Source organism: Pseudoalteromonas sp. SG41-1, from assembly GCF_014164575.1.
Lineage (GTDB): Bacteria > Pseudomonadota > Gammaproteobacteria > Enterobacterales > Alteromonadaceae > Pseudoalteromonas > Pseudoalteromonas rhizosphaerae.
Window position 1 is genome coordinate 57,672 of record NZ_JACJFL010000004.1, and the last position, 57,671, is coordinate 115,342.

Below are 57,671 nucleotides of genomic sequence, written 5' to 3' on the forward strand. Positions count from 1 at the left end.
CAAACACTTTTTAATCGAACGCGATGCCCAAGTTACTGCACAGCAGAGTAAAATAGCCCAAAGTGAAGCACAAGATGCCATCTTACAAGAACGTTTAGAGCTGCAAGAACAAGCTAGGTTAGATTTAGAAGCAAATATAGAAGAGCGAACGTTTGAACTTCAGGTCACTCTGCGTGAGCTTGAAGAAAAGAATCGCGCACTTGAACAAATCAATATGGAAGATCCATTAACACAAATAAAAAATCGCCGCTATTTCGATAAAAAGCTAGTAATGGACTTGCGTCGCTCTCGTCGGGAGCAAACATCTTTAAGCGTGATAATGCTCGACATAGACCACTTTAAGAGCATTAACGACACCTATGGGCACTTAATTGGCGACCAAACTATTCGTGCTGTGGCTGACATTATAAAAAGCCATTTAAAACGCCCACTTGACGAAGTAGCCCGTTATGGTGGCGAAGAGTTTGTTATCTTACTCCCCAATACCGCCCTCGGTGGTGCTGTAGAAATAGCGGAGCAAATCCGCCAAGCAATCATGGATGCGACAATTACAGTAGCAAACAATGAGATAAAGTTTACTATTAGTGCTGGTGTATATAGCGCCATCGCTGAAGACATTCACAATCCGGGATTATTCACCGACTGCGCCGACAAAGCACTTTATCATGCCAAGCAAAGTGGGCGTAATCGTGTAGTTAGTTTTCCAATTTTAGACTAGGAGCAAATAATGGCCCAATCAGGTCTCGACCTTTTCCCTTATACTCGCATGCGCAGAATGCGCCGCAATGATTTCTCTCGCCGCTTGATGGCTGAAAATCAACTCAGTGTGAATGACTTAATTTACCCAGTATTTGTGCTTGAAGGTAACAATCGCCGAGAAGCCATTGCATCGATGCCAGGCATAGAGCGCTTATCGATTGACTTACTGCTGATTGAAGCAAAAGAGTTGGTTGAATTAGGTATTCCTGCAATCGCTATTTTTCCGGTCACCCCTGCGGACAAAAAATCATTGCTTGCTGAAGAAGCTTACAATGATGATGCACTGGCACAACGCACTGTACGCGCACTCAAAGAAGCCTATCCAGAATTAGGAGTAATCACCGATGTAGCACTTGATCCCTTTACAGTGCATGGGCAAGACGGAATTATCGACGATGATGGCTATGTAATTAACGACATCACGACAGAAATATTAGTTAAACAAGCGATATCTCATGCACAAGCGGGTGCAGATATTGTTGCCCCTTCAGATATGATGGATGGCCGCATTGGCGCGATCCGTGAAGCGCTAGAGGCTGAAGGCCATATTCATACACGCATTATGGCTTATTCAGCTAAATATGCCTCAAGTTACTATGGACCATTTCGTGATGCAGTCGGTTCGGCTGGTAACTTAAAAGGTGCGGACAAAAAAACCTACCAAATGGACCCAGCTAATTCCGATGAAGCCATTCGTGAAGTAGCGCTGGATTTACAAGAAGGTGCTGACATGGTGATGGTGAAACCCGGTATGCCTTATTTAGATATCGTACGCCGAGTTAAAGATGAATTTGGTGTGCCGACGTTTGCTTATCAAGTGAGTGGCGAGTACGCGATGCATAAAGCGGCGATTGATAATGGCTGGCTTGCTGAAGAAGCCACAATTATGGAGTCCTTGCTTGCTTTCAAACGTGCTGGCGCTGACGGTATTCTTACCTATTTTGCAAAGCAGGCTGCACAACTGCTAAAAAGGTAAGCCTTATACATTTTTAATTTAGAAAAGGGCGATTCTGCGCCCTTTTTATTTCCATATTATTAACATTTTGTATTTTCTTTGTCATAAATTTTCCTTAAACTGTTTGTCCCACTCGGGACACAATACACGGGAAAAAATAATAATGTTTAAAACAAAAATAACGCCATTGGCGCTTGTAATTGCAAGCCTCAGTGCACCAGCTTCTGCTAATTTAATAATTTCAGAATATGTTGAAGGTGGTAGTAACAATAAAGCAATTGAGCTTTTTAATACCTCTGGCGAAACACTATCGCTTGATGGCTATAACATCTCACTTTTCGCCAATGGCAATGGCGACCTGACAGCTCCAAATAATACACTTGCTCTATCCGGTAGCTTAGCCGCCAATGGCACCTATGTAATCGTAAATGCAGGCTCTGTAGACGAGCTTAAAGCTAAAGCTGATATTGAAGCAACCGTTACTTATTTCAATGGTGATGATGCATTGGTACTTACGAAAGACGGCACTATTGTTGATAGCTTTGGTCAGTTAGGCGTTGACCCTGGTAGCGAATGGTCAGCCGGAGGTGTTAGCACCAAGGACAAAAGCTTACGTCGCAAGCTAAGTATTACTGCAGGTCGCAGCGATGCTACTGCGTCATTTGATCCAAGTGAACAATGGCTACAATTTGATAAAGATGACTTTTCAGGGCTCGGTTTTCATGGTGAGAGTACTGAGCCAACCCCAGATCCAGAACCAGTTATTCCATTAGAATGCGGCGCAGCTAAAACACTTATCAGCGCAGTACAAGGTGAAGGTGGTGATAGCCCTCTATTAAACACAGAAATTGAGCTGGAAGGCGTAGTAACTGCTGATTTTCAAGGTAGTGAGCAATTAAGTGGCTTCTTTATTACATCACTTGATGCAGATATTGATACAAACCCACTTACTTCTGAAGGTATCTTTGTTTATTTTGCTAATACCGATGTCAATGTTGGTGATCACGTGCGAGTTAAAGGCAGTGTCGCAGAATACTTTAATGCCACCCAAATTGGTGATGTTAGTCAAGTGGAAGTATGTGCTACAGGCTTAACGCCAACAGCAACAAGTATCACTCTCCCTGTTAATAATGTAACCGATTTAGAAGCTTATGAAGGCATGCTGGTTTCACTAGAACAACCGCTGGTTGTTAGCAACAACTATGGTTTAGGCCGTTATGGTGAAGTAGGTCTTGCCACAGAACGCTTATATCAAGGTACACAAATAGCCCTTCCTGGTGATGCTGCTAACGCTGTTGAAGCCGAAAACATAAAAAAACAAATCTTACTTGATGATGGTTCAACGAAGCAAAACCTTGACCCAGTTTCTTACCCTGGTACTGGCTTAGACGCTTATAACACATTACGTTTAGGTGATTCTGTAAACGCAATCACTGGTGTAATGGGTTACAGCTTTGATCGCTATCGTATTCACCCAACAGTACAACCAACTTTTGTTGCAACTAACCCACGTACAAATGCGCCAGAACTGCACGCTGATGCAGATATTCGAATTGCAAGTTTTAATGTCCTTAACTACTTTAATGGTGATGGTCAAGGTGCTGGTTTCCCAACCAGTCGTGGCGCTGATAGTGAAGCTGAATTTATTCGCCAACAAGCGAAAATTGTCAGTGCACTTGTTGCTATAGAAGCTGATGTTATCGGCTTAATGGAAATCGAAAACGATGGTTTCGGTGCAAATAGCGCTATTGCTAGTCTAGTTAATGCGTTAAACGATGAAGATAGCAATAATGAATACGCCTTTGTTAATTTTAACGTAGATAAAATTGGTACTGATGAAATTACCACCGCACTTATCTACCGTGCAAATAAAGTCGCACAAGTTGGCACCGCAGCTATCACAACCCAATATCCATTTGACTATAGTAACCGTACACCTATCGCACAAAGCTTCAAATCACTTGAATCAGAAGAAGTATTTACTGTTGCTGTAGCACATTTAAAATCCAAAGGTAGCTGTGGCAGTGCCGATGGCAACAATGCCGATTTAGGTGATGGGCAAGCATGTTGGAATGAGATCCGCGTTGCTGGTGCTAATGGCTTTGCAGACTGGCTTGATAGCAAGCCAACAGGCATAGACGATGAGGACATCATATTAGTAGGTGATATGAATGCCTATGCGATGGAAGATCCAATACGTGCATTTGCAGACAAAGGATTTAAAAATGTCGTTGCAGAATTAGATGGTAACACTCTTGGCTATTCATATAGTTTTTCTGGACGTATGGGCAGCCTAGATCATGCAGTTGCCAGCCCAAGCTTACTCGCGAAGGTTGTTGCAGCGACAGATTGGCATATCAATGCTGATGAGCCGATCAGTCTGGATTATAACGTAGAGTTTAAATCTGATTCTCAAGTTGCTAGCTTGTATTCAGAGAGTGCTTATCGTGCCTCTGATCATGATCCTGTAATTATTGATATTCAATCTGCCCCTGCTGTAGAGCCAATTCCTGAGCCACAAGCTCCAGTTCTAGAGCCTGAGCAGAGTTTTAGCATCAGTGAAAATAGTCCAATTGGCACTGTCATTGGTCAATTGAGTTTTAGTGATGCCGATGCACAGTACACACCCGTTATTGGCTTCATTGTATCTGGCCACGATGCAGTAACTATAAATGAGCAAGGGCAACTAATCGTTGCTGGTGATTTAGACTATGAGTTTGAAAGAAAAATCACATTAATGGTACAAGCAAAAGACAGTGCTGGTAATTTATCAAATGCGCAGCTTGTTTACATTAATATCGCTAATGATGAGACTGATGACGAAGACGATGACTCAGGTTCATTATTTTGGTTAACGTTACTGGCGTTACCACTAACATTCCTACGCCGTAAAAAAGCGTAGTATAAACTAAACTCTGCTTGTAATAAGTTTATTCAGCAGAGTTCAGATTAGTAAAAAGGCCGCTAAACTGCGGCCTTTTTTATGCATTACATTGGGTATGCTGTGAATTATTACAGCTATTCTTCTTACTATACCAATACATAATTGACTGCTGAGCTTGATCATCAAACTGCCAATTATAAAAGTGGATTACTTTGCTATCTTCTAAAGAAACCGATAATACAGTCAGTAATTTTAATGAGTTAAATTGAATATCAATAATTTCATCTGCATTAATATATTTTTTACCTAACCCCTGAGAGTAATAAATGCCCGCTTTATAACAATGCAAAAAGCGTAAATTGATGATGCTCAAAATTGAGATAATAAATATAACAGGAACAATAATTAGGGCTAAAAAAGTCTGATTTACAGCAAAGATGATTGTTAGCAAAAAAGCAACAGCACAAAGGGTTAGTATCATAACTAACTGCAACAGCCAGTTTGGGCTCAATTTAATTGAATTCATATAAACGTCCTAAAAAGTACACATATATGTCTCTTTATTCGAGAGACTTCCATTTCTCTAATATGCGTATATGGGTGGCATAAGCGGGTATTCTACCTGTATTAGTAACTAAGATTCAAGTAATTGCACTACTTTTTACCTAGTTATAAATAACTAGTTTAATTAGTAAGACAGCCAGCTTTTAAACTACAACTTATGAGTGGAATAACGTTTAAGCTGCAGTAATAAATAGTTGATTCTTTTTCTATTATTTAACTGTTTGCTTAAATAACTACTAAAGAGTGCTAACGACTCATTGCTAGCATAACAACAAAAAAGTATTCGATTGTTGGAGGGATAATATTTCTGGCAATAAAAAACCCGCAACAAGTGCGGGTTTTTTTAAGAGTTTAAAGGCTAATTACTTAGCAGCTTTTTTCTCTTTTTCTGCAGCGATTACAGTTTCAGCTACGTTTTGTGGACATGGTGCATAGTGTGAGAACTCCATAGAGAACTGACCACGACCTGATGTCATTGTACGTAATGAACCGATGTAACCGAACATTTCTGATAACGGAACGTCAGCTTTAATACGAACGCCTGTTAAACCAGCTTCTTGGTCTTTCATCATACCACGACGACGGTTAAGGTCACCGATTACATCACCAACGTGATCTTCTGGAGTGAACACGTCAACTTTCATGATTGGCTCAAGAAGTTGTGCGCCCGCTTTAGGGATCGATTGACGGAAAGCGCCTTTAGCAGCGATTTCGAATGCGATTGCAGATGAATCCACGGCATGGAAGCCACCGTCGAAAAGTTCAACTTCAACGTCAAGCACTGGGAAGCCAGCTAGCACACCTTCGCTCATCATTGACTTGAAGCCTTTCTCAACTGCAGGCCAGAATTCTTTAGGTACGTTACCACCAACAACTGATGATTTAAACGTGAAGCCTGAAGCAACTTCGCCTGGCTTGATGCGGTAGTCGATTTTACCGAACTGACCAGAACCACCTGATTGTTTCTTATGCGTGTAGCTATCTTCGATTTCACGAGTGATAGTTTCACGGTAAGCAACCTGTGGTTGACCAACGATAAGATCTACGCCGTAAGTACGCTTAAGGATATCAACTTTGATATCTAAGTGAAGCTCACCCATACCTTTAAGGATAGTTTCGCCTGAATCTTCATCAGTCTCAACTTGGAAAGATGGATCTTCTGCAACCATTTTACCGATAGCAACACCCATTTTCTCATTACCGCCTTTATCTTTAGGCTGTACAGCAATCGAGATTACTGGAGTTGGGAATACCATTGGCTCAAGTGTTACTGGGTGCTTAGGATCACAAAGAGTGTGACCAGTTTGCACGTTTTTCATACCTACGATTGCAATGATGTCACCAGCTTGTGCGCTAGTTAATTCGTTACGGTCGTCTGCTTGCATCTCAACCATACGGCCAACACGCTCAGTTTTACCAGTAAACGCGTTAAGGATAGTGTCACCCTTATTAAGTTTACCTGAGTAAATACGTACGAAAGTTAATGCACCAAAACGGTCATCCATGATCTTAAACGCTAACGCTTTGAATGGTTCGTCAGTAGATACGATTGCGAATTGACCATTTTCGTTACCTTCTTCATCCATAAGAGGTTGAGGATCAACTTCTGTAGGAGATGGTAAGTAGTCAACAACAGCGTCAAGTACTAATTGCATACCTTTGTTCTTGAAAGCAGAACCACAGTATGTAGGGAAGAAAGCAAGGTCACGAGTACCTTTACGGATACAACGCTTGATATCTTCTAAAGAAGGCGCTTCACCTTCCATATACGCTTCAAGAAGTTCGTCGTCTTGCTCTAGAGCAGTTTCAACAAGCATTTCATAGTATTCTTCAGTTTTGTCTACCATGTCAGCTGGAACGTCTTCGATCGTGTAGTTCTCTGGAAGACCAGTTTCGTCCCAGATGTATGCTTTTTTAGTTAAAACATCAACAACACCACAGAACTCATCTTCGATACCGATTGGTAACGTCATGATTAGTGGGTTTGCGCCAAGTACTTTACGTACTTGCTCTGTTACACGGTAAAAATCAGCACCCATACGGTCTAATTTATTTACGAAAATAACACGTGCAACTTCTGATTCGTTAGCATAACGCCAGTTAGTTTCTGATTGTGGCTCAACACCACCAGAACCACAGAATACACCGATGCCACCATCAAGTACTTTTAATGAACGGTATACTTCAACTGTGAAGTCAACGTGTCCAGGAGTATCGATAACGTTAAAACGGTGATCTTTCCAGAAACAGCTTACAGCCGCAGACTGGATAGTAATACCGCGCTCAGCTTCTTGTTCCATGAAGTCAGTTGTTGATTCACCATCATGAACCTCACCAGTTTTATGGATTTGACCAGTAAGCTTTAGGATACGCTCAGTAGTCGTGGTTTTACCCGCATCAACGTGCGCGAAAATACCAATGTTTCTGTACTTCGATAAATCTGCCATTATTTTACTCTTAATAAAGTCGAAAAATTATTCGGCGGGAGTATAGCATTACTTATAGCGAACATCACCATACATGTCGCTTAAAATGCAATCAATTTTATAATATTTTACTTTCTATGGGTTTTGAAGCGCATAGCCACACTAAAGCCGAGCGCTTTAGCCATTTTATGCACTTTTAAAAAAGCACCGCTGACCCTTCACATAGGTCGCCTGAATACTAAAATCGCTGTTTAAAATAGCAAAATTCGCATGCTTACCTTCCGCTAAAGAACCAACTTGGCTGGCAATATTAAGAAATTGCGCGGGCACAATGCTGGCCATATTTATCGCCTCACGTAGCTCAACACTGCCTAATTGATGCATATTTTTAACTGCTTGCTCAAGCGTTAAAGTGCTGCCAGCTAACGAGCCGGAGGCAGTTCTCGCCACACCTTGTTGCACAACAACATCCATTTTACCCAATTTATACTCACCATCATTTAGTCCACCGGCATTGATACAATCACTGATCAAAGCGATTTTTTGTGGACCTTTTAGCTTATAGATCAGCTTTAAAATTGTAGGATGAAGATGTACACCATCTGCAATCACTTCAACAAGTGCGTCATCATTCATCAATACCGCGCCGGCACAACCTGGATCACGATGATGAATGCCACGCATCCCATTAAAAACATGCACCCCACCGCATGCGCCATGCTCAAGCGCGCTTTGAGTTTGTTCATAATTGGCATCACAGTGACCAAGCATTACCCTAATTCCTTGCGCTGTCAGGTATTCAATTAATACATTTGCGCCTGGCTTTTCTGGCGCCAACGCAACCACTTTTAAGCTACCCGTGGCTGCATTAATCATCGCTTCTAGATGCGACTGCGATAGCTCTAAAAAGTAATCTTGATTGTGCGCGCCTTTATGAACTTCACTGAAAAACAGGCCCTCACTATAGCCACCTAGCACCTGTGCACCGCTAGGTTGCTGCGTGTATGCCTGACCAATTACACTCATAGCATTAAGTGTTTGTTGCCAATCGGTGGTCACTGTCGTTGCTAAAAAGCCTGTTACTCCATGCTCTGCAAGTGAGCATGAAATCGTTTCAATACTACTCATTTTACAATCAATCACATCACAACCTTCGCGACCATGAATGTGTAAATCAATTAAGCCTGGAATAATTGCAGCATTACCATAATCATCAATAGGCACACCGGCTGTAGGGTTTTGCGTAAAATGACTAATAATGCCATTTTCAACTAACATGAAGTGATTTTTAAGTACTCTTTCTTGACAATAAATTACATCAGCTTTGACGTAAAACACGGATCCAATCATGCCAGCGCTCCCACTTGTTCTTTGGCCAAAATAGCGGCACCGCGAGCGCCACTGGCATCGCCAAATTCAGCAAGCACTATTTTTGGCACCCGAATATCAGCAAATACATACGGTACGATTGCCTCTTCAAGCTTGCTCATTAGTTCATCAACTAAAGACATACCGCCACCAACTACAATCACCTCAGGGTCATAGGCCATAATAATTGCCGCAAAAGTACTGCCAATTAAATCCAAATAACAGGCAAAGCTTTGTTGGCAAAATACGTCGCCTTTTCTCAACCCTTCAACAATTTCAAAAGTAGTTAATACTTCGCCAGAAAAGTGCTGGTAAATTCTCGCCAAGCCAGGGCCTGCAATATAACTTTCAATGCACCCTGTTAAACCACAGCCACATTTTAAAATAGGTAACTGGTACTTCTGCTGTAACACTGCAGAAAGTGCGTAATGACCGTATTCACCTGCAATTCCCTGGGCGCTTTTATACAATTGACCATCAATACACAGCCCACCACCCGCACCAGTACCAAGAATTGCACCGAACACCCGGGTATGTTGCAAACCAACGCTGCTGCGCGCTTCTGAGAGTGCAAAACAGCGGCAATCGTTTTCGATCGCAACCGGGCGATTTATTAACTGAGCTAAATCTTGCGCGGCATTTTTACCGGTCGCATGAGGCACGTTAGCCGACAGTACTTGTTGGTTCGCATTAACAATGCCAGGCATACCAATACCGACCGCACCGTGACATTGATATTTATGATCAGCACTTAAAATCATACCTACTAACGCATTTAGAAAGTCTTGATAACTATTTTGCGGAGTCGCAATGCGCCATGATTCAAGTTGCTTTAATGAAGCGTCAAATACAGCAAGCTCAATTTTACTACCGCCAATATCAATGCCATAAATATACTGCTTAGTCATTAATATCACCTTGTTTTAGCGGGTAAATCGTCACCCCTTGCACCACTCTGTTTACTTCACCAGTTGGGCATGGGTTATCTACTGTAATGCCTAATTGCCACGCTTTATAGAACGACATTATTTGCGCGCAGACCATATAATATAAGCCATTAAATACATCGTCTAATTGCTGCATCACCGCGTCATCTGGCAGCGTCAAGGCGTGAACATCAATAGCTTTATTATCGCGACGTAACTCATTCAACAAATCAATATCGTACTGCTTGGTATAGGTATTAGTTGAGCCAAATAAAACAATTAAGGTTTTATCATCAACCAATGATTTTGGGCCGTGACGAAAACCAAGCGGGGATTCAAAATACCCCATAACTTGACCCGCACTTAATTCTAATAATTTTAATGCTGATTCTTGCGCATAGCCTTTTAAGGATCCTGCGCCTAAATACACTAAGCGATGCATAGGCAGTTCAGCCAATGTTTTTAGTTCAGCTAATTTACCAGCAATATTTTTTTCAACCGCTTCTGCAATAGTTAAAACAGCGTTATCTGCATCACTAAATATTGCCACACTTGCCACCAACATTGAGGTAAAACTACTGGTCATAGCGAAGCTGTGATCAAGTGTTTGCGTAGGCATCAATAACGAGAAATAGTTTTCATCTTGCGCTACTTGTTTATGCAGTGCTCCATCAGGGTTACAAGTAATAAATAGATGCGCGCAGTGTTTTACATAGTTATTCACTACATCAACAGCGGCAACACTTTCAGGACTATTGCCCGAGCGTGCAAATGACACTAATAAAGTTGACTTATTTGGCTGTAAATACTGCTCTGGGCAGGCAACAAGCTCTGTGCTACTAACACTTCGACAAGCAATATCCAATTGTTGATTCAAATAACCAACAACCGCCTCACCAACATAAGCTGAGGTACCGGCACCGGTAAAAATTATTTGCGCATTTGGCTTATCTAATACGCCTGCAAGCCAACTATCTAGCTGCGCTCGCGCAGCTTTTACAATACTGAGCGTTGCTCGCCAACAATCGGGCTGCTGCATAATTTCTTTTGCAGTCCATAAACTATTTTTAGCTTCTAAAAGGGTTTCATCAATTGCTAAATAACTAGACATTACTACCTCACTTACGTCTATTGTTGTTTAAAACACGCATCTGCGTAGCGACTGGTTACTTGCATTATGTGATGAAGTACCAAAGATTTAGGGCTGTTTTGCAGGGTGTTATTTCGCACTGCAAGATACTGCAATGGCATATATTGGCTTAGTAACGGCAGTGGTATCGGTTGTTTTTGTAAATTACAAAATAGCTTATCAACGGCAGCTTGATTGCCTTGTTGTCCCCAGTAATAACGGATTCGATCACTAAAACTAAAGCGACGATAAAGCTGCTGCACTGATTTATCAACTTGATAAAAACGCTGCCAATTTTTCGGAAACTGCTGCATATCGGCATCAATAACAGTGCGTATATGTGAACATTGCTCGGTGTCTATTAGCGCATCTTCAATATGGCTTAATGCAAATAATGCCTCACGCAAAGCAAAGGTAAGCTCTGGGCCCACTTTTAAAATCGCAAAATGATCATTTACTAATTGTTGATACGCAATGGGCGTTTGATAATCAGTTGAATGTGCTTCAAAGGCAATGCCATCAACGGCCTTTATATATTGCTTTAGCCGTTGCGCTTTAGCGCTATCATAATCAAATACTTGCGTGTTATCGAATTCCACACCTGGCTGTACAACCAAGCCAACTACTCGCTGCCATGCCGATGATAACCCCTGCTGTAAAAATGCATCGTGATGCAATGCCAATGTACTAGCAACATGGTCAGTTTCTGTGACTGCAAGCGTATCTATTTGCTCATCGGCACCACCGGGCGGCGGCACCTCAGTACCAATAACATAGACTAAGTCACTGCGGCCAAAGGTATCTAATGCTGTTTGTTCAGCCACTGCACACAACTGCGCCGCACGTGTTGCAACTGTTTCATCAGCTAAAATTAATTCATCATCGGCGCAGCGCATACTGGTGTCTAAGTGAATTTTTTTGAATCCTGCACCAACATAACTGGCGATCAACTGCTCAGCTTTTTGCATCGCCGATTCAGCGCTTTCATCACACCAACACACAGGGCCTAAATGGTCACCGCCAAGGATCAGCTTATCAATTGCAAACTCTTGCTTTGTCGCAAGCTGCTCAATAAATGCCATAAAATCAGCAGGTAACATACCCGTATAACCACCAAACTGATTGACCTGATTAGCGGTTGCTTCGATTAATAAATAACTATTATCTTGTTTGGCTTGCAATATGGCAGCTTCTAGCACCAATGGATGAGCGGAACAAACGGCATAAATACCCTGTTTTTCGCCGCGTTTATTCGCTGCGATTAATTGCTGTAATATCGTCATTGCAAGCCTCTTCGTTAGATAATCTTTGTTTAGTTATGAAAGTTAAAGATCGAGAATATGTAACCGCACACCTGCATCTTCGAGCGCGGTTTTTATCTCTGCTGGAATTCCACTGTCTGTAACCAGTACGTTTATTTCACTGGCGGCAATAATTTTATGCACGCCTTTACGATTAAATTTACTAGAATCTGTTACTACTATGATCTCTCGCGATACTTCACACATCACCCGATTTAGCAGAGCTTCAAGCTCAAAGTGCGTTGTAATACCAATATCTTTTTCAAAGCCATCAACACCCAAAATTAACTTATCAAAGTGATATTGTTGTAAGTGCTGTTCAGCTTGGCGGCCATAAAATGACAGTGATTTTTTACGTAGCGTGCCACCAGTCATTAACACTTCAACCGATGGCGCATTAAGTAGTGAGTGCGCCACATTTAAGCCATTGGTCATCACAACTACGCCGTGGTGGCTGGTTAGATTTTTAGCGACTTCTTCAGTTGTTGTCCCTGAGTCTAAAATAATCGATTCACCATCCTTAATTAGACTCGCTGCAAATTTACCTAAGCGCTCTTTAATACCGCGATTTGCATCGTGTTTTTCTTTTAATGATAATTCTTGAGTTAAGCGATTGCTGGCAACTGCACCACCACGGGACCGTACCAACAATCCTTTTTCATCCAACTCATTTAAGTCGTTACGGATAGTTACCGTTGAAACACCAAACAACTGAGCTAACTCAGGAACCTGCACCCGCTCTTGTTTGTAGACCAATTGCACAATCTCATGACGCCTTTCGATAGTGTTAAGCATGCCCGCTCTCTTTCATTGTTAACTTTCATTCATTGTACGCAGCTTTCGTTTACTTTCAATTCAATTTTTTTACATTTATCTTTAAACATTAAAAAGTGCAATTAAACCATTGTAAATAAAGACTTTAAAATAAAAAATAAAAAACAACACCACTAAAACGAAAGTAAATGAAAGATTTTTATCTTGCATTGACATTTCATTGTGTGTACAAATAAAAGCCTGCGAAAACAAATTTACAAATAATAAACAATAAGGGCAATGTTATGGGCGATCTCAACCGTAGACGATTTTTACAATCAATGGCCGCAATTGCAGCAACCAGCGCGGCTTTGGGTTGTACCTCTACCACCAATTCCAAATCAATATTAAGAACCGCACAACAAGGACGTTCAACCCTTGGCTTAACAGTGCCAAAAATGGACGTAGTAAGGGTTGGCTTTATTGGCGTGGGTGAACGTGGTGTTGGTGCTGTTAAGCATTTTTGTCATCTCGATGGCGTTGAAATTAAAGCAATTTGCGATACCCATCAGGCCGTTGTAGACAGGGCCGTGAAGATTGTCGTTGATAAAGGTTTTAAAAAACCAGATACCTATGGCAAAAACGATCACGATTACCGTCGCATGCTAGAACGCCAAGACATTGATATTGTTATTATTTCAACGCCATGGCAGTGGCATACGCCGATGGCTGTCGATACCATGGAAAGCGGCAAGCATGCTTTTGTTGAAGTACCAGCAGCTGTGACTGTAGAAGAGGCATGGCAACTAGTAAACACCTCTGAGCGAACTCAAAAAAACTGCATGATGTTGGAAAATGTTTGCTACGGACGCGACGAATTAATGGTTCTTAATATGGTTCGCCAAGGCGTTTTTGGTGAATTGTTGCATGGTGAAGCAGCATATATCCATGAGCTACGCTGGCAAATGAAAGAAATTGACCATAAAACAGGTTCTTGGCGTACACCATGGCATGCAGCGGTTAATGGTAATTTATACCCAACTCATGGCTTAGGCCCTGTTTCACAATACATGAATATCAATCGTGGCGATCGTTTTGACTATATAAGCTCGATGAGCTCGCCATCATTAGGCCGTGCAGCCTACGCTAAAAAAGAATTCCCCGCAGATCATAGCCGCAACAAACTTAACTATATTGCGGGTGATATGAATACCAGCATTATTAAAACGGTTAAAGGTCGCAGCATTATGGTGCAACACGATACCACCACCCCACGTCCTTATTCTCGTCATAACTTAATTCAAGGCACTAACGGTGTTTTTGCTGGCTTTCCAAATAGGATCGCACTTGAGCAAGGTGGCAGTAAAAGCTATCACGAGTGGGATTACGACATGGCTGATTGGTATAACAAATACGATCATCCGCTCTGGCAAAAAATGGGCGCTGAGGCTGAACGCAACGGCGGCCATGGTGGCATGGACTTCTTGATGTTTTGGCGGATTATTTTTTGCCTACGCAATGGCGAACCACTTGATCAAGATGTGTATGACGCAGCCGCATGGTCAGCTGTTTTCCCGCTATCTGTTGATTCTGTAGCCGATAGAAGTAACAGCAAAGACTTCCCAGATTTCACCCGTGGTCTTTGGCAGCAAGCAAAACCACTTGGCATTATTTCGTAATTAACCTCACGCGTGTTGGAGAAAAATACACTCAACACGCGTGGCAATAACTCAATAAAAAAACAACCATCAACAAGTAAAATACAGGTAACTATTATGAAAGCACAACTAAAACTGTCCACACTGTTTTTGTCTATGAGCGCCATCTTCAGTGGCACCTCGCTGGCAGCTGATGAAGACAAAAAAAAAGAAAAAGAAGCCGAAGCAGAGCAAGTCGAAGTAATTGAAGTTAGAGGTGTTCGCTCGAGTATTAAAGAATCCCTGTATTTAAAACAACAAGCTGTGGGGGTTATGGATGCTATCGTTGCTGAAGATATCGGTAAGTTTCCCGACCAAAACATTGCCGAGGCATTGCAACGGATGACGGGGATTGCAATTACGCGTAACGGCGGCGAGGGCCAAAATGTTACCGTGCGAGGTTTAGGTGGTGACTACAACGTTACCACCGTTAATGGCCGACGCATGGCATCAGAGCATTCTAGCCGTAACTTTAATTTTGATTTAATCGCCCCCGAAATAGTCCAATCCCTCGAAGTATACAAATCCCCACAAAGTAAAACACAAGAAGGCGGCATTGGCTCAGTTATCAATATCAAAACCCGCAAACCTTTGGATTTAGATGGTTTCACTTTATCAGGCAGTGCCAAAGGCATTTATGAAGAACGTACTGGTGACACCAATCCACAAGCTTCGTTTTTAATTAGTGATACCTTTTTTGATAATACCTTTGGAGCGCTGTTTACAGCGGTATATTCTGAACGTACACAGCGTGAAGACTCTTATGAAGGTGAAGGTTTTTATGATCCAGACGAGAATGTTGATGTACGTATCCCAATCGATAGTAACGGTAACGGCAAGCTTGAAGATAATGAGCAATCATACCCATCGATTATTCCAGGCTATGTACGTTATTCAAATTGGCAGGATACGCGTGAGCGACTGGGTGCAAGCTTAGCGCTGCAATGGCGCCCGTCAGATAGTATAGATGTTAACTTTGACAGCATGTACTCACAATACGAAACCAATGGTGAGCAATATCAAATTTCATTTGTAACCTATGATGAATCTTGGACACCGGGGATCCCCGCTATCGGTGAAGTAAAGTTCAATGAAGATGGTAATGCTAATTATGTAGAACTAGTTGATGGCGCAATGGCTGAGCTGTTAAATGTGTCTGTGCCACGTAATACAGATACTTGGCAATGGGGTTTTAATACGGTTTGGTATGCCACAGAGAGCTTAACGGTTGATTTAGATATTTCACAGTCACAAGCTAAAAATGTCAGCAATGGTAACAATCGTTTTATTGTTGCACGTGGTTTTGTTGATGGTATCACTATCGACCAAACCGGTAGTAATATGCTGCCAGATGTGACCATGACCCCAGCACTGAGTGCAGAACAACCTTTTGGTGCGCATTACAGCTACAATTCAGGCACCGATGTGAAAGACCAAATAGAAGAGGTGCGCTTAGCAGCAACCTATATTCCCTCTTTTGAACTAGTGAAAGATATTCAATTTGGCGTTCATTACGGCAAACAAACCAAAGAACGCAGTGTTTATAAATCAAAAAATGCATCAATGTTCAGTAATGGTGGCGCTTATTTTAAAAACTCAGAATACGACAGTTTTGACGACTCAAGTGTTGAAGAGCTAGGCGGCTTAAACCTATTTCGTTTACCAGCAGATGTACTCGTGCCAGCTAACTTTGATAACTTCTTAGATGGTGAGCCTGGTAAACATCCGGATCCATGGGCAAGCTTTAATTACGACAAACTGTATGCTTTTTATGAATCAATTAATCCACAAGCGGCGCAAGATAAAATTGTCGCAAAGAACAGCCCAAAGGATTCATTCGCCCTTACTGAGCAGACCTTAGCGGCTTTTGTTGAAGCAAATCTACAAGGCGATATTGCTAAACTGCCTTTTGCACTAAACATGGGCGTCCGTGTAATACAAACCGATGTCACATCAGATGGTTACATCTTTGATGTTGATAATGTTCGTTACAATATAACCGAAAAAGATGGCGCATTAAGCTATCGCGTTGAGGGTGAAATTGAAGATTATTACACCCGCTCCACCACTGAAGAAAGCTACACCGACGTACTACCGAGCTTAAACTTTAAATTGCATCTACGTGATGACTTACTCTATCGTTTTAGTGCGGCTAAAGTAATCACACGGCCAAACTTAGATTATCTATCGCCTTATAGCTACTTAGATTTTAATAATGCCGAATACCATGCCTCAAACCCGGGTATTAAGCCACTAAGAGCCAATCAAATAGATACGACGATTGAATGGTATTTCTCTGACTATGGTGCACTAACCTTTGCAGCCTACTATAAAGACATAGAATCAGTGATTGCCCGCGGCCGAGTAGGCACTGCGCAAGTGGGTAATTATTTTAAAGATGGAGTGGCTGTAGAAGGCCCAGTTTTTACAAAAATCTCACCTACATCGGAAAAAGGCGCAACAATTTTAGGCTTTGAAACAGCTTATCAGCAGTCTTTTGACGAAATACTTCCAGCACCATTCGATGGCCTGGGTGTACAAATAAACTATACTTTCACAGACAGCAGCTATGACGACGAAGAGCTAAATGATCTGCCATTTGTGGGGATGTCTGAGCACTCGTATAACGCGGTTATTTATTATGAAAAAGGTGATTATCAAACCCGTATTGCTTATAACTGGCGCGACGACTACTTAGTCTATCCTGATGCATGGGGCGGACCAGAATGGGCGGCAGACTACGGCCAATACGATTTCAGTGCCAGTTACAATATCACTGAGAAAGTGCGAGTTGATTTAAGCGTAACCAACTTAACCAATGAAAGACAGTGGTCATACGTAAAAACAGAAGAACAAATTCGTCGCTTAGCGCGCTATGGTCGCTCGATTAGCCTTGGCTTTTCAGCATCATTTTAAGCTTATACCCAAACCACCTCAAGATGCAGAATTCACATCTTGAGGAGGCTTGGGTATACCCTCTTATATTAGCGCCGTTTGTCGGCGCTTTTTATGGAGCTCACTATGAGAATTTTACTATTTATTGGTTCATTATTATGGACTTCATTTTCGCCATTTGCAGTGGCAAACCAAACCACGGATTACTTTATTCCCAGTTATGGCAATAGTGCTACTAGCCATAGTATCGCAGCAAATAAAAAACTGATTAGTGATGTGGGGATCACGCACTGGCAAGACTCTGCAATACCAGTTAATCACTACTTTTACCTGCCAACAAAAGCGGCTTTTAATTTAAAGTTGCGCGTAAAAGTTGCAGGCGATCGCAGCCAGCTTAAAGTCGACTTTAATCAACAGAGTCAGTTAATTACGCTCACTAATCAGCAATTTCAAGATATCGATCTTGGCGAGTTTCTGCCAGATCAAATCGGATACCAACAATTGCAACTTACCGGTATCGCTAAAACAGCTGACACCTTTGCTGATATTCAAGGTCTTATTGTCACGCTAGATAAAGAGTCGGCGGCGCCTTTATATGTAAAAGATGATATTTATTGGGGTCGTCGCGGGCCTTCCGTGCATTTAAACTATCCCATACCTGACAAGACTAAAAACTATCAATGGTTCTATTCAGAGCTGAGCGTACCACAAGGGTATGATCATCAAGGCTCGTATTTTATGGCCAATGGTTTTGCTGAGGGTTACTTTGGTATGCAAGTAAACTCTGACACTGAACGCCGTGTATTATTTTCAGTATGGAGTCCTTTTCAGACCGATGATCCAGCTGCTATTCCTGTGGAAATGCGTATTCAGCAATTAGCTAAAGGGCATGATGTGTATACCGGTAAGTTTGGTAATGAAGGTTCTGGCGGGCAAAGCTATTTAGTATTCCCTTGGCAAGCAGAACAAACCTACCGCTTTTTATTGAAAGTAAATCCGACTGAAAACCTTGCTAATCATACCGACTACAGCGCATATTTTTATGACCCTATCGCCGCAAAGTGGCTGTTCATTGCTTCATTTAGACGCCCTAGTACAGATACATATGTGGCAAGGCCACACAGCTTCTTAGAAAACTTCATCCCTGATGCAGGGCAATTCGAGCGCAAAGCGCTATACAGTAATCAGTGGCTCAGAGATACTCAAGGCCAATGGCACTCGCTTGATAAAGCACAATTTACTTATGATGCAACGGCTGCCAAGCAATCGAGAATGGATTATCAAGGAGGCACTGAAAACGCAGGTTTTTACTTACGCAACACTGGCTTTTTTACAGGCCCAACTAAATTACACAGTGAATTTGAACGCCCAGTTGGTCAAGCGCCTGAGGTAGACTTAAGCGCTTTGCCAGATAACTAAGCCATTTTATAACAGCGCTCTGGCCGACCTATGCTGCCATAGCTTTGGTCGGCACTGACTTGCTCTGCCTCTAGTAAATACTCTAAGTAACGGCGTGCCGTAGAGCGACTTACTCCTACAAGATCGCCCATTTGCTGTGCTGTAAAGGGCGTTTTTTTGTGCTCTTTAAATGCATCAATAATCTTTTTTAAAGTAAGCTGATCAACCCCTTTAGGCAGTCTAACAGGTGCTTTACTTTGTTCGCTTGAGCCAAATAAAGTGTCGACCATAGATTGGGTCACCTCGTTAGAATCAGACAAACACTGCTGGCGTGACTCAAATCGCGCTAACGCCTGATCAAGTCGATTAAGCATCAAAGGTTTAACCAAAAAATCACAGGCCCCTAACTGCATCGCTTTTTCAAGAGTTTCGACTTCTTTGGCGGCAGTCAGTAGCATCACTTCACTTTTAATTGAGCGCCGACGCAAGTCGGTTAATAACTCAAGGCCATTGCCATCTGGTAGATGGATATCAAGTAAGATCAAATCGGGCTCTATCGCCTGTAATAGCGCGGTAGCAGTACTTAAGTTTGCTGCAATACCAACTACCTGATACTGACCTTGACGCAAGCTTTGTCGCGCAGTTTGGTTCCCCGCAACCCCATTCGGTAAAAGCAGGTATTGAGCAAGAAGTTGTGCAACTTCGAGCTCATCTTCGATGATAACTACTGAATATGTCATTTTTTATTACTCATTTTAGCGTTGCAATGTTAGCCCATTTACTTTTATTGTTGTTTGCTTGGCCACTGCTTATTAGCCTAAATTACCTTAGGGTTATTTAGGAATATAGACGCTTAATCGCGCGCCTTTTAAATCTGACTCACCAATTTCTAAACTACCACCACACGAATCTAAATTAGTTTTCACTAAATATAAACCAATGCCATGCTCTGCCCCTGCTTTTGAACTGTATTGTGGGGTAAATATCACTTCATGGTCGTTACCCAAGCCAAAACCACTGTCTTCGACATCAAACAATAATGTCTTACTCGTTTCATCAACCGTGACTCGTACATGAGGTTCTCGATCTTTACTGGCTCTGATCGCCGCATCAATGGCGTTATCAATTAAGTTGCCCAAGATTGATACTACTCGTTCTAACATTTCAGTACGTGCGATGGCACCAAGTAAACTTTCTGGGTTTAATTCCAATACTACGTTTAACTCGCGGGCTTTATGGTATTTACCCACCAGCAAACCGGCTAACACAGGATCTTGAATACGTTCTAATAAATGGTGGATCTGTGCTTGTGAACCTTGGCTTTCTTGGCCGATCAATTCGATTGCTTGCTCATTTTTACCCATTTGAATAAGCGCCCCAATTAGATTTAGCTTATTCGAATAGTCATGGGTTTGCACCCTTAACAACTCGGCAAATGCTTGTACTTTAGTAAGTTGCTGGCTCAAGTATTCAAGCTCATCAGCTGGGCGCAGAGTGAGTAAAATACCATCCGCCTGCCCTTGCACTTGCAATGAAAAACGCGACAACACCAAACGTTTATCCGCAGCAAACAACTCAAAGCCAACCATTTTACGACGCTGATTTCGTAATAAAAACTCAGCATGCTCTGGCAGTAAATCTTTCAGAGTTAATGACTGATTAATACAGGCAACTGGTTTATCTAAAATTTCGCAAGCACGCTGGGTCAGTTTGCGTACTCGTCCGTCGGGATCAAGTGCAATAACACCGCTACGCATGGTATTTAAAATAGCGTCCTGCTCTGAAAACAACCTCGCTATTTCATCTGGTTGCAAACCAAAGATGGCATTTCTTACTCGCTGACCAATAAAGATAGCGGCAATAATACTCAAAGCAACTAACAACAAACCCCAAATCATAATTTCAACAATCCGCTCACGGATCAACGGCTCAACCGATTGCACTAAAAAACCGACCGAGACCAAACCAATAATATTTTGTTGCTCATCGTATACCGGCACTTTACCGCGAATGGATTCACCTAAGCTGCCCTGCGCCACTGAAATATAACGCTCGCCGTGTAACGCGTCTTGGCTATCACCGCCAACCATTTTTTTACCGAGTTTATTGCTATCTGGATGGACGATTCGATGCGCATTTTTATCACCAATAACAATAAAATCTGCGCCAGTTAGCTGGCGCAGATTTTCTATTTCTTGGTTGATTGCCACCAAGTTACTAGGGTTCTTTAAAGCTTTAACGACATCATCGCTTGATGCAATACTCGTCGCCACAGCGAGTGCTTTGTCACCAATGTGATCATGCAAACTTTGTGCGGTAATTCGATACACCAAACCGCCAAATAACACCGCTTGTAATACACACAGCCCTGTAACCCAAATTATTAACCGCGTTTCTAAACGCTTAGGCTTTTTAACTATGTTTTGCAGCGGATTTTGCGTCTTGGTGTAGCTCATTTTTTACCTCAATTATGCATGCTCTTGCTTCACTTTAAGCGCCGCTTTATCTGCCCGGCGTTGGGTTATAAAGTCTTTTAATGGAAATAACAACACTAATATTGAGATAATAAAAATGCTCAATGTTAGTGGGCGTTCCCATAAGAAGCTTAATGAACCATCCGAGATCATCATTGAACGACGGAAGTTACGCTCAATCATGTCGCCTAAAATAAAGCCTAGTAGTAATGGTGCCATTGGGAAAGCCAGTAATCGTAATACCAACGCCACCACAGCAAAGCCAACCATCATAAATAAATCAAAGGTATTAAAGGAAACTAAATACACACCAATTAAGCTGAAGAACAAAATCATTATCGTTAATACTGATTTTGGCATCGCTAATACTTTTGCAAAATATGGTATCAAAGGAAGATTCAAAATCAGCAATACGATGTTACCAAAGTACATGCTAACGATAACCGCCCAAAATACACTTGGGTTTTCTTGCATCAGCATTGGACCTGGCTGAATACCGTAAGCAATTAAGGCACCTAACATAATAGCGGTAGTACCCGAGCCTGGAATACCTAATGTCAATAATGGTACAAATGAACCGGTACATGCTGCATTATTTGCAGACTCTGGCGCTGCCAAGCCTCGTAATGAACCCTTACCAAACTTTTCTTTTAAGCCTTTAGGCGCTAAGTTACGTTCCGTCGCATACGCCATAAAGCTAGCGATAGTGGCACCTGCCCCCGGCAATACGCCAACAATAAAACCAAGTATAGACGAGCGGCCAATAACTGGCGCAATGTCTTTGATCTCTTCTTTGGTCAATTTAGTTGAACCGATTTGCGGTGTGTCTGAATCATTAATACTTTTAGTTTCTTTTTTCTCTGGACGCACTACATTAATAAGCGCCTCAGCCAGTGCAAAAGTAGCCATTGCCACTAATAAAAAGCTAATGCCATCAAGTAAGTCAGCTTGGCCTAACGTAAAACGCTCAGTACCAGATGATGGATCAATCCCCACAGTCGCGAGCATTAAGCCAAATACTGTCATCATCATGGCTTTTAAAAATTGCCCTTTATTAGAAAACGCCGCGATCGCTGTTAAACCTAAAAACATCAGTACAACGTAATCTGGAGATTGAAAACTCAGCGATACTTTTGCCAACAAGGGGGCTGCAACCATCAATAAAATTGCGCCTATGGTTCCGCCGATAAAGGAGGAGTAAGCGGCTATCGCCAATGCTTTTCCAGCATGACCTTGTTTAGCCAGCGGATAGCCATCAAAGGAGGACGCAACTGTACCCGCCACCCCTGGGGCATTAATTAAAATAGATGATGTTGAACCGCCAAAAATTGCACCGTAATACACCCCCGCCATCAGAATCATCCCTGAATCGGCACCGATGCTATAAGTAATTGGGATCATTAACGCAATAGCAGTAATTGGCCCAAGCCCCGGAAGCATGCCGATAAAGGTACCAACAAAACAACCCACTATGACATACAATAAATTGTTCCAGTCGAGTACGGTCGACAAGCCCAGCATAATTCCATCAAACATAACTTAACTCCACAGGTTGCCAGGAACCAAATAAATACCGAGCACTTGGGTCATTAAAAACCAAAACACTACAGCAACAGGGATAGAGGCCAATAAGAGAATAGCCTTGCGGCGCTCACCCATAACAAAAAAGCCAACTAATAAAAACGCACTGGTTGAGATTAAAAAGCCAATAGGCTCAAGCGCTGCGCTATATATCACCATCAATATAAGCAACCCGATTGTTCGCAATACATGTGACTTTTCGAGCGCATTATCTTCATCAACGGCTGCAGTTGGTTTAAGTAAAGTAGCCCCGATAGAAAGCAGACAAACGATAATACCAAATGCCGCATATACTTTAGGTAAGGTGGCAGAAGTAACCGTTTCATACTCTTCAAATGGGAGTAACGGAATTTGCCATGCAACAATGGCGTAGAGGGTAAATAGCGCCAAGAATAAACTTGGCCCTAGTAGTTCGCGATTCAACATAAAAGCCTCGATTAACGTGACGTACGAATAAAGCCGAGTTCTTCCATAACAACTTTAAGCTGTGCTTCTTGCTGTTCAAGTGACTTTATAAATTGATCTTTTTCTTGGAATAGGTTTAACCAACCGTTACGTGCACGGACTACTTCCCACTCTGGAGTGGTTTGTAATTTACGTAACTTCTCGGTGTATTCTGCAAGTTTATCAGCCGGTAAATTAGGTGCCGCGAAGAAACCACGCCAATTAACAAACTCCATATCATAACCAAGTGATTTTAAGGTTGGAATTTGTGGATAATCTGGTAGTGCCTCACCAGAGGTCACAGCTAGAATGCGCGCTTGACCGCCATTAGCGACTTCTAACGCTTCGCTAAGTCCGGTAGAAAGTAAGTTAACCTCGCCAGATAACAACCCTGCTTTGGCTTTACCACCCGCGTCATAAGGGATATAACGCAAACGACGTCCGTCAAGGCCTGCCGCTTTAACTGCTTGCGCTGCAACTAAGTGATCCATGCTGCCACGTGCAGAGCCACCAGCTACTTTTACAGAGCCTGAATCTTCTTTCATTGCTGCGATCACATCCTGCCAGGTTTTAAATGGCGAATCGTTACGTACTACAAACGCACCGTAGTCGGCAATCATACTGGCAACGGGAGTTAAATCACGGTAGCTGTAAGGAATTTTACCGGTTAGTGCCCGCAACACGATAGGTGTTGAGTTAACCATTAAGATATCGCCTTTTTTAGTACCAGACTCAATCAGATAAGCGATTGCACGGCCACCGCCGCCGCCCGACATATTTTGAAAAGACGCATTATCTTCAATACCCGCTTTCACTAAACCTTCACCCACACCGCGTGCTGTGGTATCCCAGCCGCCACCAGGGCCGCCCGGTACTAAAAAGTGAATGTCAGCCATAGCAAACGGACTGCTTAGTACTAACGATGCCGCAAGTACCGTAGTTTTAAATGATTTAAATGATTTTTTAAGTAAGTTCATCTCAATTTACTCCTAAAATAAATACTGCATGCGCGCACTAAAGCCCATACCTGAGTCTTCATCACCCACTAACGCAGTTGCGCCTGGACCCTCTACATCGCTGTAGATCAAGTTGCCCATAAATTTGATATCGCTGCTGATATAATAGGATGTGCCTAGGGTATAAGTAGTTACTTCAGTACCTTGCGTGCTACTTGTTGCATCCATTTGTGATACTCGGGCGACAAGCTCCCACGCATCTTTAATGCCTTTAGGTTGTACAAATAATGCTGAACCGGCTTTGTACCTGCGTTGCTCACCACCTAAGAAGTAGCTCGCTGATACATGAAAACCGTCATAACGTTCGCCATCAAGCGGGTCGGCGCCATTAACAGCATCAAGTGTGCGGCTTGCGTATTCAGCCTCTAGCGTTAATGCATCAGCTTGATACGCAAACTCAAGACCACTTTGCGACAAACTATCCAATGCCACGGCATTACCACCCACCGCATAATCAACAAGACGTACATTGGCTTCACGTATTTCGCCACGGGCAAAGCGCGCACCTAACTCGTTACCACCCATATCACGGTATGAATGCCACGCACCTAAATGAATCACATCGCCTGGGGCTGCGCTTGACCAAGTAACACGTCCCGTTGCAGCGAGTGTTAGTTGATCATCTTCGTCATGACCCGTCGCACCAAAGGCATCATTTTTATAAACACCAACGGCATAACGAAAACCACTGTCTTTAAAGTATTGAGACGCTGACGCTCCCCAACGGAAGAACGGCGAGAAAGTATTGGCTAGCGTACTGCGCTCTATAGTATTGGTATGCTTAGAGCTCGTTAAGCCATTTAAAGTGATGTCTTCACGGATTTTACCCGCTTTAATTTTTAGACCATTATCGAAATTATAACGAACTCGCGCCATCACGATTTCTGCTGTACCTTCGGCAAACTCAAGCAGTAACTTGTGATCCCAGTTACCATGCTCACTTTCAACATAAGTACGGATACGACGCGCAAAAAAATCACCGCCCGCATCACCGTCATTATTCGCGTTATATGCACCATCAAAATAGTTGTAATCAAGTTGCACTCGACCACCAAATTCCAAATTAAAGCCGCTAGACTTCTTCAGCGCAGCGACTTCTTTTTGTAGTTCGTCTAGTTGCTGCTGTAATTTTTCAGTGTCATTGGCAGCGAATGCTGAGGTACTTGCTAGCGCTGCTGCAATGGCTAAAGCCAATTGTGTGTTACTTGCTTTCATTGGTTGTTCTCTCCACACCTGTTGATGATTTTGTTGTCGTTAGATGAGCGACTACACACTGCTATCTGTCTTCGAGCATAGTGTTAACGTCAGATTAACGAAATGTTTAGAATTTAAGCTGCATTGATCTGCTTAAAATGCATTTAGCGCATAAAAATCACGCACAATATGCACAAAACTACAGTTTAATAACTCGTTGATAGTAATTGATTATTTATTGAGGTTTAGCTAAAAGAGGCATCTTAAGGGGTGATAAATAATTCACCCCCTTGATAATACTTATACTTTAAAGTTGCTTACTAGGTTGTCTAACTGTTGACACTGCTGTGCCAATGCTTGGCATGCACGCTCAGCCTGATCCACTTTGTCTAGCATATTGCCACTTGATGTAGCGATACGTTGCACATTGATATTCACATCTTCACTCACTTGGCTTTGCTGCGTGGCAGCGGTGGCAATTTGCATGTTCATATCGTTAATAATGGTAACTGCGTCATTAATACGCTGCACCGATTGCGCGGCACCGCGAGAGTGCTCAATCGTTTGTTGACCGCTTTTGGTACTGGCTTGCATTGCACCAACCGCTTGATTGGTGCCTTGTTGGAGCTTTTCAATCATGGCGTTGATCTCTCCGGTACTATCTTGCGTGCGACTCGCTAATGAACGCACCTCGTCAGCAACGACCGCAAAGCCTCGCCCCTGCTCACCCGCGCGCGCGGCTTCAATGGCCGCATTTAACGCTAACAAGTTTGTTTGATCAGCAATACCACGGATAACATCAAGCACAGTGGCGATATTCATTACATCTTGCTCTAAGGTGTTTATTACGTCGCTCGATGCCGAAATGTCGGTCACCAGTTGATTAATTAACGAAATGGTTTCTTCAATTGTGGCTTTTGCTACATTGGCATCATTATTAGCAGTACTTGTGGCACTGGCCGCATCATTAGCGTTTTGGCTTACGTTATCACTGGTCGTGCTCATTTCATTTACCGCAGCTGCCACTTGCTCACTTTCTATTTGCTGATTACTGGCTTCACTTAATACACTTGCAGTAATAATGCGCAAACTTTCAGTTTCATTGCGCACCTGTTCAGCCGAGCCGACAACCGCCAATACTGTGTTATGAATTTTACTGATAAAGGTATTAAACGAACGCGCAAGCGCACCCATTTCATCGTTTGACTTACTGTTTAACCGTTGCGTGAGATCGCCTTGGCCACTAGCTATGTTTTCTAATGCTAACTGCATTTTCTTTAACGGCGCCAAAATAACGGTAGACAGCAGCCAAGTTGCAGCTATTGATAAAACAAAGCTCAATACAATACCAAACTGCAAAGCAAAGCTAGCAGACTCTTGATTAGCGGTTACTTCAATTAAAGAATTTGTAAGTTTGGCATCTATTTCATCACGCATGCTAGTAACATTTTTGCGAATACGCGCTAACACTGCTTCCATATCTTGTTTATGCTCAGCTAAGTAACTAGCCGCAAGCTGGTGATCACTAAAAAGTGCTTGGTAGTAACGAGACCAAATAGCGACATCGGCTTTGATATTCGTAACCCGCTGTGCATTGATCGCATCAATGTAGCCAGACTTCACCAGCTTTAATGGGCTAGAAAGGCGCGCGTCGATACGAACTATATTATCTCGGTACTCTGCAAGCTGTACTATATAGTTTTGTTTGTCACCTTGTCCTAGCACCATGCTCAAACCTGCCGTTTTCACCTGAAAGAGATCACGATAGCCGTCTTCAAGATCGTCCAGCACCGTTCGCACCTCTAAGCTTATAAAACTGTTAAGTCGAGCTTGCTCTTTAAACGTATACAACACGTAACCCGACAACACCGAAAAAATAACTAAGGCGACGACGACAGGAATAGCAAATTTAACTCGAAAGCTAAGGTTATTTATAAATTGGCTCATTTTTATCACTTATCAGTTTGCGGGCAATGGGAGGGTCTGTTTAAAAGAAAAATAGCGCTATGTACCTGAAAAAACAAATAAACTAAATGAACAAAAAGAATTAAAAAACCTAATAGCCACGACCATTCCAAGTATATTTATTAAGCCCTATAAGCCACACTCCCACTTTTAATTTTATTTTCCCAAAGCTGGGAAACTGCTTCTAACAATAAAAAAGCAAACCAAGTAATTTCAATCACTTATAGTTTGGCATGTTATTCGCTTTAGGTTATTCAATTGCCTTAACAACAAATTACCAATGCCATGGATATAGATAGCACCTTAAAACGCAGCACCAAACCGAGTCAGCGTAAAAAACTCATATTTGGTACCTTACTTATTAGCATAGCGCTTATTATTTGGCTGATTTACTCATGGCTAGCACCTACCACATTGGCGGCTAATCAACTGCAAATAGCCACCGTAACTCAAGCTGATTTTGTAATAAAAATACGTGGCTTTGGCCGTTTAAAATCAAAGTATCAGCGTTATTTAACCAATACCGATATCGCCATGGTCGAAGCTATTCATGTATACCCCGGCACCCGCGTCAATAAAGACACCGTTATTTTAACCCTGGTAAATCCACTACAAGCGCAACGTTTATCAGTCGCACGGCTCGAATTGGCAAGACAAAAAGCCAGCGCTAACGAACAAATAATCAATCAAAAGAGTCAGCTATTAGAGCGCCAAGCAAGCCTGACTATTTTAAAAAGCGAGCTTGAAAGTGCCCAACTGCGTGCACAGGCCGAAAGTAAATTAATCGAGCAAGGCATTGTTTCAAGCCTTGATTACAAGCGCAGTTTATTAACCGTGAAGCAGCTAGAGCAACGTGTTGATATTGAAAAGCAACGCTTAGTCCAATTAGCCGATATGCACCATCAGCGCAGTAAAATTCAACAAGAGCTATTAAGCCAATTTGAATTGAACTATCAAGTACAACAGCAAGCCTTTGATGACTTACAGGTCACCGCCGGCATTGACGGCATGCTGCAAGAGCTTAATGTTGAGCTTGGTCAAAACCTTACACCAGGTACACGGCTCGCCATAGTAGGCTCAGATACCGCTCTCAAGGCTGAGCTTAGTGTGCAACAAAGCGATGCAGAAAAAATAGCTTTAAATATGCCAGCAAGAGTAAACACGTTTAGCACGGGTAATAGTGGCGAAGTAATCGCAACTGTCACCCGTATTGACCCTATCGTCAGTGATGGCCGCGTGATGGTTGAACTTGATTTAACAGGTTCGTTGCCAGCTAACGCACGCCCAGATTTAAGTATTGAAGGGTATGTAATAAGCCACGTCATACCCAATGCACTCACCGTTAACTTACCCACCAAAGTGCAAGCCGATACTGACGCTACGCTTTTTAAACTTAACCCGACTACCCATTTAGCACACCCCACGCAAATTGAATTTGGTACACTCAGTGATAACAAAATTCAACTGCTGAGCGGCGCTAAAGTGGGTGAACAGCTGATCATTTCAGATCTCTCTAAATGGCAGCATTTGGCAACTATAAAAATAGAACAGGAAAGTTTATGAACACCAATACACTTATCTCATTAAAAAATATCGCCAAGGTTTATCGCAGCCAAAATGTTGAAACCTACGCCCTCAAAAATATCGACCTTGAAATAAATCAAAGCGATTATATTTGCATTAGTGGCCCATCCGGTTGTGGTAAATCAACGCTGTTATCTTTACTTGGCTTGCTAGACAGCCCTACCGAGGGGCAATATTTTATTAAAAACGTCGATACCAACACCCTCGACATGGACCAACAGGCAGAGCTGCGTAATTTACATATTGGCTTTATTTTTCAGTCATTTAATTTAATAGATGAACTTTCGGTGTTTGATAACGTAGCATTGCCGCTGACCTATCGTGAGCCTGCTATGAGCCAAGCTGATATTCAGAGCGCAGTAAAGCATGCTCTTGATGAGGTTGAAATGGGGCACCGCGCCCAACATAAACCTAATCAGCTCTCTGGTGGGCAACAACAACGTATTGCTATTGCCCGCGCCCTTGCCGGTAAACCCAGTATTTTATTGGTTGATGAGCCAACCGGTAACCTTGACTCTAAAAATGGTGATGCAGTGATGGACTTGCTCGACGCACTGAATCAAAAAGGCACTACCATTTGTATGGTAACCCATGATTTACGTTACGCAGGACGCGCAAAAACTCAGCTAAAACTACTCGATGGCGAAATTATCTCGTATTCGCAAGCACGCCAAGATACGCACACTGAAAATACCAGCGCTGTACCCGCTGATACTGCCGAGGTGATTTAACATGAGCCGTTTAACTAAAACACGTAGTCAACTGCGCTTGGCGTGGGCATCACTGATGAACGCACCGGGGTTTGTTACCGCCGTTGTAGCCACCTTGGCGCTCACTCTCGCGACGTTATTTGTAGTGCTAAGCCTAGTAAATAGTTACTTTTTAAAACCCCTTGATGTATTTGACGAAACCCGCATGGTGGTGGTTGAGCAAAGCCTAACCTATGACGACTACGATGCGGTTGGCTTTCAAAGTTATCAATCGATGGTGCACTGGCTTAAAAACAATCAAAGCTTTGAGCAAGCTTTTATGATGAATGCCGCTGAAAATGTTTTTTTATACTTAGACGGCCAACCAAAAAAGGATGTGCTGTATGTCGGTGGTGAATATTTTGAGCTCCTACATACTCCTTTTTTACTCGGACATGGCTTTAAAAAGGGCGGAACTTTAGAAGAAGCTGATAATAGCGCGGTCATTTCAGAGAAGTTCTGGAAAGAACATTTTAATAGTGACCCTGATGTAATTGGTAAGCCCTTAAAAACAGCCAGTGAGATTGAAGGTGATGGGCATATAATAACGGGGGTTGTAGCGGCTAATTTCAGCCCACCTTACATGATTAAAGCGGGCTCTGTTGATGTGTGGTATCCAACCAGTTCTGACCGTCGATTTTTCCATAATGATGACTGGCAAAGCCCGTGGACCAACACGTTTAGAAACTTAAAACTGATTGCAGTATTAAAGCCTGGCGTCACTAACGAGCAAGTAAAAACCGACTTAAAAGCCCAAATTGATAACATTAAATCTGAATGGCTCAATAATGGCGGCATTACTGATGTAAAGCCCGTTGTAACACCGTATCGTGAAGTTGAGCTTGGCAATAACGATCAACTTAGTTTAATGATGCTTGCAGGCGCGGTGGGGCTATTGGTCATCGCTGTACTAAACGTCAGCACCTTGTTTTTTTCACGCGCGTTAGCACAGCATAAAACCTTAGCGCTGCAAGCTGTACTGGGCGCAAAACGTAAAACTTTATTTAGCAGCATTTTACTGCAATCACTCATTTTAATGAGTATATCGGTCAGCATTGCACTGTTTTTATCTATTTGGGGTATTCGGTTATTCAAAGTACTTGCAGAAGGACGCTTGCCACTGGTGAACAGCTTGGCTGTTGACCTTAATTTGGTGCTGATAGCGGTAGTTATGTGTATTGCTTTAGCGTACATATTCTCAGTGATCACTGCACGTTTAGTTAACTACAAAACCTTAAATAGCCAAATGCAAAACAGTGGCAAAGGCGGCGTGTCGCAAGTATCTGGTCGTACTGTGCGTATACTAATTGGCACACAAATGTTTGTGGCAGCCTTATTAGTTAGCTTTTCAATTATGATTGTTAGCAAAGCACTCGACACCATTAATCGCCCACTGGGTAGCGACACTGAAAACCTGTACTTTGCACAGTTATTTCAAACCAATAACAATGCAACACTGGCTGAGCGCTACGAGCAAATTAAGCAGTATCAAAAAGTATTACAAAATAGCGAAGGCATTAAAGATGTTGCTCTTGGGCAAAGCCCAGTATCCGCAAGACAAAATGCCAATACCCTAACCGATGTTGCAGGTAAAAGCTCAATCTTCTTTCCAAGCCAGTGGGTCGGGCCTGATTACTTTGATTTAGTGGGCACAAAAATACTCGCTGGGCGTACTTTTAGTGAGCAAGCAATGCGCGGTGAAACTAACGAGTTATTGGTATCTATCAGTGTCGCTAAATGGCTATTACCCGACCAAGAGTACACAAGTGTTATCGGTAAAAGCTACAAAGGCCTTGAAGATAAAATGTTTGAAATTGTCGGTATAACGGAGGACTTTAACCACCCTAAATACTACGACGAATCATTTGGTCGGCACATGTGGTGGCCCGCACAGCCTTGGAGCTATATGTTTGTTATTGAAACAGAGCAAGGTGTTGAGCTGACCAGCAAGCAAGTTTTAAGTTTATTAAGAAAAGCCAATAGTCACTTAACTTTATGGCAATTTAGAGACTTACAACAAGAGTACGATGATTTATTGTATATGAGCCACCTAACAGTAGCACTGTGTAGTACCTTGGCATTATTTACTCTATTATTAGCAGCAATAGGTATCTTTGGCGTGCTGAGCTATAACCTAGGTCTGCGCCGTTATGAGTTTGGTATTCGCATGGCGCTCGGCGCTAAAAAGATACGCTTATTTAAATTAATGAGCAAAGAGGCGGTGATCCCTGTGCTGGTTGGCTTTGCCCTTGCAATAATAACCGTGTTAGCTGGTTATTTTATACTTCAAGAACAGCTAATGTCATGGCTAATCATGGATGTCCGGCTGCAATTAATGGCATGGACAATTACCTTAATTATTGCCATGTTCGCGTGTTTTAGGCCATTATTACTGTTAATTAAAGCAAAACCCATGGCTGCGCTTCGTAACGACTAAGCAATATGATGTGATAACCAAGCAAAAGTAAAGCAATTTGCTTTTGCTTGAAACAAGAAGAACAAAATGGACACAATTTTAGTTATCGACGACCAAGCCGATGTACGCATGGCGGCCATCGTGGCATTAAATCAAATTGGCTATCAGTGCATTGAAGCACAAGGCCCAGAGCAGGCGCTGGAAATAATCAGCAGCACAGCTATAAGCCTTATTTTGCTTGATATGAACTTTAAACTCGACACCACATCCGGCGCTGAAGGACTGCGATTTTTACAGCAACTGCAGACCCTGAGCGCTAATATCCCGGTGGTAGTCATGACCGCATGGGCAAGCGTTGATGTTGCTGTAAAAGCCATGCAGTTGGGTGCGGTCGATTTTGTTGAAAAGCCATGGAACAACCTGCGCTTAACTGCGGTGGTACAACAGCAGCTGAAACAACAAAAAACCAACCACGACAATGCTTGTTTAAAAGCATTGCATAGCACCAGCGATGCTAATTACATTGCCCTGTCAGCCACTATGCAACAGTTATTAGCCCGAGCTAAACGCGCAGCCCAAACCAATGCCAGCATTTTAATTACTGGCGAAAATGGCACTGGCAAGAGCCTCTTAGCACATTACATACATCAACATTCAAACCGCAGTGAGCAACGCTTCGTTAGCGTAAACATTGGTGCTATTGCCCCATCATTATTTGAAAGTGAATTATTTGGTCATAAAAAAGGCGCTTTTACTGATGCCAAAGAAGACCGCTTAGGCCGCTTTGAAATAGCCAATAGCGGTACCTTATTTTTAGATGAAATAGCCACTTTGCCGCTGGAGTTGCAAAGTAAAATGCTGCGCGTACTCGAAAGCCAAGAATTTGAAGTGCTCGGCTCCAGTCAAACCAAAATTGCCGACGTTCGTATTATTGCTGCAACCAATGCAGAGCTTGCCAAAGCGATTGAAGAGGGCGAATTTCGCCGCGATTTGCTGTTTCGACTCAACACCATTGAACTACACATTCCGCCCCTGCGCGAACGCCCGGAAGATATCGTTGAGCTGGCTAATCACTTGTTGGCAACACACAGTAAAAAATATCAGCGCAGCGGCATGACACTGACTGGCGAAGCGACGCTGGCGCTTACCCAGTACCATTGGCCTGGTAATGTAAGAGAGCTTAGCCATTGTGTTGAGCGAGCCGTGATTATGAGCGACAACGACAATATTGGCGCCTGTGATTTAATTCTTGCACAACCCAGTAGTGAAGCAAGCATCAGCCATAGCGCAGCAGCCAATCAATCATTACCGCTATTACCGCTGGAGGAGCTAGAAAAACAAATGATCCAAAAAGCACTGGCTGAATTTAATGGCAATGTTATTGCTGCTGGGGAATTTTTAGGATTAAGTAAATCAGCTATTTACAGGCGCATCGATAAGCATCAGCTTGATTTAAAAGAAGCAGACAGTTAAATGCCAACCAACCAGTCACTTGAACAGCACCTTAAACGCTACCTTTATTTGATGGTTTTTATCCTGCTGACGTTATGTATTTTGCTTACGATCAGCTGGGATTTAGATTGGTTTGCCAGTATCAGTATATTATTGCCGTTGATCACTCTAACGGTACTTGCGGCGCTAAAAAGTTATCGGCTAGTTACTGATGTACTCGATCGGTTTGGCTTACAACTTGATGCCCTTGCGAATAACGAAAGCAATAGCTGGCACTTAGCCAAATACCAAGGTGGGCGCATTACAAGCTTAAAAGCCGACTTTAATAAACTCAGTAACAAAATTGCTAAAAATAAACGTCATTACATACAAACCGAAGAGTTTGTATTTGAGTTTGTTGGCATGCTTGATTTACCCATTGTTATTTTAGACCCGCACGGATTAGTCTATTTCACTAATCAAGCATTCTTAAATAGTTTAACCACTCCTAACGTTGCAGGTTTAACAGCAAATAATCTCGGCCTCATATATAACCAAGGCATGTGGCAACAACATGATGATTCATGTTTTGAGCAGCGTTTTCATATCTCATCACAAACATTTTGGCGTGCAGGGCGAAGCTACGAATTACTGACATTATTTTCGATTGAGCAACAACTACGTAGCAACGAGCAACAAGTATGGCAGCGATTAATACGCGTACTTAATCATGAAGTTAGAAACTCCCTCACACCGATTTACTCAATGAGTCAGTCTCTTCAGATCATGAAGCAGCAAGGACAGATCAGTAATGCACCTGATTTAGCCAGCGACATGCTACAAGTGATTGAAAAACGCGCCCAGCATTTGCTCGACTTTGTAGCCAGTTACAGTGCCTTTTCACAGCTGCCTGCCGCTAATAAGCAAGCCGTAACCACAAAACAAATCAATCTGAGATTACATGCCTTATTTCCACAGTTAGTTATTCAAGCAACTGAACCTCAGCACTTCAATGTAGATTTAGGCCAGTTAGAACAAGCACTGATCAACCTAATTAAAAATGCCTTTGAAGCCGGAGGTAGAAGCGCACCTACTCTTAGCTGGCAACAACATAAAGATAAAGTTGTTATTAAGCTGCTCGATAGCGGCACTGGTATTACAAATCCTGAAAACCTATTTGTGCCTTTTTATTCAACAAAAGCGCAAGGCGCAGGGATCGGTTTAGTGATCAGCCGCGAACTCATTCGTAATCAAGGTGGTCAGTTACAATTATTAGCCAATCCTGAAGGTCAAGGTACTCGTGTATTAGTTACCTTACCAAGATAATACCCTGTATTTTATTGGCTTATAAGCCATAGCTTGGTAATCTAACAACAATAGGGACACTTAAAACCAGCCAAAAAGAAGAACAATAATGAAATGGACTCAATTAACGAGCCTCACACTCAGTGTGTGTTTTTTAGTTATAAGTTTTTATAGCACCAGCCAAGAATACCAAATCCAAGCTGCAGATGATTGGGTGAAACAACAGCCACTGATTAAAACGGAAATCCCAGTCAACCAAATCGTCGATGGTACTTATTACCGATTACTTGATACCCAAATAAAAGTATCTGCTCAACATCCTCAGCAGCGCTTCACGCGTACTGTGATGCAGGCGGTGAACCAAACTGGCATCGATTACATTAGCCAACTTAATTTAGACTTTGATCCCAGTTATCAAACCCTCACACTCAATAGTCTTGGCCTTATCCGAGATGGGCAATACATAAATAAACTCGCTAGCGCACAATTTAAGGTCTTACAACGAGAAACCGAATTAGCCAATGGAATTTACAACGGCAGCCTAAGTTTAAATATTATTGTTGATGATATGCGCATTAACGACCAGCTCGATTACAGCTTTACGATTACTGGCCGCAACCCTATTTACCAACATTTTAGCGCGTCTCGCACATTAAACTGGTCGGTACCGGTGGCGCAACAATTTATGCGTGTGTTATGGCAAAAACCCACACCACTTTATATCAATACAATTAACGGCGAGGTTGACATAAAAGACACCCCGCTCGCTGTTGGTCATGACTATCAAATCAGCTTACACAATCAAGCAACAATCACATCTTCAAGCCAAACACCATATTGGTATAACCCGTATAAACAGGTTTTTTTCTCTGAATTAAAATCATGGCAGGAAGTTGCTAACTGGGCAGCCCCTTTATATCAATCCGCAATAGAAGTAACAGATCCTGTAACACTCATTGCCGATGAAATAGCCATGCGTAATCCACAAGCCTCCGATCGTATCGCCGCTGCATTAAAATTCAGTCAAGACGAGGTTCGTTATTTAGGCTTGGAGATGGGTACTAACTCCCACCAACCAACGTCGGCATCTGAAACTCTGGCACTTCGTTATGGTGATTGTAAAGACAAAACCGTACTGCTAATTTCATTACTTAAAGCAATGGGGATCAAAGCCTATCCTGCATTAGTGAACACTGACGAAGGTAAACGGTTAATTGAACTACCAGCCTCAGCACAAATATTTGATCATGTCATTGTCACGCTTGAGCATGCAGGTCAACGTTATTGGCTAGATCCAACAATAAACTATCAAACCGGAACTTTAGCGCATTTAGCACAACCAAATTATGGTTATGCCTTGATTGTTAAACCTTTTGAGCAACAGCTTACAAAAATGAGTCCCCCTGTAGATGGTATTACAATTAAAACACATGATAACTACACCATAGCTCTTAAACCTGAACAGCCAACAACATTTCAAACTAGTTACATATATAGCCAGTTTGATGCTGTAAATAGACGCAGTTCATTAGCCCGCAATGGACTCGATAAAATAGCGAAAGATTACCTAGAATATTACCAAGGCTATTTTCAAGGCATAGCCATTGATAAGCCGATGACGGTAACTGAGAATACAAATAACGGCGAGCTGTTAAGTGACGAGTTTTACCTTATTAATGATTTTTGGCAACCTGACGACGAAGGACTCAGAGCTGACTTTTATGCCTCAGAGATACAAAATAGCGTTTACGAACCCGATCAAATTAATCGCACAACGCCGCTGTATTTTAAGTACCCAAATAATATTGAAACAACTATTAAAATAAAATTTGAAGAACCAAATTGGCACTTTGATAATAAGCAAAGTGAAATTGATAATGCGTTCTTTAATTTCAAAAAGAATATCCACTTTACGGACAATATATTAACACTCGATTTTTCATTTAGCGCCAAACAAGATCATATTCCAGCTGATCAGATTAAACTGTACCTGAGCGAACGAGACAAGCTAATCGACAATGCGCAGTTTGGCATTGTTAAATATGTAACTGCAGATACCACTAGCAGTTTTGATTTAAACGATAATTGGATCATTGTAGTATTACTTGCTTACCTGCTCGCACTGATATTTTTTATTGTGGCATGGCGTATCGAGTCAGCAAAGCGCCCAACATTTAGTGATGCGCAGTTTTACCCAGTTACTAATGCAAAGTTTATTCTTTATAGTATTTTTACTTTAGGACTTTTTATTAACTACTGGAGTTATCGCAACTGGAAAGCAATTAAAATACAGCAAAATAGTCATATCATGCCGATTGCTCGCGGGATTTTCGCGATATTTTTTTATTACTCTTTATATTTAGAGCTAGTTGCACACAGCCAAACGCAGCACAATAAAAATAAAATCATGCCAAACGTCTTGGCAATTATTGCGTGGTTACTGGTTATTTTGGCAAGTCTCATGACCCGTATTGACGAAGCAACTACTATAGCTATTTGTATCCTGCCATTTTTATGGCTGCCATTAGTTAATTACATTCAACACCTAAACCAATCATCTGACGCACTTGCATACAATTCTAAATGGCGAGTAAGAAATATAGTTATCGCCATAATCTGGGTACCTATTTTATTTTTAAGCTTACTGGAAGAAGTCTATTTATTACCGAGTACCGCTATCGTAAAAGGCGATAAATTGTGGTCATTTCAAATGCAATTCTTAAAACGCCATCAATTAGTACCTATTGATGAAGATGTTTTATATTTTTACAGCGATGCGTGGGTAGATTTTCGTAACGACGGCAATGGTATAAGCGACAACTACATTTTTAGCTATTGGCAAAATGAACAAGGCCAACTTGAATCAAACTTAAAACACTTTAAGGATGTTACTAGCGTCGAAGTCACTTATGGCAGAACACAACTTGATAATACAGTGATTAAAGTTATCGACAAACAAGGCGAGCACTTTTTACTTATAGTTAATAGCGAAGGAAGCAAAGATAAAGAATTGGTAGAACAAATAAATAACCGCATTGCAAGTAATAAGACGCCATAAGCATTAGCAATGCAAAATAATCTAATATCAGCAAGAAGTCGGGCTGTGTAATATTAATGCCAACAAAGTGCTTTATTTGTTGTTTTTATCAGCAAATAAAATAAATGAGAATTATTTGCAAATGGGTGTTGACAGATCATAAGATCTAACTGATAATCAATATCAACAAGACGCAAAGCACAACGACTTGTACGGAATAAACTGATTTGTTTCTCGACCCTGAAACACGTGTGGCGCACGTAAACAGCTAAGGTTACCTGTTACTAACCGCAACGCCCCTTGATGTTGGTGACAGGTAACCGCCCTACTATTTTACTTGCTACATTGCTCATATCGGTGACGGTAGATATGAAACTAAAAAAGCCCTTACGGGCTTTTTTTATGTCTGTAATTTAGTGAGCTAACCAGTGGAAAAACAATTACCGGCGGTTTTTACGTGCTCGTGCTCGACGTTGTTTTTTCTCTTCTTCTTTAGCGGCTTTTTTAGCCTCAGCTGCAGCACGAAGCCCTGCAACCATCACTTCTTCTTCTTCACGCATAGCTGGAGTTTCCATAGTGATACGACCAATTATGCCATCGCGTAATTCATTAATTAGAATTTCTGACATTTTATAAGTATCAATTTGGTTACCACCACGAATACAACCACGCTTTTTACCCGCCATTTCAACAAATTCCCAATCATTTTCAGGTAATTCATCAATTTTATAACGCGCTTTTAAAAGTTCAGGATACGCCCGCAATAGATATTCAGCGGTGTAACTAGCGACTTCTTCATATTCAAGTGCGGTATCACGTATCGCACCTGTAGCACCTAAACGGTAGCCTGAGTTTTCATTTTCAACTTTTGGCCACAACATACCCGGTGTGTCGTAAAGCATGATGCCGTCTTCTAGCTTAATACGTTGCTGCGCTTTAGTAACCGCCGGTTCGTTGCCTGTTTTCGCAACAATACGACCCGCTAACACATTAATTAACGTAGATTTACCCACGTTAGGAATACCCATGATCATGGCTTTAATTTGCTTATCAGCACCGACTTTGTGTGGTACTAATTTTTTACACAGTTCATTAATACGATGAACTTCAGCCGCTTTATCATTACCAAACGCAATCGCTTTTACGCCATTTTCTTGCTCAAAGTAATCCTTCCACGTTTGCGTCATTTTAGGATCGGCTAAATCAGCTTTATTCAAAATTTTGATGACCGGCTTACCTTCACGCAACGTCGCCACCATCGGGTTTTCACTACTGTAAGGAATGCGCGCATCAAGCACTTCAATGATCACATCCATTTGTGGCATTATTTCTTTAATTTCATTACGGGCTTTATTCATATGCCCAGGGAACCACTGTATTCCTGCTCTACTCATTTGACTTTATGACCTTTAATTTCAGGCCGTAGCCTATGGGTACTAATGTGGGTACTAAAAGCAAAACCATGCTTTTGTACTTTTTGGTTATAAGTAGAGTTTACTATAAAATGACATATAAATTCTTGTTAATATATTAACCATATTTTGGACTTCTCAGCTTTTACTTCTACAGGCTGTTAAAGCAAAATAATTTCAAAACAATAAAAACATTTCATCAGCTTAAATAGGTTTAACAATGGACATGCATGAACTAGATATTCTTCCCGAGGGAACTACAAAGATTGAAGCGCTAATCGAAAAGTACCCTTTATCATTTTTTAACTTGGCCAATTCAAAGAAGCCTGTAATGCCTTGTGAGCTTTCTGAATTAGCTTACTTGGGGGATAAAATAAAAGGTCTAAATATTATATTAGATAATGCCGAACAATACGAAAGTAAAGATTTATGGCCATTTATAGGCCTGGATTATTTGCAGCTTAGCTTTTCTGATACCGATGTTTTTTTTGAAGATTTTGGAAACCTTCAGAATTGGTTACTTAATCTAGATAATTTGAAAGCGATTTATTTCCCACAAATTCATGAAGGCAGCGAACTAACAAATCTCATTATTCACTCTCTGTCTGCAAATAAATCATATCCATTAATAGTTATTTATAAAGCTAAAAAAGGAAAACGAGTCAAGCAACGCAATAAAGAGCCGACTCAAATACAAGCCCCTGGAAACAGAAAAATATATAGAGCAAATAAAGTTGAGTTAACACCAGAAGGAATTAAAAAAATAATCGCAAAAGACAAAAAATTAAGCTCTGCACCTGCAAAAGAACTCTTTTTTTCTGGGCCTTTAGAAGTAGAAGATGGCGAATGGCTTCTTGATGCAGACGGCTTATTTTTCGAAGAAAGTGAAGAAATTATCGTATCGCTTTCGGGTACAGATAGCTTAGGCAACTTTAATTGTTCTTGTCGTTGTTACTGGCAACCTGATGAGGGTGGATTTTACTTTGCTTCGCGCGTCCCTATTAAATACACAAACTATACCACTGATTCAGATTTTTATATGAGTATAAAATTTTCAGAAGTTAAAATCACAAATTCAGGTATCTGCTATTTGAAAGGCGTATGGTTGCAAAGTAATGAGCAATGGATAATTGAGGGTGAATTATCCAAAAATAAGTTTAAAACAATAGCTCTCTAAACCAAAAATAAAACTAATACATTAAGGTTATTTGATGAATATTTTCCATGTTTTGAGTCAGGGTAAATCAAGGCTGCATGAACCAAGTATGTCAGCAATGCTGGGCTACCTTCTAGATAGCAATAAAGACCATGGACTAGGCGATGCTTTTGTCCGTGTATTTCTAAATTTATTGGATAAAGAACGTTTCAAATCAATATTAGAAATGGACTTTGTTGATGCCCAGGTATCTTTGGAAGAGCCTTATGAACTCAACGGTAGCAGAAAAGACATAGATATACAGTTAACTATTTTGGGAGAAAAGCGCCAAGAAATCCATAGAATAATTATAGAAAATAAAATTAAAGTTGGTGCTGCTAACCCAAAACAATTAAATGATTATTATAAAGCGGTTATTGAAGATGAGCCTAGGATTAAAAATTTCAGCACAGTTTTTGTAACACCAAATGTTGAAAACAACCTTTTATCTGCTGAATATGAAAATTTACACCTTCAAGACTGCCTACATAAAAAGTACTGGATTTATTGGGCATCTGGAGGAAACTGCATAACTGACTTACTCACAAGCTTATTAGCGCAGGAAATGTCTGGTGACATTAACCCTATAAATGAGTATATGCGCCACACGATCAAAGCATTTATACGTCATAGTAAAATGACAACTGAACCAACTATTAGAAAGTCTATTAGAGTAGGCGAGGATATAGGAGAAGTAATTAAAGAGGCACTTATATCTACAAGTTCTGGAGCCTATAAGGTGGTTCTACGTGATAGTTTACAAATTCAGGTTTTTAATCAGGATAGCGGCGATAAAGAAATTGCCAGAAAGATACTTGCGGAGTATATAGATGAAAATGCTCTTTTAATTAATCACTCGAACCTTAATACCAGAGCGATAGGAAGAAAGTTTTTCGAACTTATCGATAAATCTAACTATTGACCTGTATTAGTTCAGACAAGATCTGACAATTCACTTGAAAAAGTGAGAGTTACCCGTTTTGATAAAGGTGTCGAATCTTTAATCAAAATGAAAAGAGGTAACTCTCATGCTACATACTAACAATCCAATCATTAAACACAAAGCTGGTTTACTCAATCTTGCTGAAGAACTTGGTAATGTCTCTAAAGCATGCAAAGTAATGGGCACATCTCGAGATACATTTTATCGCTATAAAGAACTTGTTGATGAAGGTGGCCTTGATGCACTGATTGATAAAAGTCGTAGAGGTGCAAATTTAAAGAACCGTATTGACCCTGTAATTGAAAAAGCAGTTGTCGAATATGCAATTGAATTTCCAGCCCACGGACAGCACAGAGCAAGCAATGAATTACGCAGAAATGGTATCTTTGTTTCTGGTAGTGGAGTTCGCTCAATTTGGCTTAGAAATAATCTAGAGAACTTCAAAAAGCGTTTAAAATCACTTGAAGATAAAGTAGCCAAAGAAGGTATCATCTTGACCGAAGCGCAAGTTACTGCGCTGGAAAAGAAGAAAACTGATGATGAGGCCTGTGGTGAAATTGAAACGATACATCCAGGTTATCTTGGGTCACAAGATACTTTCTATGTCGGCAACTTAAAAGGTGTTGGACGCATTTATCAACAAACATTTATTGATACATTTAGCAAAGTTGCATTTGCTAAACTTTATAAAACTAAAACGCCCATCACAGCGGCGGACATCCTTAATGACAGAGTACTACCGTACTTCGAAGAATATGAGCTGCCAATGCTCCGAATACTCACTGATAGAGGCACTGAGTATTGTGGTAAGGTAGAGCATCACGATTACCAATTATACTTAGCGATCAATGATATTGAGCATACAAAGACAAAAGCGATGTCACCTCAAACTAACTGTATTTGTGAGAGGTTTCATAAAACGATCTTGAATGAGTTTATCAAGTTACATTTAGGAAAAAGCTCTATGATTCACTTGAGGAATTACAAAAGGATCTGGACGAATGGATGGTTTATTATAATAATGAACGAACTCATCAAGGAAAAATATGTTGTGGTAGAACACCACTTGAAACATTAACAGATGGAAAAACGATTTGGGCTGAGAAAAATTTAGCTCAAATCTAAGCTGACAGACACCATAATAGAATGGGTAACTGTCAGATCAAGTCTGAGCTAGTACAGATTAGATTGTTAACACCAAGCGACTTTGTCGTATCTTAATTACCAAGCGATTCTGTCGTAATCGCTAATTACCAAGGGAATTTGTCGGTCACTTTTTTACGTGTCTGTTAGTGTTTTGTTTTTGGAATACTAGAAGGCATGTTGAGGATGATTGTGATGGATTCTAAAGCTCAACTCACCGTTGACATCATAGCTAAAGTGGTTGAAGGCAGGATAACAATTGCCAATGCTGCTAAGTTACTCAGTAAGTCTCGACGCACTATTGAACGCTACGTAAAGCAATATCAGCAAGTCGGTATTCAATTCGCTGTTCATGGTAACAGTGGCAAAGCCCCACCCAACAAAACGCCGGTATCAATAAAAAAGTGGTTCAAAAATTGATTCAGGAAAAATATTACGATTTGAATCTGTTGCACTTGGCTGAACAATTAGCTACGAATGAGAACATTGTTATTAAGCGTGAAACCCTACGCGGTTGGGCACATGATATTCATCACGTTAAACGAGCCAAACGAAGACGTAGCAATGTTCGAAAGCGCAGAGAGCGCATGGAAGCACCGGGTCTAATGATGCAAATGGATGGCAGTCCACATCGCTGGTTTGGGGATAAAAAGCACTGTTTAATTGCCATGATTGATGATGCGACCAGTGAAGTATATGCTGAGTTCTTCCCGTCAGAGACCACCGTTGGATGCCTGAAAGTCATGAGAGAATGTATCGAAACGAAAGGTGTGTTTAAAACGCTTTATGTGGACAGAGCCGGTATCTTCGGCGGCCCTAAACGCTGCAACTTCTCACAGATGCAGAGGGCTTGTGAGGAGCTGGGCATTGAAATCATCTTTGCCAATTCACCCCAAGGCAAAGGCCGTATTGAGCGAGCATTCGATACCTTTCAAGACCGCCTTGTTCCCGAGCTTAGGTTGAACAATATTAACGATATTGCCGCTGCCAATGCCTACCTTAAGCATGTCTTCATTCCGCAGTTCTGGCAGTCGAAAGTTCAAGTAAAATCACAGCAAGCACCTGAATTTACGCCTCTGTCGAAACACATCAACCTTGATGATATCTGCGTCATTAAAGACCATCGTAAAATACGTAACGACCATACCTTCAGTTATGGCAATAAGTTCTACCTAATAGATTCACCGCTCAAGCACTCCATTGCCAATCAGAAAATCGAGATAAGGAACACGAGTAAAAAAGGGTTTACCGCTCACTTCGCTGGTCGCAAACTCAAGATCTCGGAAGTTAATGAACCAAGCAAACTGGCATCAGAAGACTTGGCAGTACAGAAGAAACTTGAAGTATTAGCGTTAATCGAAAAACTCGGAAGCGTCAGCGCTGCATCACGCCAAAGTGGCGTATCACGAGACACTATTCATCGGCACTTAAGACTAGTTAAGCGAGGTGGCCCTGAAGCATTAAAACGCCAAGAAACACCTAATCTACGGCACAAAAACTGTGTGGATAAGGCGATAGAAGACGCCGTTGTGCAATTCTCAATTGAACACCCTCACCTTGGTCAGCAGAAAGTCGCGATAAAGCTCAGTGAAGCCCTTGGTGTTGATATTAGCGCGGGCGGTGTGCGCAGCATGTGGCTAAGAAACAATATGAATACCACCGCATTGCGAGTCGAAAAATCTAATGCTCTGGCTGAATCGGCATAAAAGGTAGCCAGTTTAGCAACTGGCTGATATGCTATTTACGACAAAGTCGCTCGGTAATTAGACCGACATAATCCCTTGGTAATCACACTAGTACAGATTAGATGACTACATGAGCCTATCCCCTTTCACCAATTCTTTCCATTATCCAATCATCAACTTCTGACTCAAGCCAGGCTACAGATTTTGCACCTAGAGAAACTTGCTTTGGAAATGTACCTTTAATCATAAACTCATAAATTGTTGAGCGGCCAAGTGATGTTTTTTCGATTACTTCTTTTAATTTGATTAAACGCATGGATTTCTTCAGTTGGTTATTAGTATATAACTTTACAGAGTATGTAATTTTTAACTGGTTCAGGTCACATACCCAAACCACCTTAAGATCTGAGTTTCAGTTGGAATTAAAAGTGATTTAGGCAAGGCATTGATTGCAAGTAATAGTGGTTCTATTGTTAAAATCAATAACGCAGTATCAATCGCTTTTAAACCAATCCTTAGGACGTTTCACAGCAACTTGATCTCTGCGTTATGACTACTTAACAGTGACTACACTTTTGCAAAGTTACGCCTTGGTATTAACCCCCTGTGAAACGCTGGGCTCTGTATCTTGAGGTGGTTTGGGTATTATTGCGCTATACTGACGCAAATTTTTTTAAATAAACTGTTATGGCTCTTAAATCGACGATTATTAAAGCGCAGTTATCGCTAAGCGATATGGACCGCAACGTATACCAAGACTTTAATTTAACCTTGGCACAACACCCTTCAGAAACCGAGCAACGCTTGATGATCCGCTTGCTTGCCTATGCACTTAATGCCTGTGATGGTTTAGAATTTACTAAGGGTTTATCGGCTGATGATGAACCAGAGCTGTGGCATAAAAGTTATAGCGATGAGATCGAGCTGTGGGTTGAGCTTGGTTTACCTGATGAAAAGCGTGTTAAAAAAGCCTGTAATAAAGCTAAAAAAGTGGTGCTATACACTTATGGTGAAAACAACCAAGCAATTTGGTGGCAAAAGCATCAACCTAAATTGTATGAGTTTAAAAATTTAAGTATTTTTAGTTTAGATTTTGCTACAACTCAAGCGCTGGCAGCGCTGGTTGATCGCAATATATCGCTGACTATTACCATTCAAGATGGTGATGTATGGGTGAGCTCTGATTCAGTTAACATTGAAATAAAACCAGTACAATTAATGTAATTGTAGGTTCAATAGATTAAGAGGGTGTATGACTGTTAAACGCGTTGTGGTATTACACGGATTGTATATGTCTGGCTTTGTAATGCGCCCTTTATGCTCGCAGCTCGAAAAGTCTGGGTTGGATATTCTCAACCTCTCTTACAATACATTGTCTCCCGATCGCGCCGCTATTTTTAAACAGATTGATAATTTTATTAATGATAAAAATACGGCCCTTGTTTGTCATTCAATGGGCGGACTGGTGGCGCGCGCATACCTTGCTGCAAATTCAGAGCAAAGCCAAAACGTAACAAAAGTTATTACTTTAGGCACACCGCATAAAGGCAGCCATATAGCCCGCAGAATGCAGCAAAAAGGCTTTGATATATTTTTAAAAAACAGTGTGGAATTTTTACTGACCGAAAATGGTGATTGGCCATTTAATGCCAAGCTTTATAGTATTGCTGGCGATTTACCGATCGGCCTCATGCCGCTAATTGCCAAAGGTAGTCAATCAGATGGCACGGTATTAATTGATGAAACCAAACTCAAAGGCATGGCAGAACATAAAGTGTTTCATTTAAGTCACACCAGTATGATCTACTCACGCCAAGTGATGAATTATATTGTTGAGTTGCTGGTTTAATCTTCTGCACTAGCAGCCACTTTATAGGCAACAAATGCGATGATTGCTAAGATCAGTGGTGTTGGCGCTGCGATATAGCCAAAGGTATCAAAGTTAGCAAAACTTGCTCCTGCTAAATGGCCGACTAAGCCAACTACAAATGCCAACAACGCTATACCAATAACAACTAATTCCATTTTACTTTCTTTTTGTGTTTTAGCCTGCATGTTATCTCTCCATCAAATTTATCTGTGTTGATTATGCGCCGACTAGAAACGTTAATTTTGACCTAAATCAAATAACCACTCGCCATGTAATAGCTTGCTATAAAAGCTTGTTTTAGATCATCTTATTGTGCTTTTATTAAGCTATTTGCGGTTATTTTGATTTTTGGGGTGGTTTTTTTAAGATTGGAGCCCATCTCTATTGTACGAACAAGTTAATTACTACAGCAGGTTGGCTAATAGGTAAAATCTATTGAGGTTATCGATTTTAACCATTTTACAGATTACTAAAAATGGCTGATACTTGCTTCAGTGTTTAGAAAACATCTTATCAGTTTATTAAGGAGAAGTTATGTCACAGGTAAACGCAATTGGTCTTAACAGCGCGAAAAGTGAAGATATCGTCAAGTCACTCAATACCCTGCTAAGTAGTTATCAAATTCAATATATGAATGCCCGCGGTTTTCATTGGAATATTAAAGGTCGCAACTTTTTTGAACTACACATCAAGTTTGAAGAAATTTATAACCTATTACTTTTAAAAGTAGATGAAGTCGCTGAGCGTATTTTAACGCTTGATGGCTCACCACTGCATGCATTTTCTGATTACTTAGAGATCAGCAAAATTAAAGAAGCAAAAAATATCAGCGATGGTGTCGCAGCAGTCGAAAACTTACTCGCTGGTTACAGCATCTTAATTAAAATGCAGCGCGATATTTTAGAGCAAGCAAGTGATGCACAAGATGAAGGTACGGCTTCATTGATGAGTGATTATATTACTGAGCAAGAGAAGCTAGTGTGGATGCTTAAAGCCTATTTAAATTAATTTTTAGATAACCACAAGTAGGCCAGCTTTTAAAGAGCTGGCCTACTTAATAAACATACTCTGTGATGTTTTAAGTTACTTTACCGCTTGAAAAAATTCAGTTCTATTTCGGCCTTGCTCTTTTGCTTGATATACCGCCTTATCTGCTTGGGCGTAAAGCGCGGAAAAAGACATTTTTTCATCAGCAATACTCACACCAATACTTATTGTTATTGGCGTATTTTCAACTTTAATTGTTGCAACTAACGCATGCAGCTTTTGGCAAAATAGTAACGTATTCTCTTGATTTGTATCTGGTAACATAATTAAAAATTCCTCACCACCAATACGCGCAACAAGATCTGTTTTTCTGCACTCGCTGTTAAGCTTAGCACCCAATTCTTTTAGTATGTCATCACCTTTCATATGGCCATAGGTATCATTTATGATTTTAAAAAAGTCTATATCGAGCATTAACAAGCTCACAATCTGATGCGATCTTGCAGCTTGCTCAAGCATTAGCGTGCTTCTGACTTTCATTTCTCTTCGGTTGAGTAATTGCGTTAACTCATCAGTAGCAGCCAGCTGCTTTAACTGTTCGGCTTGTGCTTCCAATACTGAACGTGTTTTTAGTAACTCCTCATAAAGTAAATCTCTCTTCGAGGCATTAAAAAAACTCCAATAAATACAATGATCAGACCCAATATGCGCATTCACTGTAACAGGTAAACGCTCGCCTTTGCCGTTCATTATAAGAAGTTGCATTTCTTCACATTTTTTTTCATGTAATAGGGTGGGAATTAAATAACTTTGAAAAAATATTTTTGATGACTTAGTAAACACCGTATCTACATTTTTCCCCAGCAACACCTCTGGCTGCCATTGGAGTTCGTTGGTAAAGTAACTATTAACGTAAATAATGATTCTGTTAGCGTCAGTCACACAGGCACCACAGGCAAAGTCATCTGGAGTGTAATTAATTTTGTATTGCGTAATTGTATTGTTCACTGAGGTTACTGCAAATATTCAATCATTATTTGCGCAATTTCATTCGGGTGTGTCATGTGCAAACAATGTCCATCAGCTGCAATTACACTAAGCTTGCTGTGTGGTATTCGCTCATGCATATATTCACCCACAGTCACGGCGGCTAATGCATCATTTTGACTTTGAAAAATTAATGTCGGCTGATTAATATCTGTTAATAAGTGTCGGTGATCAGATAAAAACGTTGCTTCTGCAAATGTTTTGGCAATCACAGGATCCGTTGAACAAAAACTGCCTGACAACTCCCGCATAAATTCATGGGTGTTGCTATCTCCAAGCACTAATGGTGCAAGGTAATTAGCCCAGCCAATATAATTTTTATCCATAATACTAAGGAGTTCGAGTAGATCTTGTGTTTCGAATCCCCCTGCATAATCTGGTGGATCATTTAAAAAGCATGGCGACGGGCATATCATAACCAAGTTTGAAAAATATTCAGGCTTTTTATTAGCAGCTATAGCACCAATCATGCTACTAACCGAGTGGCCAACAAATACCACCTTTGATAGCTGTAAGGCGTCACATATATCTATAACATCTTGCGCATACCCGTCTAAATTACTGTAACGTTGTTTGCTGTATTGTGAAATGTCGGACGCGCCCGAGCCAACGTAATCAAATAAAACAATGCTAAAGTTATCGGCTAATGACGCAATTAAAAAGCGCCACATGTTTTGGTCACAACCAAAACCATGAGCCAAAAGCAGCGTTTTCTGCCCTTTCCCAATTATTTTTACGTTATTCCTTCGTTTTATTTCATCAGCTAAACACATAACACGGTTCCTTTGTTATTTAGGGCCTGTTGACCTTTCAGGATTAAAATTTGTTCAATCTAGGGGCGATTTAATCGCGGCGCGAGATTTGTAACCTAGTAGGCTAAGTAAAAATCGAGCAAAGCTACCGCGTCCTGCTATCGCCCCTTACTTACATCCATGTAATAACAAAGAGTTAATCGCCCCTAGGCAGAACCCTTCGGGCAGCGCATGTTTGGCATTTATGCTACGTTATCGCCTATTTATGGGGAATAACCACACTACATAGGCTCTGCCTTGCCTAAAAACCAAACATACTGCGGCAAAAGTAACCTCGAAAGATAAACAGGTCCTATACTTCACACAGCGCACTATAAAAGTAAACCCTGCGGGATTAAAAGTCTATTAGGCTAATAAAAAATGCCATCTCAAGGGCTTTTTCTTCCAAGCTTTTAAAACGCCCTGATGCGCCGCCGTGACCGGCATCCATATCGGTTTTAAACACCAAAATATTATCGTCAGTTTTATATTCACGCATTCTAGCCACCCACTTCATCGGCTCCCAATATTGCACTTGTGAATCATGCAAACCGGTAGTCACTAAAATATGTGGGTATGCCTGTGCGGTAATATTGTCATACGGTGAATACTGAGCAATCACATCATAATAGGCAGGGTCATTTGGATTACCCCATTCATCGTATTCATTGGTAGTTAGAGGTATTGACTCATCCAGCATGGTGGTTAGCACATCTAAAAATGGCACATGGCAGCCAATTCCTAAATAAAGCGCTGGCGCTTGGTTAACAACCGCTCCCATTAGTAAGCCACCGGCACTACCGCCTGAAGCAAACACTTTATCTTGCGCACCATAACCTTGCTCAACCAATGCTTTGGTTACATCAATAAAGTCGTTAAAGCTATTTTGCTTATGTTGTTTTTTGCCTTGCTCGTACCAATCACGGCCCAACATCTCACTACCACGAACATGTGCTATGGCATACACAAAACCACGATCGAGTAAGCTTAATGAGGTACTCGAAAAACTCGGATCGATGGTTATGCCATACGCCCCATAACCATATTGAAACAGTGGATTAGTGCCATTTTTAGCAAAACTATCTTTACGATAAACCAGCGACACGGGCACTTTAATACCATCACGCGCTGTTACCATTAATCTTTCAGAGGCATAGTTTTGCGGATCAAAACTGCCTAATACTTGCTGTTGTTTTAATAAAGTTTTATCACCATTATTTAAGTCTACTTCAAATAATGAACCTGGCGTGGTGAGGCTTGAGTAATAAATACGAGCTACGTGCGTATCATGCTCAGGATTCATTGCAATGGCAGCATAATAACAAGGATCATCAAATTCTAAGGTCATACGCTGCTGTTGCTTATTAATGACCACAAAGCGTGTTTGTCCTTGCTCGCGCTCAGTAAGCACCAAGAAATCGTCAAACAGCTCTACGCCTTCTAATAAAACGCTATCACGATGAGGAGTATGCTCAAGCCACTGTGTTTTATCTGCAATGGTACTTGTATTAGCCGTCATTAAACGAAAGTTTTTAGCTTGCCAATTAGTCACGATATAAAACGTATCGCCGAGTTTATCAACATCAAACTCATGCCCTTCTTCGCGTGGCAGTAACTGAGTAAACACTCCTTGCGGCTGATCAGCATCTAGCACCCAAGTATCGTTCGTTTCTGTAGTGGCTAAATCAATAATGATCAGCCCCTCATCACGGCTTTTACCAAGCCCCATAAAAAAGCTTCGATCTTGCTCTTCATATACCAATACATCGTGCGCTTGCTTAGTACCTAATACATGGCGATAAACTTGATAACCTAATAACGTTTTAAGGTCTTTCTTTACGTAAAAAACCGTTTTATTGTCGTTTGCCCAAACGATTTGCCCTTCGGTGTTTTCTAATACATCTTCAAGTAAATCATCGTTATCAATAACTTTAAACTTTACGGTATAGATACGACGGCCATCGGTATCTTCAGAGTAAGCCAACAATTGTTCATTAGGACTAATTGCCACCTCGCCTAATTCATAAAATTCAAAACCTTCTGCAAGTATATTTACATCTAACAGTAGCTGCTTATCTGCGGCATCCATCTGACGACTACGGTAATGGCGAGAATATTCATCATCGCCACGTACTTCAGAGTGATACCAATACTGGCCATCTTTAACGGGAAAAGTATTATCGTCTTTAACAATCCGCCCTTTTAGTTCTTCGAACAGTTGCTTCTGAAAAGACTGAATAGGCGCTAGTTGCTGTTCACAATAGTCATTTTCAGCAGCTAAATGTGCCAGCATCGCTGGATCTGTACGTTCGTCATCACGCATCCAATAATAATCATCAATGCGTATTTTTTTGTGTGTTGTTAACGTGTGCGGCTGTTTACGCGCAACAGGAGCATTAGGAAGTGAAGACAACGATAAGTTTGATAGAGCCACAGAAAAACCAATAAAAAATTTCGATGGCTGGAGTTTAACATAATTTTCAAAAGTGCATAAAAAAGCCCACTCAATGAGTGGGCCGAAAAATGCTAAATAGCATTAAGGGGAAACTTGCTGCCAAGCAAGGTGCCAACTTTGTCCAACACCGGGCTCGTAAAGTGGATTATTTTCTTCTTTCACATTGCAAAACTGGCTGAAAGGCCAAGGTTTACATTTATAAATTAAGCCTGTTTTTGGCTGTAATACTTTTACACCCGCATTATATACACCACACTTTTCAGGATAGATATAATCATATGCGGGCTTAACAACCTGGTAATCATCACATTTAGCAATACATTGAAAAGTTAATTCCGCACGAGTAATCCCGCAACCTTCGAGTGCATAAATCTGGTTTGAACGATAAGCTACCACTAAACCTTGCTCAGTCATTCTTCCTGCTTCGACTAAGGGTATATGAGTATTAATATATTCCGCGACAAAGCGTGGCCAATTATGTGGCTCACCTTGTTCTTCCGTGATAATTTCATATTGAAATGATAAATCGACTAGCTCTCCTTGCGTGTCATAAAAAGTCACCGTCACCATATCACCTACAAACAATTGGGTATGATGATTTAGACAACCTATTGGCATCCAATTTCCACAGGCCAATGACGTATGCATAAACAAAGCAACACCTTAAGAATATCTAATAGGTACTATCCAGCATTTATTGGATAAAAGAAATACTTTTAACTACATTGTAGGGCTGATGACACACAGTGAGGTTGGTATTACCCTGTGCGACGGCCCCGCTATCTTAGTTTTAATGCTAAAACCTTAGACCGGAAACTTTGCGTCCTAACCTTTCGGTTAGTTTGCCAAAACAGCGTGAGTATAGTGTGACATAGCTCGAAGATCAAACTAAAGAATGTAATCAAAAGTTAAAGCTGACACTTAAGTTTAATTAACCTGCACTCTGGTTAAGAGATTTTCTGTAAAAACAAGGTTAATTTACGTCTCAATAGCTGGCCTCTTGTAATTAAACTCAAAGCTACCAGTATTATAAACAGCTGCTCAAACATGATTTATTACATACAATTCAGAAACTTACACTTAGTTGTGTCGACATAAAATAAAAAAGCCAACCTTAAGCTGGTTGGCTTTTTATTATGGTGTAAGCAAAACCTTAACACTCAAAGTTAGCTTACTTTAACCTTTTGGCTAGTAAATGGACGTTTAAACAACCCCCCAATATCCGTTAAAATAATATACAGACATGGCACTAAAATAAGTGTAATTAAGGTTGCAAACATCACAGCAAAACCAAGTGCAACTGCCATAGGTATTACAAATTTAGCCTGTAAGCTGGTTTCAAACATAATCGGCAATACGCCTGCAAATGTAGTAATAGATGTCAGCAATATAGGTCTAAAACGAGCACAACCGGCCTCTATAACCGCATCTTTAATATCTATTCCTGCACGGCGTGCTTGATTAATAAAATCAGTCATTACCAAGGAGTCATTAATAACCACCCCTGCTGCGGCAATTAATCCAAAACCCGACATTAGACTAATGTCTAAGCCAAACCAAAAGTGACCCCAAATTGCTCCTGTCAGACTAAATGGAATAACCGACATTACAATTAAAGGTTGTGAATAACTTTTAAGCGGTACGGCCAATAATATGTAAACTAAAATCATCCCGCCTGCAAAAAACAGTTGCTGCTCATTTGCTTGCGCTTGCTGCTCTTCTATTGCACCGCCTAATTCAGACTTAACACTTGGGTATTCTTCTTGAAGCTGTGGTAGTAAGTTTTCTTTAACTTGTTTGACTACCTCACTCGGTTCAATTGCTTCCTCGTCAATGTTGCCATAAACGTAAACAGTACGATAACCACCTTCACGGCGAATATAACTAATGCCCGGTGTTTCTGTTAGCTCAACCACATCACCTAATAAAACTTCTCGGCCTTGTGGCGTTGTAACAACCGCATGCTTAAGTGATGAAAATGCCTCACGAGTGAGCTTAGGATAACGCACCATCACCCGAACCTCTTCACCACGGCGAATAACGCGCTGCGCTTCACCACCATAAAAGCTTGCACCTACTTGGTTCGCAATTGCCGCCAGATCTAAGCCTAAGTCATAGGCAACTGGTTTTAAGCTCATTTGCACTTCTTTACTGGCAGGATCGATAGTTGAGCTAATATCAAACAAACCTTCTTGCTGTTGTAATAGCTGTATAAAACGACGACCCGCATCATTAAGCGTATCGATATCAGAGCCATATAGTAAATAGCCAAACTCGCCACCACTACCGCCGCCTCCGCCGCCAACATCATCTTGAATAGTTAATGATTTGACACCAGCGATAACCGGCATCGCTTCACGCCAACGTCGAGATAGCTCAAATGCATTATATGGACGCAGTTCTTCGTCAACTAATGGTGCGAGTAATTGCGCTTCAGTGCGACCTTGATTGAACACTAGCACATCACGCACCATCTTCTGGCCTTCTTCACGCTCTGTTTGTCTATCAACCTCTAGCACCATAGCTTCAATTTCACGTATCGCATTAATGGTTTGAATGTCGGATACATTGTCGTTCATTTCTACATTAATTTGCGGGAAGTCATGAGGTACCTTAGGTGAAGGGATCATACGCACTTGATTAGATGAAATTAAACCAAAGGTTAAAATTAACAGCGCAATAAAACCAAACATCACCGTCCAGCGCCATTTTATGCAGTTCACTATAAATTGTTTATAAGGGCCATTAACAAAGCCAAAAAAACGGTTATTAAAACGTGCTCGCCAACCATCAGGATTAATAGGTGAGAAATGCGTATGCGCAATATGTGCTGGTAAAATTAATTTAGATTCAATGAGGCTGAAAACTAAACATAAAATAACCACCACTGAAATACCATAAAAGAAGGCACTTTCAGGACCACTCGAAAGCGTAAACGGAGCAAACACGGCAATAGTTGTTAGTACACCAAAGGTTGCAGGGGTTGCCACTCGCTTAGCGCCATTGACCACATTAACAACACCACCGCCTTTTTTCTCTATTTCGGTGTAGGCACTTTCGCCTATGACTATGGCGTCATCCACCACAATCCCCAGCACCATAATAAAGGCAAACAGGGACACAATATTAATAGTGACACCAAACAGCGGCATCAACATCATCGCCCCTAAAAAACACACAGGTAAGCCAATCATTACCCATAGCGCTAATTTAAAGCGTAAAAATAACGAAAGCATGATTGCTACCAAAATAGCGCCTTGAAATAAGTTAGCTTTCATCATATCTAAGCGCGCATTTAGGTAGTAGGTAAAGTCCATTAATGGCTCTAAACGCACACCGAGCGGTAACTCTTTATTTTTTTGATCAATATACGCTTTTACCGAGTCAGCCACCGGAATAATATTTTGATCTTCGGTTGCTTTTACCGATAAGTAAACCGCATTTTCACCGTTAAACTTAAAGTAACGCTCCCCTTCAGTGAACTGGTCTTTAATAACAGCAATATCTTGTAGTAATACTTTTGCGCCATTAGCGCCAATTTTAACCGGAATTTGTCTAAACTCTTCACCCGAGTAAAACTGATTCTCTACACGAACCGAAATAACTCCTGCATCTGTTTTTAATTGCCCAGCTGAAAAGTTAGCCGAATAACGACGTACAGCATTTACCACGTCCGACAAAGTTAAATTATATTGGCGTAATGTATCTGGTTCAATTTCTATTGCGATCTCATCCAGAGGAACGTCATTAACCACCAATGACACATTAGATAGCTGTAACAGCTCATTCTCAATTTGATTGGCTATAGGTTTTAATTCAATTAAGGGTAAGTCGGCCACCAGCGTCATACCTATTACGTCTTGGCGAAACTCCACTTGACTTATGGTGACCGGTTCCATTCCAGCAGGGAAAGTGGCAATACCATCAACGCGTAGTTTTACCTTATCAAGCACGTCGGTAAGTTCGGCATCAGTGTTTATTTCAAGGCTGGCCGTGCCGCCATTTCGAAATGCGCGATACACCCCTTTTTTTATCTCTGTTATATCTTTTAATGATTCTTCAATTTTTATTAGAATACTTTCTTCAATTTCTTGTGGCGAGGCTCCAGGATAGTTCGCCGACACATTAATATAGTTAATTTCTATATTAGGGAACATTTGTCGCTGAATCGTAAAGTAACTTATCAATCCCATTACAATGATAAAAAACATCATTAAATTAGCAGCAACAGAGTTATTAGCAAAGTAAGCAATTACCCCTGTTTGTTTAGCCTTGTTGGGTAGTTCGGTGTTATTCATAACTCAATCTACCTTTTATAGTTGTTCAGTAGATGCACTTTTCGGTGCCTCTATTTCTTTAGCATCTTGAAGGCCTGCAATTTTTACTGCCATGCCTTTTTGTGGATACTCCGGTAAGGTAACAACTAATTGATCATCAGCCTCTAAACCATCACTAATATAAAAGAACTCTCCTTCTTCGCGGATCACTTTCACTTTACGTGGTTCAAGTTGCTGTTCATCATTAACTATCCATACCATTTGGTTATTCACCAGTTCTTGCGGTAAACGATAGATATTATTAAGCATGGTGCCGGCAAAATTAACTTGTACATAAGTGCCAAACTTAATCGCTGGTTGTTTATTCACTAAACCATACGGATCGTCAATTCGAACAACCAAACTACTCATACGCGTAGCATTATCAACAATACCTAAATCACGATCTATTACCGCTTGGCGAGTAAAACCATTTAAGCCCGTTTTAATCACTGTTGCAGTGACGCCTTTGACGCGCTCAGGTAAAAAAACACTATCAAACCCAGCTATAGGTATGATGACTTCAGCGGTTTCAATATTATTTAATTCAGCAACTTGTGCGCCCATAGAAACAAATTGACCCACACCAACATTACGATTAATAACTAATGCATCGTATGGAGCGGTTACTTCACAGTTGTCTAAATCACGCTGTGCACGTTTTAATCCTGCTTGCGCTGACTTAACTGACGCTTGTGCACTTAGCACTTGTGGCTTACGTAAAAATAAATCGGTGCGTGCTTTGCTAGGGAATCGCTTAGCTTCGTCTTCTGCTACTTTGGCTTGCGCTTGCTCTTCAATTAACATCGCCTGCGCGCGAGCTAGTTCAGCTTCAGCTTGCAGTACAGCCGCTTCGTAATTATCTTTTTCAATAGTAAATAGAACTTCTCCACGTCCAACAATACCACCGGCGACAAAATTAGGATGCCAACTAACAACTTCACCTGACACTTGTGCTGAAAGCTGTGTGTTTTCCAACGGTTTTACTTCACCATAACTGTTAATCATTACTTGGTGATCGTTGGCAGCCACAGCCTCAACTTTTACAACCGGCCGAGTGTCGACTATTTCTTTTTTTTCTGGTTCTTGGGCAATCGCATTAATTCCCACAAAGCCAACAATCCCTATGCCAAGCGCGACAAAAGGAAGTCCCCATTTTAATATCGTTGTTCGCATAATCAGTCCCCTTAATATTTTACTAAAGCCATAATAACAGAGCTGAATGAAACATTAACGTGACATTTGTAAGCAACTGTTACAAAAAAATTGATATCTTTAAAAAGCTTTAAAAAACCATTGTTAATCTATTATTTAATATTTTTTGTTATATTTTGATATAAAAAATAAACCATATAAATCAAAATGATAAAAACAAGCTTAGGAATTTCATCCTAGATTTGTTTCTTCCCGAGTCAGTTTGGGTACACTGAATAAGATTTTAACAAGTAAAATAAAGAGTATAAAATGAAGTTAACAACCATTACGCTAGCATTAAGTTTAGCTTTAGCGACCAACGGCCACGCTTTGGCCGCAGATAAAAAAGACGAAAAAAAAGACAAAACCATTGCCGAGCTGA

General features: G+C 41.1%; 41 protein-coding genes, 2 pseudogenes and 1 riboswitch (2 of these 44 cut by a window edge). Of the genes and pseudogenes, 20 read left to right on the forward strand and 23 right to left on the reverse strand.

Annotated features, from left to right (window positions below; translation table 11 throughout):
* The 3 genes from H5203_RS04695 to H5203_RS04705 form a co-directional block, all read left to right on the forward strand.
* Window positions 1–718, forward strand: partial view of a diguanylate cyclase gene (locus tag H5203_RS04695; RefSeq protein ID WP_145240064.1) — the final stretch only. The gene continues 1,133 nt to the left of window position 1, outside the view; 718 of the gene's 1,851 nt are visible here — the last part of the coding sequence; its start codon lies off the left edge, out of view; its stop codon occupies window positions 716–718.
* 9 nt (window positions 719–727) lie between these two features.
* Window positions 728–1,735, forward strand: coding sequence for a porphobilinogen synthase (hemB, locus tag H5203_RS04700; protein ID WP_145240066.1), 1,008 nt, complete (start codon window positions 728–730; stop codon window positions 1,733–1,735).
* Window positions 1,736–1,877: 142 nt separating this feature from the next.
* Window positions 1,878–4,616 (forward strand): ExeM/NucH family extracellular endonuclease, encoded by a 2,739-nt coding sequence (locus tag H5203_RS04705; RefSeq protein ID WP_145240068.1) that lies wholly within the window; start codon window positions 1,878–1,880, stop codon window positions 4,614–4,616.
* A gap of 79 nt (window positions 4,617–4,695) precedes the next feature.
* Here the strand turns inward: H5203_RS04705 and H5203_RS04710 are convergent, their stop codons facing one another.
* The 7 genes from H5203_RS04710 to agaR all read right to left on the reverse strand — a co-directional run bounded on the left by H5203_RS04710 (window position 4,696) and on the right by agaR (window position 13,107).
* The gene (locus tag H5203_RS04710) at window positions 4,696–5,124 is read right to left on the reverse strand and encodes a hypothetical protein (protein ID WP_145240070.1); all 429 of its coding nucleotides are present in this window, start codon (window positions 5,122–5,124) and stop codon (window positions 4,696–4,698) included.
* Window positions 5,125–5,524: 400 nt separating this feature from the next.
* Window positions 5,525–7,609, reverse strand: a complete 2,085-nt coding sequence (gene fusA / locus H5203_RS04715; protein WP_145240072.1) for an elongation factor G — start codon at window positions 7,607–7,609, stop codon at window positions 5,525–5,527.
* 165 nt (window positions 7,610–7,774) lie between these two features.
* On the reverse strand, window positions 7,775–8,938 hold the full coding sequence (gene nagA / locus H5203_RS04720; protein WP_145240074.1) for an N-acetylglucosamine-6-phosphate deacetylase: 1,164 nt from the start codon (window positions 8,936–8,938) through the stop codon (window positions 7,775–7,777).
* Window positions 8,935–9,864 (reverse strand): ROK family protein, encoded by a 930-nt coding sequence (locus H5203_RS04725; protein ID WP_145240076.1) that lies wholly within the window; start codon window positions 9,862–9,864, stop codon window positions 8,935–8,937. The genes nagA and H5203_RS04725 overlap by 4 nt, the downstream gene beginning before the upstream one ends.
* Complete coding sequence (locus H5203_RS04730; protein WP_145240078.1) at window positions 9,857–10,993, reverse strand: SIS domain-containing protein; 1,137 nt, start codon at window positions 10,991–10,993, stop codon at window positions 9,857–9,859. Before H5203_RS04730 ends, H5203_RS04725 begins: the two co-directional genes overlap by 8 nt.
* A gap of 17 nt (window positions 10,994–11,010) precedes the next feature.
* Complete coding sequence (locus tag H5203_RS04735; protein WP_149982228.1) at window positions 11,011–12,294, reverse strand: D-tagatose-bisphosphate aldolase, class II, non-catalytic subunit; 1,284 nt, start codon at window positions 12,292–12,294, stop codon at window positions 11,011–11,013.
* A gap of 42 nt (window positions 12,295–12,336) precedes the next feature.
* Window positions 12,337–13,107, reverse strand: a complete 771-nt coding sequence (agaR, locus tag H5203_RS04740; RefSeq protein ID WP_145240083.1) for a transcriptional repressor AgaR — start codon at window positions 13,105–13,107, stop codon at window positions 12,337–12,339.
* A gap of 263 nt (window positions 13,108–13,370) precedes the next feature.
* Between agaR and H5203_RS04745 the strand changes: the two genes are divergently transcribed.
* The 3 genes from H5203_RS04745 to H5203_RS04755 all read left to right on the forward strand — a co-directional run bounded on the left by H5203_RS04745 (window position 13,371) and on the right by H5203_RS04755 (window position 19,076).
* The gene (locus H5203_RS04745; RefSeq protein WP_182730721.1) at window positions 13,371–14,744 is read left to right on the forward strand and encodes a Gfo/Idh/MocA family protein; all 1,374 of its coding nucleotides are present in this window, start codon (window positions 13,371–13,373) and stop codon (window positions 14,742–14,744) included.
* Between the two features lie 96 nt (window positions 14,745–14,840).
* A complete protein-coding gene (locus tag H5203_RS04750) occupies window positions 14,841–17,678 on the forward strand; it encodes a TonB-dependent receptor (RefSeq protein WP_145240087.1) in 2,838 nt (945 codons plus the stop codon).
* A 105-nt stretch (window positions 17,679–17,783) separates the two neighbouring features.
* On the forward strand, window positions 17,784–19,076 hold the full coding sequence (locus H5203_RS04755) for a DUF3472 domain-containing protein (RefSeq protein ID WP_182819432.1): 1,293 nt from the start codon (window positions 17,784–17,786) through the stop codon (window positions 19,074–19,076).
* Here the strand turns inward: H5203_RS04755 and H5203_RS04760 are convergent.
* The 7 genes from H5203_RS04760 to H5203_RS04790 form a co-directional block, all read right to left on the reverse strand.
* The gene (locus tag H5203_RS04760; protein ID WP_182819433.1) at window positions 19,073–19,795 is read right to left on the reverse strand and encodes a response regulator; all 723 of its coding nucleotides are present in this window, start codon (window positions 19,793–19,795) and stop codon (window positions 19,073–19,075) included. The genes H5203_RS04755 and H5203_RS04760 overlap by 4 nt on opposite strands.
* Before the next feature lie 93 nt (window positions 19,796–19,888).
* Window positions 19,889–21,511: a sensor histidine kinase gene (locus H5203_RS04765; RefSeq protein WP_145240093.1), complete on the reverse strand. Its 1,623-nt coding sequence runs from the start codon at window positions 21,509–21,511 to the stop codon at window positions 19,889–19,891.
* 12 nt (window positions 21,512–21,523) lie between these two features.
* Window positions 21,524–23,065 carry a tripartite tricarboxylate transporter permease gene (locus H5203_RS04770; protein WP_145240095.1) on the reverse strand — a complete coding sequence of 514 codons (1,542 nt, stop codon included), beginning with the start codon at window positions 23,063–23,065 and terminating at the stop codon, window positions 21,524–21,526.
* A gap of 3 nt (window positions 23,066–23,068) precedes the next feature.
* Entirely contained in the window at window positions 23,069–23,536 is a 468-nt protein-coding gene (locus H5203_RS04775; RefSeq protein ID WP_145240097.1) for a tripartite tricarboxylate transporter TctB family protein, read from the reverse strand.
* 11 nt (window positions 23,537–23,547) lie between these two features.
* Window positions 23,548–24,531 carry a tripartite tricarboxylate transporter substrate binding protein gene (locus tag H5203_RS04780; protein ID WP_145240099.1) on the reverse strand — a complete coding sequence of 328 codons (984 nt, stop codon included), beginning with the start codon at window positions 24,529–24,531 and terminating at the stop codon, window positions 23,548–23,550.
* A 12-nt stretch (window positions 24,532–24,543) separates the two neighbouring features.
* The gene (locus tag H5203_RS04785) at window positions 24,544–25,785 is read right to left on the reverse strand and encodes an OprO/OprP family phosphate-selective porin (protein WP_145240101.1); all 1,242 of its coding nucleotides are present in this window, start codon (window positions 25,783–25,785) and stop codon (window positions 24,544–24,546) included.
* A gap of 279 nt (window positions 25,786–26,064) precedes the next feature.
* Entirely contained in the window at window positions 26,065–27,711 is a 1,647-nt protein-coding gene (locus tag H5203_RS04790) for a methyl-accepting chemotaxis protein (RefSeq protein WP_149982232.1), read from the reverse strand.
* 303 nt (window positions 27,712–28,014) lie between these two features.
* Between H5203_RS04790 and H5203_RS04795 the strand changes: the two genes are divergently transcribed.
* The 6 genes from H5203_RS04795 (at window position 28,015) to H5203_RS04820 (ending at window position 38,272) form a co-directional block, all read left to right on the forward strand.
* Window positions 28,015–29,292, forward strand: a complete 1,278-nt coding sequence (locus tag H5203_RS04795) for an HlyD family secretion protein (RefSeq protein WP_182819434.1) — start codon at window positions 28,015–28,017, stop codon at window positions 29,290–29,292.
* Entirely contained in the window at window positions 29,289–30,044 is a 756-nt protein-coding gene (locus tag H5203_RS04800) for an ABC transporter ATP-binding protein (protein ID WP_182819435.1), read from the forward strand. The genes H5203_RS04795 and H5203_RS04800 overlap by 4 nt, the downstream gene beginning before the upstream one ends.
* Window position 30,045: 1 nt before the next feature.
* Window positions 30,046–32,499: an ABC transporter permease gene (locus tag H5203_RS04805; RefSeq protein WP_145240301.1), complete on the forward strand. Its 2,454-nt coding sequence runs from the start codon at window positions 30,046–30,048 to the stop codon at window positions 32,497–32,499.
* Window positions 32,500–32,565: 66 nt separating this feature from the next.
* Window positions 32,566–33,951 (forward strand): sigma-54 dependent transcriptional regulator, encoded by a 1,386-nt coding sequence (locus H5203_RS04810; RefSeq protein WP_145240299.1) that lies wholly within the window; start codon window positions 32,566–32,568, stop codon window positions 33,949–33,951.
* On the forward strand, window positions 33,952–35,235 hold the full coding sequence (locus H5203_RS04815; RefSeq protein ID WP_182819436.1) for a PAS domain-containing sensor histidine kinase: 1,284 nt from the start codon (window positions 33,952–33,954) through the stop codon (window positions 35,233–35,235).
* An 88-nt stretch (window positions 35,236–35,323) separates the two neighbouring features.
* On the forward strand, window positions 35,324–38,272 hold the full coding sequence (locus tag H5203_RS04820; protein ID WP_182757882.1) for a DUF3857 domain-containing transglutaminase family protein: 2,949 nt from the start codon (window positions 35,324–35,326) through the stop codon (window positions 38,270–38,272).
* A gap of 419 nt (window positions 38,273–38,691) precedes the next feature.
* Here the strand turns inward: H5203_RS04820 and ylqF are convergent, their stop codons facing one another.
* Window positions 38,692–39,645: a ribosome biogenesis GTPase YlqF gene (gene ylqF, locus H5203_RS04825; protein WP_145240293.1), complete on the reverse strand. Its 954-nt coding sequence runs from the start codon at window positions 39,643–39,645 to the stop codon at window positions 38,692–38,694.
* Window positions 39,646–39,883: 238 nt separating this feature from the next.
* Between ylqF and H5203_RS04830 the strand changes: the two genes are divergently transcribed.
* From H5203_RS04830 to H5203_RS04845, 4 genes and pseudogenes are all read left to right on the forward strand, one after another.
* Window positions 39,884–40,840 carry a hypothetical protein gene (locus H5203_RS04830; RefSeq protein ID WP_182819437.1) on the forward strand — a complete coding sequence of 319 codons (957 nt, stop codon included), beginning with the start codon at window positions 39,884–39,886 and terminating at the stop codon, window positions 40,838–40,840.
* A 34-nt stretch (window positions 40,841–40,874) separates the two neighbouring features.
* A complete protein-coding gene (locus H5203_RS04835; RefSeq protein ID WP_182819438.1) occupies window positions 40,875–41,780 on the forward strand; it encodes a PD-(D/E)XK nuclease family protein in 906 nt (301 codons plus the stop codon).
* 106 nt (window positions 41,781–41,886) lie between these two features.
* Window positions 41,887–42,926, forward strand: a pseudogene (locus tag H5203_RS04840) (IS481 family transposase).
* Window positions 42,927–43,130: 204 nt separating this feature from the next.
* Window positions 43,131–44,650: pseudogene (locus tag H5203_RS04845) on the forward strand (ISNCY family transposase).
* 115 nt (window positions 44,651–44,765) lie between these two features.
* Here H5203_RS04845 and H5203_RS04850 read toward each other — a convergent pair.
* On the reverse strand, window positions 44,766–44,945 hold the full coding sequence (locus H5203_RS04850) for an AlpA family transcriptional regulator (protein WP_145240257.1): 180 nt from the start codon (window positions 44,943–44,945) through the stop codon (window positions 44,766–44,768).
* A 371-nt stretch (window positions 44,946–45,316) separates the two neighbouring features.
* On the opposite strand from H5203_RS04850, the gene H5203_RS04855 reads away from it, so the two are divergent.
* Window positions 45,317–45,853, forward strand: a complete 537-nt coding sequence (locus H5203_RS04855; protein WP_145240254.1) for a YaeQ family protein — start codon at window positions 45,317–45,319, stop codon at window positions 45,851–45,853.
* A 28-nt stretch (window positions 45,854–45,881) separates the two neighbouring features.
* A complete protein-coding gene (locus H5203_RS04860) occupies window positions 45,882–46,478 on the forward strand; it encodes an alpha/beta hydrolase (RefSeq protein WP_182757879.1) in 597 nt (198 codons plus the stop codon).
* Here the strand turns inward: H5203_RS04860 and H5203_RS04865 are convergent.
* Window positions 46,475–46,684: a hypothetical protein gene (locus H5203_RS04865; protein WP_182730701.1), complete on the reverse strand. Its 210-nt coding sequence runs from the start codon at window positions 46,682–46,684 to the stop codon at window positions 46,475–46,477. The genes H5203_RS04860 and H5203_RS04865 overlap by 4 nt on opposite strands.
* Before the next feature lie 349 nt (window positions 46,685–47,033).
* On the opposite strand from H5203_RS04865, the gene H5203_RS04870 reads away from it, so the two are divergent.
* Complete coding sequence (locus H5203_RS04870) at window positions 47,034–47,507, forward strand: Dps family protein (RefSeq protein WP_182819439.1); 474 nt, start codon at window positions 47,034–47,036, stop codon at window positions 47,505–47,507.
* A gap of 75 nt (window positions 47,508–47,582) precedes the next feature.
* Here the strand turns inward: H5203_RS04870 and H5203_RS04875 are convergent, their stop codons facing one another.
* The 6 genes from H5203_RS04875 to H5203_RS04900 form a co-directional block, all read right to left on the reverse strand.
* Complete coding sequence (locus H5203_RS04875; protein ID WP_182819440.1) at window positions 47,583–48,494, reverse strand: GGDEF domain-containing protein; 912 nt, start codon at window positions 48,492–48,494, stop codon at window positions 47,583–47,585.
* Window positions 48,495–48,499: 5 nt separating this feature from the next.
* On the reverse strand, window positions 48,500–49,306 hold the full coding sequence (locus H5203_RS04880) for an alpha/beta fold hydrolase (RefSeq protein ID WP_145240244.1): 807 nt from the start codon (window positions 49,304–49,306) through the stop codon (window positions 48,500–48,502).
* A 373-nt stretch (window positions 49,307–49,679) separates the two neighbouring features.
* Complete coding sequence (locus H5203_RS04885) at window positions 49,680–51,758, reverse strand: S9 family peptidase (RefSeq protein ID WP_182819441.1); 2,079 nt, start codon at window positions 51,756–51,758, stop codon at window positions 49,680–49,682.
* Window positions 51,759–51,860: 102 nt separating this feature from the next.
* A complete protein-coding gene (locus H5203_RS04890; protein WP_145240240.1) occupies window positions 51,861–52,427 on the reverse strand; it encodes a chitin-binding protein in 567 nt (188 codons plus the stop codon).
* A gap of 118 nt (window positions 52,428–52,545) precedes the next feature.
* A riboswitch (cyclic di-GMP riboswitch) is annotated at window positions 52,546–52,636 on the reverse strand.
* Window positions 52,637–52,945: 309 nt separating this feature from the next.
* Window positions 52,946–56,077 carry an efflux RND transporter permease subunit gene (locus tag H5203_RS04895; RefSeq protein ID WP_145240238.1) on the reverse strand — a complete coding sequence of 1,044 codons (3,132 nt, stop codon included), beginning with the start codon at window positions 56,075–56,077 and terminating at the stop codon, window positions 52,946–52,948.
* Between the two features lie 15 nt (window positions 56,078–56,092).
* Window positions 56,093–57,271, reverse strand: coding sequence for an efflux RND transporter periplasmic adaptor subunit (locus H5203_RS04900; RefSeq protein WP_145240236.1), 1,179 nt, complete (start codon window positions 57,269–57,271; stop codon window positions 56,093–56,095).
* A 288-nt stretch (window positions 57,272–57,559) separates the two neighbouring features.
* Between H5203_RS04900 and H5203_RS04905 the strand changes: the two genes are divergently transcribed.
* Window positions 57,560–57,671, forward strand: the beginning of a protein-coding gene (locus H5203_RS04905; protein WP_145240234.1) for a zinc-dependent metalloprotease. Its footprint extends 2,405 nt past the window's final position; the window shows 112 of its 2,517 coding nt (coding positions 1–112); its start codon is at window positions 57,560–57,562; its stop codon lies off the right edge, out of view.

Excerpts from the sequence above, each read along its gene's own strand:
- H5203_RS04790 (WP_149982232.1), bottom strand. The coding sequence starts at position 27,711 with ATGAGCCAATTTATAAATAACCTTAGCTTTCGAGTTAAATTTGCTATT.
- H5203_RS04735 (WP_149982228.1), bottom strand. The coding sequence starts at position 12,294 with ATGACGATATTACAGCAATTAATCGCAGCGAATAAACGCGGCGAAAAA.
- H5203_RS04760 (WP_182819433.1), bottom strand. The coding sequence starts at position 19,795 with ATGACATATTCAGTAGTTATCATCGAAGATGAGCTCGAAGTTGCACAA.
- H5203_RS04725 (WP_145240076.1), bottom strand. The coding sequence starts at position 9,864 with ATGACTAAGCAGTATATTTATGGCATTGATATTGGCGGTAGTAAAATT.
- H5203_RS04755 (WP_182819432.1), top strand. The coding sequence starts at position 17,784 with ATGAGAATTTTACTATTTATTGGTTCATTATTATGGACTTCATTTTCG.
- H5203_RS04815 (WP_182819436.1), top strand. The coding sequence starts at position 33,952 with ATGCCAACCAACCAGTCACTTGAACAGCACCTTAAACGCTACCTTTAT.
- H5203_RS04730 (WP_145240078.1), bottom strand. The coding sequence starts at position 10,993 with ATGTCTAGTTATTTAGCAATTGATGAAACCCTTTTAGAAGCTAAAAAT.
- H5203_RS04765 (WP_145240093.1), bottom strand. The coding sequence starts at position 21,511 with ATGAGCTACACCAAGACGCAAAATCCGCTGCAAAACATAGTTAAAAAG.
- H5203_RS04805 (WP_145240301.1), top strand. The coding sequence starts at position 30,046 with ATGAGCCGTTTAACTAAAACACGTAGTCAACTGCGCTTGGCGTGGGCA.
- H5203_RS04705 (WP_145240068.1), top strand. The coding sequence starts at position 1,878 with ATGTTTAAAACAAAAATAACGCCATTGGCGCTTGTAATTGCAAGCCTC.
- H5203_RS04800 (WP_182819435.1), top strand. The coding sequence starts at position 29,289 with ATGAACACCAATACACTTATCTCATTAAAAAATATCGCCAAGGTTTAT.
- H5203_RS04860 (WP_182757879.1), top strand. The coding sequence starts at position 45,882 with ATGACTGTTAAACGCGTTGTGGTATTACACGGATTGTATATGTCTGGC.
- hemB (WP_145240066.1), top strand. The coding sequence starts at position 728 with ATGGCCCAATCAGGTCTCGACCTTTTCCCTTATACTCGCATGCGCAGA.
- H5203_RS04820 (WP_182757882.1), top strand. The coding sequence starts at position 35,324 with ATGAAATGGACTCAATTAACGAGCCTCACACTCAGTGTGTGTTTTTTA.
- H5203_RS04785 (WP_145240101.1), bottom strand. The coding sequence starts at position 25,785 with ATGAAAGCAAGTAACACACAATTGGCTTTAGCCATTGCAGCAGCGCTA.
- H5203_RS04850 (WP_145240257.1), bottom strand. The coding sequence starts at position 44,945 with ATGCGTTTAATCAAATTAAAAGAAGTAATCGAAAAAACATCACTTGGC.
- H5203_RS04900 (WP_145240236.1), bottom strand. The coding sequence starts at position 57,271 with ATGCGAACAACGATATTAAAATGGGGACTTCCTTTTGTCGCGCTTGGC.
- H5203_RS04770 (WP_145240095.1), bottom strand. The coding sequence starts at position 23,065 with ATGTTTGATGGAATTATGCTGGGCTTGTCGACCGTACTCGACTGGAAC.
- H5203_RS04865 (WP_182730701.1), bottom strand. The coding sequence starts at position 46,684 with ATGCAGGCTAAAACACAAAAAGAAAGTAAAATGGAATTAGTTGTTATT.
- H5203_RS04795 (WP_182819434.1), top strand. The coding sequence starts at position 28,015 with ATGGATATAGATAGCACCTTAAAACGCAGCACCAAACCGAGTCAGCGT.
- agaR (WP_145240083.1), bottom strand. The coding sequence starts at position 13,107 with ATGCTTAACACTATCGAAAGGCGTCATGAGATTGTGCAATTGGTCTAC.
- nagA (WP_145240074.1), bottom strand. The coding sequence starts at position 8,938 with ATGATTGGATCCGTGTTTTACGTCAAAGCTGATGTAATTTATTGTCAA.
- H5203_RS04880 (WP_145240244.1), bottom strand. The coding sequence starts at position 49,306 with ATGTGTTTAGCTGATGAAATAAAACGAAGGAATAACGTAAAAATAATT.
- fusA (WP_145240072.1), bottom strand. The coding sequence starts at position 7,609 with ATGGCAGATTTATCGAAGTACAGAAACATTGGTATTTTCGCGCACGTT.
- H5203_RS04890 (WP_145240240.1), bottom strand. The coding sequence starts at position 52,427 with ATGCATACGTCATTGGCCTGTGGAAATTGGATGCCAATAGGTTGTCTA.
- H5203_RS04870 (WP_182819439.1), top strand. The coding sequence starts at position 47,034 with ATGTCACAGGTAAACGCAATTGGTCTTAACAGCGCGAAAAGTGAAGAT.
- H5203_RS04855 (WP_145240254.1), top strand. The coding sequence starts at position 45,317 with ATGGCTCTTAAATCGACGATTATTAAAGCGCAGTTATCGCTAAGCGAT.
- H5203_RS04835 (WP_182819438.1), top strand. The coding sequence starts at position 40,875 with ATGAATATTTTCCATGTTTTGAGTCAGGGTAAATCAAGGCTGCATGAA.
- H5203_RS04810 (WP_145240299.1), top strand. The coding sequence starts at position 32,566 with ATGGACACAATTTTAGTTATCGACGACCAAGCCGATGTACGCATGGCG.
- H5203_RS04750 (WP_145240087.1), top strand. The coding sequence starts at position 14,841 with ATGAAAGCACAACTAAAACTGTCCACACTGTTTTTGTCTATGAGCGCC.
- H5203_RS04745 (WP_182730721.1), top strand. The coding sequence starts at position 13,371 with ATGGGCGATCTCAACCGTAGACGATTTTTACAATCAATGGCCGCAATT.
- H5203_RS04710 (WP_145240070.1), bottom strand. The coding sequence starts at position 5,124 with ATGAATTCAATTAAATTGAGCCCAAACTGGCTGTTGCAGTTAGTTATG.
- H5203_RS04775 (WP_145240097.1), bottom strand. The coding sequence starts at position 23,536 with ATGTTGAATCGCGAACTACTAGGGCCAAGTTTATTCTTGGCGCTATTT.
- H5203_RS04895 (WP_145240238.1), bottom strand. The coding sequence starts at position 56,077 with ATGAATAACACCGAACTACCCAACAAGGCTAAACAAACAGGGGTAATT.
- ylqF (WP_145240293.1), bottom strand. The coding sequence starts at position 39,645 with ATGAGTAGAGCAGGAATACAGTGGTTCCCTGGGCATATGAATAAAGCC.
- H5203_RS04780 (WP_145240099.1), bottom strand. The coding sequence starts at position 24,531 with ATGAACTTACTTAAAAAATCATTTAAATCATTTAAAACTACGGTACTT.
- H5203_RS04830 (WP_182819437.1), top strand. The coding sequence starts at position 39,884 with ATGGACATGCATGAACTAGATATTCTTCCCGAGGGAACTACAAAGATT.